Raw genomic sequence first — 52,465 nt, forward strand, 5'->3', positions numbered from 1 at the left:
ACCAGCGCATTCCGCGACGACTATCGCCAGTCGATCGCGAGCGGCCTCAAGGCTGCCTCCGACCGCTCCTATCACGGGGGCAGCACGCGCGGCGGTTATGGCCACGGCATGGCGGCCGACATCGTCAGCACCCAGGGCAACAACCGCGCGCAGCGCTGGGTCTCGACCGAGATCCTGTGGAAGTGGGTCGATGCCAACGGCAAGGCGTTCGGCATCGGCCGCCCCTATCTCGGCCGCGATCCGCCGCATGTCGGCCCGATCGACGGGAAGGAATACATCTCACGCCGCGGCGTTGCGACCGACAGCAAGGAAGCCGCGAACGTCAAGCCGAAGAAGACGCGGGCCGCCGCCAGCGCCAAGCCGCCCAAGGCGCACGTCGCACGCGAGCAGAAGAGCCCGGCCAAGCAGCAGAAGTCGGCGCAATCGGCCGTCAAGCGCGCGACCTGAACCGTCAATCAGGCGTCGGGCCCGCGCGTCGGCAACGGCACCAGCCGCATCTCGGCGGAGCCGGCGTCCTGCGTGCGCACCAGCACCGCGAAGATCGTGTCGACCGCAAGCCGTACTGCCGACTCGATCGCTTCGCCCTTGGCCAGATGCGCCGCGATCAGTCCGGTGAGGAGGTCGCCGGTGCCGTAGGGCCGGATCGGCAAGCGCGGCGTCGCAAAGCGCGACAATCGCCCGTCGGCACACAGGATCGTCTCCACCTGCCCCGCTGCCGTGTCAGCGAGCGTGCAGCCGGTGGCGACCACGTCGATGCGGCCCACCCCTGCCAGCGCGGCGCAGGCCGCGCGGAGGTCCTGGGCATCGGCAATGGTGAGACCGGAGAGCAGCTCGAGCTCGAACTGATTCGGCGTCGTGAGGTTCGCCACCGGCAACAGCCGGTGCTGGACCACATCCAAAATGCCGTCCGCGACATAGACGCGGCCGTCATCGCCGATCACGGGATCGCAGAGATAGACGAGCTTCGCATTCCGCGTGAGCGCCCGCTCGACGAAATCGGCGATCACGGCAGCATTGCCCGGCGAGCCCAAATAGCCGGTGACCAGCACCGCAGCCTCTTCGACCAGGCCGCGCTCCTCGACACCCTTCAGGAGATCGGCGACGAGCTCGCTCTCCAGCACCCGCCCGCGCAGGCTCGGATAGCGCGGATGGTTGGAGAGCAGCGTGGTCGGCACCGCCGCAACGTTCACGCCCTCCGCCTGCATGGCATAGGCAGCCGCGCTGTTGCCGACATGGCCGTGGACCACCTGACTCTGAATCGAGATGACGAGCATGAGGAAGGTCCGTAAGGTCAAACGTTGCGCGGGGCAAGCGTTACGGCATCTCGTATCCAAGCCCCTGCCGCAGCGCCTGCATCTTGCGCGCCAGTCGCCGGTGACCCGACTCCTCCGACCGCGCCAGTCGATCGGCGACCGCGACATGGTCAGCATCGCTCTTGTGCTGGTTGAGCTTGGCCTGCCCTTCGACCTCATCCACCACGAGATCGACGACGCGGATCGCAGCCAGCATGCTCTCGCGCTTGCCCGGCTCCATATGCGCGAGGTCCCAGGGTTCTTTCGGTAAGCGCGCCTCGGAGACTGCGAGCAGCGCATCGCCGTGTCCGCGGTTCTCGTCGAGCCCGCGCAGATGGGCCACGCCCGACAGGTGCACCGCTTCGTAAAGCCAGGTCGAGACGTTGTCGCGTGAGGCATACCAGTCGTTGGAGACATAGGCATCGTCGCCCGTAACGATCAGCAGAAATCGTCTGGTGCCATCGGCCAGCGCCACAAGCGGATTTTTGGCGGTGAAGTGAATCTGCACGACAGTGTGGCCGCCGCGCTCGGTCAGGACGAATGGCACGTGCGAGGCCCGCGGCCCGCGCTCGTCCGCCGCCACGATCACGCCGAAGCCGCGAGATGCGGCAAATTCCAGCGCACGCTGCGTCTCGATGCGGAACTGGGCGCGGAGAACGTGCATGGCGCGGCTACTCGATGAATGAATGACGAACGCGGCGAGGCTAACCCATAATCCCCCGAAATCCGAAGAACAATCAACCTTCGAACGCTGCTGCCGGCAATCCCTCAGCGCCGCGACAACCTCGCAAGATAGGCGCAGAACATGTCGGCCATGGCGTCGGCATAGGCTGCGATCTCCGCCTCACTCCGCATCTGTTCCGAAAAACTCTTGCCGACTTCGCTCAGCGTCCTCGTGATCAGTTCGCCGGCGAGGGTGCGCGTCGCATCCGAGGCCTTGGGCAGCGCCTCGCGCATGAAGGCGGCGACGATGCCCTCGCCGGCCGCCCGTGCGTCCCGCGCCTCGGGCGCATCGCGATAAAGCGGCGCGGCATCATTGAGCGCGATTCGGATGACAGCTTCCTCGCACTCGGAGCGGATGAAGGCGTGAACCAGCGTGCGCAGCCGCGCCCGCGGCGGCCTCGCCCGGTCAGCGAGGATGCCTGCGAGCAGCGCGCTGGTGCGCCGCCACTCATCGCTCTGGAGACGGAACAGGATCGCCGCCTTGTTCGGAAAATATTGATAGACCGATCCGACGCTCACGCCGGCCCGCTCTGCCACCCGCGCCGTCGTGAAGCGCTGCGCTCCCTCCTTCGCCAGAACCTGAACAGCGGCATCCAGAATGGCCGCCACCAGCTCCGTGGAGCGGGCCTGTTGCGGCTGTTTTCGTGAGGAAACTGAAAGGCTTCGACGATTGGACATGGCGCCTGCGAGCTATGCGAATAGGAAATGCGACGAATTAGTCGTATTTCGATCTTCGCGCAAGCATGCGCTCCCCCGAACTCTGGAGACACCGATGACCACCCCAACCATCACATCGCTTGCGCCGCTGCTGGATCGACTGTTCTACGAGGCCGAAGCCGCAAGCGTCGCAACGCTGGCCGCCGTCTCCGATCTGTCCGACGCCGACCGCGCGCGGATGATGCGGAGCAAGACCGCCTACCGCGACCTCTATGGACGCCTGAAGGACGCTCCGCTCGCGGTCTCACGCGAGACCGGCAGCCTGCTTTATATGCTGGCGCGCAGCTCTCGCGCGAAGGCGATCGTCGAGTTCGGCACCTCGTTCGGCATCTCGACCCTGCACCTGGCCGCAGCTCTGCGCGACAATGGCGGCGGCCGCCTGATCACCTGCGAGTTCGAGCCGTCCAAGGCGGCGCGGGCCCGGGACAACCTTTCGGCCGGCGGCGTGATCGATCTCGTCGACATTCGCGAAGGCGATGCGTTGACGACGCTGAAGTCCGATCTGCCCGAAACGATCGATCTCGTGCTGCTCGACGGTGCCAAGGCGCTCTACCCGGATATCCTCGATCTGCTCGAAGACCGTCTCAAGCCGGGCGCGATCATCGTCGCCGACAACGCCGACGACAGCCCAGACTATCTCTCCCGCATGCGCAAGCCCGGAAGCGGCTATATGTCCACGGCCTTCGCCGAGGACGTCGAGCTTTCGGTGCGGATCGATTGAAGCCACGCTCGACCGTCGCTGTATCACGGAGCCGCTACGCGATTCATCGCGCTGCGGCTTGGTCGTCCGGGCCGACCGCGGAGCCCTAGCGCCGCGCTCCAAGCTGTCGCAGGCTCGTCACCCCCGCATGGTATGCGCCGTCATATGTCAGCCATCGTCGGCCTGGTCTCCGCATGAGCTCCGTCTTCAACGCCTATACGGCTCTTGCCCTCGCCATCGTGTTCGAGGTCACCGCGTCGGCGTTCCTGCAGCAGTCCGCGCAGTTCACCCGTCCCTGGCCGACGCTGGCGATGGTGCTGTTCTACGTCGCCTCGTTCTACGCGCTGTCGGTGGCGATCCGGGTCATCCCGTTGAGCATCGCCTATGCGATCTGGGGCGGGGTCGGCATCATCCTGACCGCCACCGTCTCCTTCGTGCTGTTCCGCCAGATCCTGGACGCCGCAGCCTTCGTCGGCATCGCGCTGATCGTGTCCGGGGTCGTGGTCATCAACCTGTTCTCGGAGACCACCGTGCGTTGATGCCGGTCCGATGCCGGCGCGCCTACTGGCTCTGCACCGGCTTGGGCTGACGCGGCGCGGATCGAGGCGGCTTTGCGCCAGGCTTGGCCGCACCCCGGGGCGGCGATTCATCGACCGACACGAGGTAGGCGGCGAGTGCCCTGGCCGAGTCGACGCTGGTTGCGTAGTGGTCCTTCAGGAACCAGGACAGCGTCAGGCTGAAGCGGCCCTTGGCGAGACCGCGCGGACTGCGATGGCAGGTCGCGCAGCCGTCAGCAAAGAGCTTCGCGGGCGATTTGCCGGCGTCGAGATTTTGCGCGACCGCATCCGTCACCGTCAGCACGCTGGCGGCTGCGACAGTCATCAGGGGCACAGTCAGGCCGCGCCAAGGTCGAAACAACGACGTCAAACTGTCGTCCCCTCGCCCTGTCTCGCGATCACGCCGCCGACTGCTGATCGAATTCGGGCGGCGCGTAGGCCTTGCCGTCCTGGTCGGTGATGACGACCCGCCACCCCTCGCTCGCCCACACCTTTGCCTTCGCTACGATGAGCAACCGGCTCTCGCGGGCGAAGCTGTACTTCTCGTTGTCGCGTTCTGCGACCATTTTGTAGGCCAATTCGCATCCCCTTGCGTCGCCCTGCACCCACCCTTCTCGTGACAGCGGGCTTTGGCGGCAATTCGCCGGGAGCGTGGCAATTTGATGCCATCCGTAGGCGGTAAGGGCCGCTCCGTGCCATCGGCGACGGAGCCGATCCTGCTGCGTCGGATCGGCGCTAATGCACGCGGATAATATGGGGTCGGCCGAGATTGATCAGGCCCTGCACCGCCGAAAGGCGGTCATCGAGAGCTGCAATGGTGAGCAGCAGGTTGTTGCGGCGCTCGTCGAGCAAACCCATCTCGGCGCCGCTGAGCTTTGTGCTCGTCCGTTCCTTGTGGATCGCTTCGAGGGACTTGCGCAGTCCGGCAATCAAGCTGGCCAGCTGCTGGGCCTCCTTGGTCATCGACCGCTTAGCGACATTCTGCTGACGGCGCGTCTCCGCCTGGCTCTGACTCATTTCATCCTCCCGTGCCCCGCTGCCCCGAGTGGATGCCTGCATCTTTGGGTACACATGTTACGATCGATGAAATCTGCCCGCGAAGAACTTTCTTAAATTGTACGCGCAGGGAACTCGACGCCGCGCCCGAGCAGAAAGCCCGGCTCGAGGGCCGGGCTTTCCAGCGAGCGCCAGTGCTTGGTGACCGCCACCGCCACGCGGCGCGGCATTGAGGTGCGCCGCGCCGCCGCCGGAATGCGGCATCGCGGGCGCAGCGCGGCCGGGCGTCAGCTCACCTTCAGCATGAAGCGGTCGAAGTACGATGCAAGCCCGGCATAGTCGTCGAGCGGCAGCACGTTCGCGACATACTGGTCGGGCCGCACCACGACCATGCAGCCGCTCTTTCGATCGATCCCTCGCATTGCGAAAACGTCGTGGCCGCCCTTGAGGTCCGGGCAGAACATCTTTTCGTAGTCGATCAGACCATAGCGGCCCTTGCGCGGGAGCAGCAGCGACGGCATCGCCGCGACGGCTAGCTGACGATGATCCTGCTGGAAGACGGCACGCAGGTCGATCACGCTGTCGATGTCGGCGCCAACAGGCGTGTATCGCCGCAATGGTGATTCCCGGGCCTCGGTGAGGAAGCCGCACAGCGCGCGAATGGCCGAGGCGGCAGCCGCAGGATCTTCCGCAGGCGAAAATGCGTAGATGCGGAAACGGCCGTCGGCCTGCGCGGCGTGGCCGAGATGGACCGGCTTGGCGTCCGCCAGCCGGATCACCGGCGCGGAATGGAAGCGCTTGCCGATGACGAGGCCCTGCGCGAGGTGCTGATGCGAAGCCGCGCCGGTGAGCACCGATGGCCTGTAATGCGTTGCCGTGCCCGCGGTATAGCGCCCGTGCCTGACGAAATAGTCCTGCGTTTTGGCGGCATCGGCGCCGCCGGCCTTGGCGGCCGAGGCGAGAATCCCCGCCCATTCGCGGTCGAAATCGATCAGCTCTTTCGCGACCGCCTGGCGCTCCGCCGAATAGGAATGCAGCAGGCCTGGGGCGCACCGGCTCCGGAGGACACCGGCGAGCTTCCAGCCGAGATTGAAGGCATCCTGCATCGAGACGTTCATGCCCTGCCCCGCCTTCGGGCTGTGCGTATGGCAGGCATCGCCGGCGATGAAGATGCGCGGCAGGCGCGTATCGGTGTCGGCCTCCGGCACGTCGTCGAACTTGTCGGTGAGACGCTGGCCGATCTCGTAGACCGACCACCAGGCGATCTCCTTCACCTCGAGCGTATGCGGCTGCAGGATCCGCTGCGCCTTGGCGATCACGTCGTCGGCGGTGATGTTGCGGCTCGCAACGCGCTCGCCGACATCGAGTTTTGCGAGCTCGACATAGATGCGGACCATGTAGCCGCCCTCACGCGGAATGATCAGCAGGCTGCCGTCCCTGGCCGACTGGATCAGCGACTTGAAGCGGATGTCCGGGAAATCCGTCACCGCCAGCACGTCCATCACGCCCCAGGCGTGGTTGGCGGAATCGCCATGCAGCTCGCGTCCGATCGATTTGCGCACCGTGCTGCGTGCGCCGTCGCAGCCGACGACGTAGCGCGCCCTGATCGTCTCGACCTTGCCCTCGTTCCCGGCATCGATGCGTTCGAGGCGTACGCTCACGGCATGATCGGCGGCATCGGCGGCAGGATCGACATGGAGATCAAGCACGCGTCGGCTGTAATACGGCTCGAGCTTCGCCGGCGATCTGCGCATGGCGTCGAGGAAACAGTCATGGATGCGCGCCTGATTGAGGATGACGTGCGGGAATTCCGACAGCCCGTCCTCGACGTCCTGAACCCGGCCGCTGCGGGCGATCTTCTCCGGCGTCCGCTCATCCGGCTTCCAGAACGTCGTCTCGTTGACCCAATAGGCCTCCTTCAGCACCCGCTCGCTGAAGCCGTAGGCGTGGAACATCTCCATGGTGCGGCAGGCGATGCCGTCGGCCTGGCCGACCAGCAGCCGGCCCGGCTTCTGCTCGACGATGCAGGTCTTGATGTCAGGAAACTGCGCAAGCTGGGCGGCGAGCGTCAGGCCGGCAGGCCCGCAGCCGACGATGAGAACATCGACCTCGTCAGGCACGGTGCCCGTTGCGCCCGGTGCCTGAACGCGCTCGGCGGGATCGGCAATCTCGGGGTCGCCCGGCTGAAATCCATTCAGATGGAATTGCATGCGCACCTCTCCCGTCAAATTTCTGTTTTGGATATTGCTCAGTATGCTGACGATCAGTATACTTGTCAACGACCTCGAAACCTCCCTGCCTCCGCGGAGACGTCGGTGAAAGACAATAACGACATGCCCGGGCATCTGGCGCGCCGCTTCCAGCAGATCGCGGTCGCGGTGTTCCTGGCCGAGGTCGAAGACGCCGGCTTCGATCTCACGCCGGTGCAGTACGCCGCGCTCGCGACCATCAAGGCCAATCCGGGACTCGACCAGGTGACGCTCGCCGGATTGATCGCCTACGATCGCACCACCATCACCGGCGTGATCGATCGCCTCGTCCAGAAAGGCCTCGCGGAGCGCCGCCCCTCCAGCCGCGACCGCCGCGCGCGGGAGCTCCAAATCACCGATGAAGGCCGGCGCACGCTGCGCAAGATCACGCCGGCCGTCGAATCTGCGCAGCGCATCATGCTGCGCGGCCTGAGCGCCAAAGAGGGCGACGAGCTGATGCGGTTATTGCGCAAGGCCATCGCCGCCGGCAACGAGCTCAGCCGCGCCCCGCAACGCGATGCGCAAATCTAACTCCAAACCACGTCCGAATTTGTCGCAGCGCACGAAACCAGGAACTAACCTTCGCCTGCTAAGCTCGGCCGAATTGGGCGCTTAACGCGCGATTAACTTTGTGGGACGGAGTTCGGAATGTTCAGATTCCTCGTTATGGCCGCAGCCATGACGCTCTCGACCAGTCATGCGGTCGCAGGCGGGCATGGGGGCGGCGACCCTCCTCCGCCGAAGGTCGAGGCTCCGACGGCTCCAGCGAAGGTGATCCTGACCAAGCAGGGCCCCAAGCTCGTCGATCTCAACGGCATGACGCTTTATACCTACGAGCGCGACACCACCGGAAAGTCCTCGAATTGCAACGGTAAGTGCACCGAGAGCTGGGTTCCGCTGGCCGCGACGACCGACGCCAGGGCCGTCGGCGACTTCACCGTGATCAGCCGCGACGACGGCAGCAAGATGTGGGCGTACCGCTATCGTCCGCTCTACACTTCACCCGCCGACAAGGCGCCGGGCGACGCCAACGGCAATGCCACGACGCTGCAATGGCGGATCGCGCGGCCCGAGTAGTAAAACGCATCCCGTCAGCGTCACTGGCTCACCGACGCCCCTGCGCGACGGAACCGACCGATCGCACGGCCCTCAGCTTCGCCAGCGCATGCCCGTCTCGGCCTGCGCGTTCTGCCCCGGCGGCAGCACCACGACCGTCGAATTGAGCTTTACCCGGTCGTAGAGATCGATGACGTCCTCATTGCGCATCCGGATGCAGCCGGACGAGATCGCCTGGCCGATATATTCGGGCTGGTTGGTGCCATGGATGCGGTAGAGCGTGTCCTTGTTGCCGACATACAGATAGATGCCCCGCGCGCCGAGCGGATTGGCGGGACCGCCTGGAACGCGCGCCGGATACGGGCCGAGCCGCGCTTGGATGTCCGCCGTCGGAACCCAGTCCGGCCATTCCGCCAGGCGACCGACCCGCGCGACGCCGGAGAACGCCATAGCTTCCTCGCCGACCGCAACGCCGTAACGGATCGCCTTGCCCTCGGGGAGCACGTAGTAGAGATAGCGCGCATCGGTATCGACCAGGATCGTGCCCGGCTGTTCCTTGCGGTGGTAGTCCACGATATGGCGGAGATATTGCTCAGGCACCTTCGCCTGAGCGTAAGGCGTATGCGCGAGCAACTGACGGTCGCGCGGCGTCATGCTCGCGTCCGTCGATGGCGAGAGTGTCGTCTGCATGCAGCCGCCCAGCGGCAACAAGGCTGCGACGAACAAAACGAGTAGAGATCTTGGCACCGCCGGCCCCCCGATAGCGGATAGCAGCACCCCCAGCACCGCCACATATCGCCAAAATCGCGCTGAAAACAAGGCGGGAGAGGAACACGTGCGCGTGTTCGATCAACCGGGTTCCATCACCACAAACGGCGGAAGACCGTCGCATCATCTCCATCCCCTCGCCTTGCTTTGGTCAAACCCGGCTGGACTCGTGCGCCCCGGGGCTCGGGATGGGCTCACCTCAACCGATCGGCGCCGCGCCAATGCGGACGACCTAGGCTTCAAACACCAGGCTTCAAAGGAGTTGCGATGCTCGCGACGCTGAATGCCAAGCAAATCGTCGATGAGATCGTGAAGGACACGGTCAAGGACAACGACCCTCACGACGCGGTTCAGATCTCTCCCGAGATCGTGCTGGCCTCCCGGCCCACCAGCGCGTCTCCTGCGCTGGCGCCGGAGATCGCGCCGCGTCCGGAGCCCAGGTTCACCCCGGAGGCCAAGCTCACTCCGGAGGCCAAGCTCACTCCGGAGCCCAAGCTCACTTTGGAGCCGAAGTTCACGCCGGAGCCGGCACGTGCGCCCGAGCCCACCATCAACGTCGTCTACGGAAAGCCCGCCGCGGCACCATTTGTCGACACGGCTGTCCGCGTCACGTCCAGCGACGTTCCTGTCAGGCAGAAGCGATCCTCGGTCGGCAAGTGGCTGCGCGGTGCGTCCGTCGCGTTCCTGTTTGCCGGCGCCAGCGTGGCCGCCAGCATCGCCTGGGAGAAGCACGGCGACACGGCAACGCAAATGCTGGCCGAATGGACGCCGGCACTGACTTCGTTGCTACCTGTGACCTCGTGGCTACCTGCGACGTCGCAGACCGCTCCGGTCGCCGCCACGCAGGCCCCACCGGCCGCAGTGGAAGCCACGGCAGATCAATCGGCCAACCAATCTGCGCCGCCGCCCGCCGCTCAAATTGCCGCAGTCGTGCCTGCCGCGACACCGCCGGTCGACACAACGCAGTCGGTGCAATCGATGACGCACGATCTCGCCGCGATGGCGCAGCAGATCGAGCAGCTCAAGGCCAGCATCGCCGAGCTGAAGGCCGGGCAGGAGCAGATGGCGCGTGAGATGGCGAAGCCGCCTGCACCGAAGCCGGCAGCCGAAGCGAAGCCACCGGTCGATCCGCGCGCACGCGCCGCTGCGCTTCCGCCGCAGCCTGCCGCGCCTCCGGTTCGCAAGCCCAAACCGGCCGTGGCACGGAACTACATGCCGGCCTCTTCGCCCGCGCCGCTCGCACCTCCGCCGCCGCCATCGCAGGCCGCCGCGGTCGCGCCGCCAGCTGCGCCGGCCACGACGACGCAAGCCGTTGCCGATGACGATGGACCTATCGTGCGCCCGCCAATGCCGCTGCGTTAGAGCATGATCGGGAAGAGCTTTTAGCGGTTTTCCGAAAAGACCATGCTCAAGACAACAGCCTGAAGCGCGATGACGATTGGTCCTGATTTCATCGCGCTTTAGACAATGCCAGGCGACAGCTCGACGTCGCGATCTCGCGCACGCTGTCCGAGTCGATGCAATGCGTTGAGTCCGGGCGACTACGGGAGGCCATGCCTTGCACGTCTTCCGATCAAGAGAAAAGGCCGTCGGGATCTATGCCGCCGGCCTTCTCGTGCAGCTGCCGGTTCCCGGAGCCCGGTTCTGCTGCAATTCCATGCCTCATGGTCGCGCGGACATATTTAATAAAATGTTAACACGCTCACATGCTGCACATCATTTCTGCGCCATAAGCTCAGAGATTGCGCGGCCTGTTCATTCGGCAACTATCGACTCAGTGGTATCATCCGGGACGTGTTGAGACTTGCACTGAAGCTCAGATCGTCACACGGGGAACTCAAATGCCCTACTACTATTTCGATCTTGTGGTTGGTGAAGAGTTCAAGAACCAGGGGGGAATCATCCTCGAAGACATCGAGGTTGCCTCCGATCGCGCCGATCAACTGGCATGCGAGCTGTCGCAGGTGAAGCCGGAGCTGCAGCAAAAGGGTTGCGCGGTGCGCGTCACCGATCGCGATCACAACGAGCTCTATCGCACGCCGCTCGATCCGGTGCCGGCCTGGCAGCGCTAAGCACAGCGCTTTCAAGCGAAGCGGATGCCGGGTCGCGTTGAGAAACGCGTCAAACCAAGACGCCAAAGCTCGTTCCGATGGAATCGGAACGAACTTTACGCTTCAAGCGTCGGCGGCTCGAACCAGTTCGTCAGCGACAACCCACCGTCGACGACGAAGGCCGCGCCGGTGACGTAAGCGGAGAGCTTGTTCGACAGCACCGTCAGCGCCATCGGCACGAGGTCCTTGGCCTCGCCGAGACGCCCGAGCGGAATGTGCCGCGCCAGCGCGGGATCCGCAACGAAACCGCCGGCCGCGATCGCGCCGGGCACCAGCGCGTTGACGCGGATATCGTAGCGGCCAAACGTCTTGGCCAACTCCTTCACCAGCATCGCCAGCCCCGCCTTCGTCGTCGAATAATGCGGTAGGTTGCGCGGGGTGCCCGCATGCAGCGAGGTCAGAAACAAGAACGAGCCCGGTCGTTTCGCCGCGATCAGCCGTTTTGCGAGTTCACGGCCCAGATGAAAACCGGCATCGAGATTGACGGCATGCATCTCCTGCCAGGTCCTGCGATCGACCGCGAGGGCGTGATCGGCCTCCCGCCGCGGCGGCGAGGCGCTGTGGACGAAATGGGTGACTTCGCCCAGCGCAGCATGTGCGGCAGCCAGCAGTTCGTCGCAGGCCTCGAGCCTGGCGAGATCGCCGACCCAGGGCACGGCCAGAGCGGGCTGCTCGCTAGCGCTGATCGCGGCACGCACCCGCTCCGCGCTCACATCGGCGAACATGGTGCGGACGCCCTCGCCGACCAGGGCCTGCGCGATCGCGCGGCCGATGCCATGGCCCGCGCCGGTGACGAGCGCGGTGTCGCGTGCTGGATCGAACGGCGTGCTGAACAGGCTCATGTCGTGCTCCGAGGCTGGGGAGCGGCAGGTTAGCCCACCGGCTGGACCGACGACAATTGCGCCGCGCACCATTGCGGAGCGGCGCGTCGGGCGCTAGCCTCTCAAAAAACGGAGGAGGTTCCAGGGATGCGCACCGGTTTTCTGATGACGGGCCTGTTGCTGCTGGCTGCGCCGGTTCAGGCTGGCGACGCGCCGCCGCGATCGACCTATGTGACGATGGTCTTGCAGGCCTTCGCCGCCAAGGTCGAGTGCCCCAACACGGACCTCGTCTATCAGGACCTCGTGCAGAGGGCGCAGCAGATGCACCTGCCCGACGGCACCACCGAGAAGGTGCGCAAAGCGATCGCCTGGATGCACACCGGCGGCAAGATGGGCGAGAAGCAGGACGATGACTTGATGGCCGAGGTCGCGGTCGCGACCCAGGCCACCGACCTGGACCAGCGCCGGCTTGGCATGCCCGGCTGGTGCGAAGCCCAAAAGACCAACCTCGCCGGCCTGATCCGCAGCAAGGGTGGCTAGCGAGCCCTGGCTTTCGCCGCATTAAGCACTCCGCGACGGAACCGCTGCTCCGGCCCAAAATCGTCACAATCCTCGAAAGCATGCGACCTCTTCGAATTCGAACAGGAGGTCCTCATGCGGAGTATCCATTTCGTTTTCGCCGGCGCGATTGCGGCCGCCACGGTGCTGACCGCGCCCGCACAGGCGAGGAATGCCGACGCCCAGAAGGGCGAGGAAAAATCCACCCCGTCCTCATGCAGTGCCTATCAGCAGGCGCCGGATGGCTCGTGGGAGCCACTCCCCTGCAAGGCGACAGGCGAGCGCGGGCAGCCGCAGACACAGAACCGCACCTCGGCGCAAGGCAGCGATCGTGGGGAGCGTTGAAGACGCTCGCGCTTACGAATGTCAGCTCTGATGCGGGCCGCGCATGATCTTCATGGCGTCCACGATGTGACGCCATTCCCTGGCCTCGTCGGTCTCGCCGCGGCCCTCGCAGGCCTGGGCCTGCTCAGCGGCTTTCGCAATCGCAGCAAGTCCGTGCTGTTCGAGCATCTGCCGGGCAACGGTATGAACCTGGACCTCGGACATCATGGGCGCTCTCCCGCTTGAGGGAACTGCGGTGCAGCGCACAACTGCCACCGCGGGTGTCTCACAACGATCGAGGCCCCGAGCTCGTTCCGTCCCGTCGATGTGAGCCCCAAGACAAGCCCAAGACAAAGGCGGCCCGCCATGCCCGGCGGACCGCCTTCTCACCCACCCCAAAACCGGCAGTCTCCGGCCGCGGCTCCCTACGCGACCGCCGCCTTCTTGCGCTCGAAATCGTTCGGCACCTCGATATCGACCTCCAGGGTCGAAACCTCGTCGCCGCGCTCGAGGCGGACGATGACCTTGGTCGGGTCCAGCGTCACATGCCTGGACACGACGGCGAGAATTTCCTCACGCAGCACGCCGAGCAGATCGGGCTGGCCGCGCATTCCGCGCTCATGGGCAAGCAGGATCTGCAACCGTTCGCGCGCGACCGGTGCAGTGGCCTTGTTGCCGCGGAGAAGCCGGAGCAAACCCATGCTCATGCAGCCCTCCGTCGCAGCAGGCGGTCCATGAAGCCCTTGCGCTCGGCCGGCACCTGCATGGCGACTGTCTCGCCGCACAGCCGCCGCGCCGCGTCGATATAGGCCCGTGCCGGCGCGCCGTCCGCATTCGACAGCGTCACGGGCGTGCCGACGTTGGAGGCGCGCAGCACGTCCTGGCTCTCCGGGATGATGCCGAGCAACGGCGTCGCCAGGATCTCGAGGATGTCGTCGATGGTCAGCATCTCGCCGCGCGCGGCACGCGAGGGATCGTAGCGGGTGATGAGGATGTGCTTCTCGACGCGCTCGCCCTTCTCGGCCCGCACCGTCTTGGAATCGAGCATGCCGATGATGCGGTCGGAATCGCGCACCGAGGAGACTTCCGGATTGGTGACGATCACGGCCTCGTCGGCAAAGCGCATCGCCATGGAAGCGCCGCGCTCGATGCCGGCCGGGCTGTCGCAGATCACCCAGTCGAAGCGGCTGCGCAGATCGTCGATGACCTTGCCGACCCCCTCTTCCGTCAACGCGTCCTTGTCGCGGGTTTGCGAGGCCGGCAACAGCCAGAGATTCTCCAGCCGCTTGTCGCGGATCAGCGCCTGCGGCAGCTTCGCGACGCCCTGTACCACGTTGATGAGATCGAACACCACGCGGCGTTCGGCGCCCATCACGAGGTCGAGATTACGCAGGCCGACGTCGAAATCGACGACGACGACCTTGTCGCCGCGTTGCGCGAGCGCTGCTCCCAGCGCGGCGGTCGTCGTGGTCTTGCCGACCCCGCCCTTGCCTGATGTCACGACCAGTACCTTACTCATCTGAAATGTCTCCTTTGCTGGTCAGTTCAGTGCTGTAATTCGCATGGTATTCCCCTGTAGCCAGGCCTGCGCCGGCTTGCCGCGCAAGGCGGCGTCGATGTCGTCCGCTGTCTGGTAAAACCCGTCAATTGCAAGCAGTTCAGCCTCGATCCTCTGACAATAAATGCGCGCGCTGGTGTGACCGTTCACGCCCGCCATGGCGCGGCCGCGCAGCGCGCCGTAGACGTGGATGGAGCCGCCGGCAACGACCTCGGCGCCGGAGCCGACCGAGCCGAGAATGGTGACGTCGCCTTCCGGGAAGATCACGGTCTGGCCCGACCGCACGGGGTTTTCGAGGAGCAACGAGGTCGGCTTGGTCTCGACCTTCACCTCGGCCTTCTTCGGCGCGCTCGGCTCGACCACGCAGCTGCGCCCGCCCGACAGGAGCGGCGGCATCATGGGGGTCAGCCGGCCCTCCTCCACCCCTTCGATGCCGAGCACGCGAATGTTGCGGTCCTGAAGGCTGGTGAGCAGATGGCCGATGCCGGCCTGGCTGAGATCGACCGACGACAGGTCGATCACCACGGGCCGGCCGGCAAAGAAGCCCGGCGACCGCGCGATGGTGGCGTCGATCTCATGCAGCCAGTCCTGGACCGGAACCGTCGGCGTGAACACGAACGCCACATAGGAGCGCCCGCGCAGGCGCACCATTTGACGTTGGACTTTTGCTGCAGCCTCCATAGCGGCCGACTCGTTCCCTGTTATTGAATGGTTAACGATGCGGCGGATATGGTTAACGACGAGTTAATTTTTCCCCGGGGTTACGCGGGGGATGGCCCGAATTGGGTGCACGGTGATGCGCCGGCGAGCGCTGGGCAAGCGTCAGGCAGACGCTCTCGCCCAACACAGCGGTCATCGCCCGCGCAGGCAGGCGATCCAGTACTCCGAGACATTGAGGGTCAACCGATAGCCCGCGGCGTACTGGGTGCCCCGCCTTCGCGGGGCATGACACCAGTGTATGGGGCGGGCGCCGCGACCTAAGCGCCTACTTCTTCACCTTGCTCGCATCCATCTTGATGCCGGGATCCAGCATTCTGGTCGTGAATGCGGTCGTGACGTCGAACGGCTTCTCCATGCCAAGATAGGTCTGGACCAGTTCGTAGTCCTTCTTCATCCGCTCGCCGTCGATCCAGCCGAGACCCTTGGTGGTCGTGAACTCGTCCGTCATCAGGAACTTGATGCGCTCCCACTGGCGTTCCTGGTTGGCCCGATCCAGCCCCGAGACCTGCTCGAGCAGCGCGTTCAGGCACGGGGCCACGTCGGCGACGCAGGCCGCGAAGGCTTTCTGCGTGACGCGCACGAAGTCTTCGACGACCTTCGGGTTCTTCTGCAAGTAGGCGCCGTTGACGATCAGCGAATTGCCGTAAGGGTTGAGCCCGATGTCCTTCCAGTTGACGTAGCCGAGATCGGGACCGAACTCGATGACCTTCAGGTCGTGCTCGTTGTAGAAGTCGCTGATGATATCGACCGTGTGGCTCTTCAGTGCCGCGATCTTGGCGGTCGGCCCGACATTGACGAAGCCGACGGAATCGGGCGCGAGCCCCGCCGCCTTGGCGAAGGCCGGCCACATCACGCGGGACGCATCGCCGGGCGGATTGCCGATCTTGTGCCCGGCGAAATCCTTCACCCCGTTCACGCCGTAGCTCTTCAGCCAGTAGAAGGTCTGGCCGGTATTGGCATAGACGCTCATCACCGCAACCGTGTCGGCGCCCTTGCTCTTGGCCACCAGCATGGTGGCGAGATCGGCGACGCCGAAGGGCGAGCCGCCGGAGCCGACCTTGGCCGCGGAGACGCCGGAGCCCTTGCCGGTCTCGATGGTGAGGTCGATGCCCGCCTTCTCGTACCAGCCCTGCGCCTTGGCGTAGTAATACGGCGAGTGGTCGGCCGTCGGCGTCCAGTTCAGGATCAGATTGACGGCCTCTCCCGCATGGACGGGCATCGCCGTCGCACCGAGCGCCAGAGCCAACACCAGGGCCGAGCCCGCCGCCTGCAAACGCTTCATCGCATCTCTCCTCGTTGCCGCGACCCGGCTTGTCGCTCTCCCCTTGTGAGGATACCAATGCAACAAGCCCGCCCTCCACTTGTCAACTGTTTGGTTGGAAATGCCCGCAAAACGATCTGGCGACACCGTGCCGCAGCGTCGCGATCCCGTCGCCACCCGCAGGAAGCTCCTGACCGCGGCGCGTCAGGAATTCGCCCGGCACGGCTTTGCGGGCGCCCGTGTCGACGAGATCGCCGAACGCGCCGGCGTCAACAAGCAGCTCGTCTATCACTATTTCGGCGACAAGGACGCGCTCTACCTCGCCGTGCTCGAATGGGTCTATGAGGACATCCGCGAGCAGGAGCGCAGGCTCAATCTCGAAGGCCTGCCGCCGGAGAAGGCGATCCGCAAGCTGATCGAGGCATCATTCGATCACCTGGCGGCAAACCCTGATTTCATCGTGCTTCTGAACGACGAGAACCGCGGCGGCGCCCGTCATGTCCGCGGCTCGACCCGGCTGGAGGCGATGCACTCACCGCTCGTCAAGAGCGTCTCCCACATCCTCAACGAGGGGGTACGCTCGGGCGTATTCCGCAAGGGGATCGACCCCGTCCAGCTCTATATCTCGATTGCTGGCCTCAGCTATTTCTTCTTCTCCAACACGCCGACGCTGTCGGCGATCTTCGGCAAGGACCTGTCGAGCCGGGCCCAGCGGCGCGCCCGCCGCCGGCACGTCGCCGACCTCGTGCTCCAGTCGCTCCGGCCCTAATCAACCAACTGGTTGAAACTTCCCTCGAGTCCGGCTAGGCTCGCGACCCGCGGCAGGGTGGCTGTCGGCAACAGGGAGCATGCGGTGGCAGGAGACGGGGCACGCACCTCGCGCAGCTTTGCGATCATCCTGATCGTGCACCTCGCCGTGCTCGTGCTGTGGCAGGTCGCGGTCGATGCCTTCCAGGTCCCGAAATTCATCCTGCCCTCCCCGCTTGCGACAATTCAGACATTGGGGACCACGGGCTATGCCTGGGGCGCCAACACGCTGGTGACGGCGGTCGAGATCCTCGGCGGCTTTGCGCTCGGCGCATTCGTCGGCGTCGCGCTCGCCGTGATCTTCAGCTGGGCACCGCTGCTCAGCCTCGTGCTGTTGCCGCTGTTCGTCACGCTGAACATGATTCCGAAAGTTGCACTCGGCCCGCTCTTCATCGTCTGGTTCTCCTACGGCATCGTGCCGAACATCCTGATCGCTTTCAGCATCTGCTTCTTCCCGATCCTGCTCACCACCGCGCGCGGCCTGCGCGAGGTCGAGCCGGACCTGCTCGATCTCGTCAAATCGCTGCGCGGCTCGCGCTGGACGCTGTTCCGCAAGATCCAGCTGCCGGGATCGCTGCCCTACATCTTCTCCGGGATGAAGGTCGGCGCCATCCTCGCGGTCGCCGGCGCCATCGTCGGCGAGTTCATCGCCTCCGAGCGCGGGCTCGGCTACCTCATGATCCAGGTGCAGTCCTCGCTCGACACGCCCGCGATGGTGATGGCGGTCGTGCTGCTGACGCTGCTTGGCGTCGCTCTCTACGGCCTGGTCCTCGCCCTCGAACGCATGTTCGTGGTCGGCGACGCCAGGCAGACCTGAAGACCAAGGACAACGAATCCATGCTGCTCACCCGCCAGACGCTGCCGAAGACCATTCCTGACATCGCTGCGCTCGATGATCTCCTGTGCCGGCCGAGCCAGGCCCTGATCGACGACCTCAGGAAGGTCGAGGGCGACATCATGATCCTCGGCGTCGCCGGCAAGATGGGCCCGACGCTGGCAGGACTTGCGAAGGCCGCCGCGCCGGATCGCCGTGTCATCGGCGTCGCCCGCTTCAGCGACGCCGGCGTGAAGGACTGGCTGCACGCGCGCGGCGTCGAGACGATCAACTGCGACCTCATGGACGAGAAGGCTATTCAGGCCCTGCCCAAGGTGCCGAACATCGTCTTCATGGCCGGTCGCAAGTTCGGCGCCGAGGGCGATCTGTCGCTGACCTGGGCGATGAACGCGCATGTCCCGGCGCTGGTCGCGCAGGCTTTCCCCTCCTCGCGCATCGTGGCGTTCTCGACCGGCTGCATCTATCCATTCGTCCCCGTCGACGGCAAAGGCTCGAGCGAGGTGATGGCACCGAACCCGCCCGGCGAATACGCCCAGTCCTGCGTCGGCCGCGAGCGCATGTTCGAATATTTCTCGCGCAAGTTCGGCACGCCGGGGCGCCTTTTCCGCCTCAACTACGCGATCGACATGCGCTATGGCGTGCTGCACGACATCGCGACGAAAGTGCTGACGGGCACGCCGATCGACGTCAGCCTCGGCCATGTCAACTTCATCTGGCAGGGCGATGCGTCCTCCCATGCGTTGCGCTGCCTGACGCATTGCACGACGCCGACCTCGCCGATCAACGTCAGCGGCCACGAGATCCTCGCGGTGCGCGATCTCGCGGCGAAGTTCGGCGCAAGGTTCGGCCGCGCGCCGGTGCTGACAGGCAAGGAAGAGCCGACCGCGTGGCTGACCGACACGTCGAAGGCGGTCGAACTGTTCGGCCTGCCCGTCGTTGACACCGAGCAACTGATCGCCTGGACCGCGGATTGGGTCTCTCGCGCCATGCCGAGCCTCGGCAAGCCCACCAAATACGAGGTGCGCGATGGTCGCTACTGACGGTCCGCGCATCGTCCGGCTCGGCGTCGAGGACGCCGCGGCTGGCCTTGTGCTCTCGACCGAAGCGCACTGGAACCAGACGATCGAGGACTGGCGCTTCTTCTTGAGCGAAGGCTTTGTGTTCGGCATCCGCGACGACGTGCGGCTGGTCGCGACTGCAGCCCTGCTGCCCTATTCCGGCAACAATGCATGGATCAGCATGGTGCTGGTGACGGCAAGCCACCGCCGCCGCGGTCTTGCCACGCAGCTCGTCGATGCCTGCCTCGAGGCTGCGCGCAAGGACGGGCTGACGTGCTGGCTCGATGCGACGCCCGACGGCGCCAAGGTCTACGGCCCGCTGGGCTTCACTCCGACCTCGCAGTTGCGCCGGCTGAAGCTGGTGAAATCCACCTCCGCGTCCGGGCAAGCGCCGTCAACCGCAACGCTCGACGCGCTTTGCGATCGGGACCGGCGCGCGACCGGCCTCGACCGCACCACCCTGCTCTCCGCCTTCGCGCGGCGGCCTGGCTCGTGCATCGTCTCGGCGAACGGCGCCATCGCGCTGGTGCGGAACGGCCGAGCCGCGTGCCATATCGGCCCGTTGTTCGCCGATCACACCGCAGCCGCGCTGACCCTGGTCGATGCGATCGCGCAGTCGCAGGACGGATCGCTCCTGCTCGACGCCGTCGCGTCGCAAGGGATGTTCCTGGACGGATTGGCGGCGTCCGGCTGGACCATCGAACGCCCCTTCCAGCGCATGCGTCTCGGCCCCATCACCGCCATGGCCGGGGAAATGCCATTCGCCGTCGCCGGCCCCGAATTCGGATAGGACATCATGCACCACAGCCAGATCAACAGCGACGTCCGCAAGCTGATCGCCGACGGCACCGTGCTGCCGGCGCATCCGCTCGCGCTCACCGCCGAGCGACAGTTCGACAAGACGCATCAGCGTGCGCTGACGCGCTACTACATCGATGCCGGCTCGGGCGGCCTTGCCGTCGGCGTGCACACCACGCAGTTCGCGATCCGCGACGTCGGCCTCTACCGTCCCGTGCTAGAGCTCGCCGCGGAGACCGCAGCACACTGGACCAAGCGGCCGCTGGCGTTGGTCGCGGGCCTCGCCGGACCGACCAGCCAGGCGATCGCCGAGGCCCGTACCGCACGCGACATCGGCTATCATGCGGGCCTGCTCAGCCTCGCCGCGATGAAGAGCGCCTCCGAGGACGAGATCATCGCGCATTGCACGGCGGTGGCCGCCGAGATTCCGCTGGTTGGCTTCTACCTTCAGCCGGCCGTCGGCGGTGTCGTCCTGTCGAGCCGGTTCTGGCAGCGCTTCGCCTCGATCGACAACGTCATTGCGATCAAGATCGCACCGTTCAACCGCTACCGTACGCTCGATGTTCTGCGCGGCGTCGCAGCCGCCGGCGCGCTCGACCGCGTCGCGCTCTACACTGGCAATGACGACCACATCCTGCTCGACCTGATGCTGCCGTTCGATCTCCGCGACAAGGGCGTCACCACGCGGACCTATTTCAAGGGCGGCCTGCTCGGTCACTGGTCGGTCTGGACCGCGAGCGCCATCCAGCAGTTCGAGCGCTGCAAGGCGGCGCGGCACAAGGACAGCGTGCCCGCCGACCTGCTTGCGCTCGATGCCCGCGTCACCGACTGCAACAGCGCCTTCTTCGACGTCGCCAACAATTTCCACGGCTGCATCGCCGGCTGCCACGAGGTCTTGCTGCGCCAGGGCCTGATGAAAGGTCTGTGGTGCCTCGATCCAAACGAGGGTCTCAGCCCCGGCCAGAAGGAGGAGATCGATCGCGTCTGCCGCGAGCACGCCGACCTCAGCGACGATGCCTTCGTCGCTGCGAATTTGAACAAATGGCTGGCATGAGCTCAGAGCCCTTCATCAGCCTGCAGGGCGTCCGAAAGGTCTATCGCAGCGGCGGCGCCGAGTTTCTGGCGGTGTCCGACGTCACCATGGACGTGCAGGAAGGTGAGCTCGTCTCGCTGGTCGGCCCGTCCGGCTGCGGCAAGACGACGGTGATGAAGATCCTGGCGGGCCTGCATGGCGCCGACGGCGGCACCGTGCGGATAGGCAATGCCACGAGCCCGTTCGATCCGACCCGCGACATCGGCATGGTGTTCCAGCAGGCACTGCTGCTGAAATGGCGGACCATCCTGGACAACGTGCTGCTGCCGGCCGAGATCGTCGGCCTGCCGATGAAGGCCGCGCGCGAGCGGGCGCGCGACCTGCTCAACCTCGTCGGCCTCGCCGGCTACGAGCAGAAATATCCGCAACAGCTGTCCGGCGGCATGCAGCAGCGCACGGCGATCGCGCGCGCCTTCATCCACGATCCGAAACTGATCCTGATGGACGAGCCGTTCGGCGCACTGGATGCGCTGACGCGCGAGCAGATGAATCTGGAGATGCTGCGGATCTGGCGCGAGAGCGGCAAGACCATCATCTTCGTCACGCATTCGATCCAGGAAGCCGTCTTCCTGTCCTCGCACTGCGCCGTGCTGACGGCGGGCCCGGCGAAGATGGCCGACTATTTCGCGATCGACCTGCCCTTCCCGCGCGACCTTCCGCTGAAGACGACCGATGCATTCGGCGCCTATGCGCGGCGCATCTATGCGAAGCTCGGGTTGGGGACGGCGTAATTCACCAAACGAAAATTCTCGTAGTGCCGTAGGGTGGGCAAAGCGAAGCGTGCCCACCATTGCCAATGAAGCGAGAGAACGTGGGCACGGCGCAAGCGCGCCTTTGCTCACCCTACGAGAGCGCGGCGCAATCGTGGCACCGCGTCCCTCGCGTCAGCTCTTGTTGCGCATCTTGCTGAGCAGATAGTTGTCGTAGAAGTTCTCCGCGATCTGCGTGTAGAAGAGCAGCTCCTTCATATACGCGTCGTGGCTCTCCTTGGTCCGCTTGAACAGGTCGCTCTTGGCGGCGAGTTCGTTCAGATGGTCCTGGGTCGCGTTGTAGCAGGCCTCCAGCACCGGCTGCGGGAACGCCTTCAGCTCGGTACCGCTCGCGATCAGCCGCTTCAGCGCAGCCGGATTCACGCTATCGTATTTCTCGAGCATCCAGGCACCGGCCGCCGCGCCCGCCTGGTTGACGATCGCCTGATATTGCTTCGGCAGCGAATTCCACTTCTCGTCGTTGACGATCATGTGCAGCATGGCGCCGCCTTCCCACCAGCCGGGGAAGTAGTAATATTTGGCGACCTTGTAGAAGCCGAGCTTCTCGTCGTCATAGGGACCGACGAACTCGACCGCGTCGATCGTGCCCTTCTCCAGCGCCGGATAGATATCGCCGCCCGCGATCTGCTGCGGGACGACCCCGAGCTTTGCCAGCACGTGGCCGCCCATGCCGGCGATGCGGAATTTGAGACCCTTGAGGTCGTCGACGGTCTTGATCTCCTTGCGGAACCAGCCGCCCATCTGGGTGCCGGAATTGCCGCAGAGGATGGCATGCGCCTTGAAAGGCTTGAGCGCCTCGTTGGTGAGGTCGGCGCCGCCGCCGAAGTGCCACCACGACTCCTGATGGCGATGGTTCATGCCGAACGGCGCACCGGTGGCATAGGCCAGCGCCGGCTCCTTGCCGATGTAGAAATAGAGCGGCGTCTGCGCCATCTCCACCGATGCGGTGCTGACCGCATCGAGCGCCTGGAGGCCGGGCACGAGCTCGCCCGCCGAGAAGGTCTGGATCTGGAATTTGTTGTCGGTGGCCTCAGCGACGTATTTCGCGAAGGTCTGCGCCGTGCCGTAGATGGTGTCGAGCGATCTCGGAAAGCTCGAGGTCAGGCGCCATTTGATCTCGGGCGCGCTCTGCGCGATTGCAGGTGCAGCAACCAGCGTGGCAGCGCCGGCGACGGCGCCGCCCCTGAGGAATGTACGGCGTTTCATGATGGTGTCTCTCCCTTGAACTCGGCATCGATGGATGGCTTGGGCCACGATCTTGGCGAACCGTTTGCCCGTTCCCGGAGCGGAGTTCAAGCTGCGACGGAAAAGACCGTACCGGCTTGCATCAGATACCGATGGAGGCCGGCCGGAGCCTGGCTCAAACCCGCACTTCTGCGCGGGACGCGCCGCTCAGCCGGCCGCTCGCCTCACGCAGCTGCGGCTTCCTCGTACAGTCCGGCGATGAAATCGCTGAACGTCGATGCAAGCGGCAGGACATAGCCCCACTTGTCGGACATGGCCTGCGCCAGCGTCCAGGGCTTCTCGTACTCGGCAACCTCGTGGTCCATGAACCAGATCCTGCCGAAATGGGCCTTGTCGATCGTCATGCAGATGGGATTGCCGCCGTGGTCGCTCATGATCCACAACAGCTCGTCCACAGTCGGCCATTGCGGCGTCTGACGCGTCCGTACCAGCGAGCACTCGTCGGACCGCAATCCCAGGACCTCCTGCACCGCACCCGCCCAGTCCCCCTGCGGCCAGTTGAACTCGGCCGATCCCTGATGATAGCCACCGGCGCAGGCCAGCAGGAAACGGCGATAATCGTCCGGCAACCGGCAGCCGATCGAGGTCTCGAAGGCTGCGAGTGCCGCCTCGGTCGGTTGCTCCGCGCCGGCATGGTCGATGCCTGCGATGAATCTTGCTAATTCCATACAGCCTCTCTCCGGCGCGGAAACGCGCATGCCCTTCGTCGCATCCGCCTTGCAGCGGGTTCGAGAAGGGTCAGGGCGAAAGGAGCGTTTCTCTCAGAGCAGCTTGGCGCTGACGAACAATGCGCGCACGGCGTTGGTCGCCTGCACCGCCAGCATAGCGTTGCCGGCGGCGCCTTCCAGGGCTGCGACTGCGTCCTCGTGCAGGGAGCGAAATTCCATCCACTCGACCGACTTGAAGTTGGTGAGGAATTGATAGGCCTGACCGACGGTCGCGATCGCCAACGTGTCACCGTTCAGCTTGATCTTGAACGTCGTGCGCAGCGGGGTTTCGGAACTTGATGGATCACTCATGGGCTGCTTCTGGGCGAGGACGGCTTAACGAAGGGGAAACGGCAGCCCCGCCGTCGCAGGCAAGGTCAGGAATTGGTGCTCGCGCGCTGCGAAGCGGTGGCCGTCCCGCGCAGGCTCGGCACCACGACCAGGCGGTTGAACTCGCCATTGTCGTAGGCTTTCAGGAAACGGTCATAGTCCTTGATCGAGACGCAGCCGTTGGAATCGCCGCGCGGCCCGAGCAAGTAGTTGTGCGTGAGCAGACCGACGCGGCCAAGCGCACTGGTGCCCTCAGTCGGCGTCATGCGCAGTGCCCGGACGCCGTGGAACAGCTTTTCGCGTGGCTTGAGCTCGTAGGTCGCCGGCGGCGTCGCGCCGACCATCCGCCGGTCGACGTGGTCGGGGTCGTCCATCAGCGCGCCCAGGCCGGAATGGGCCTCCAGCGCCACGCCGCTCGGCAGATAGACCGCCTTGGCCGAGATGTCGTAGACCGCGGTTCGCGAGTCGTAGCCGAGGGCGGCGAGATCCGGCGCCCTTGTCAGCAGCCCGCTATCCGGCGTCAACGAAGCCAGCTTGATCTTGTCGGTGAATCTTTCGAAGAAGTTGCGGTTGTCGGCCCTGGAACCGGTGTCGGCATAGGCCTGGCTGGAGGCGATCTGGGCGGCCAGATCTGCCTGGACCGGACGCGAGCGCGGGATCGGAATGGCGTCGGCACGCTGCGAGGGCCTCGCCTCTTCGGCTGCAGACTGTTCGTCATCGGACAGCATCGAGCGCCAGTCGTCGCCCTGGAGCCTCTGGGCGAGCATCGCCTTGGCATCTCGCAGCTTGAGCTGGACCGCATTCACGGCGGAGCGCTCGAGCGCCCGCAGGCCGAACTCGCGGGCCGGCGGGCTGCCGGAAGCCGACGCGAAACGGTCCTCGAACGAAGGAGCATTGGCCGGCGGCAACGCGGCGGAAACCAGCGGCGTCGAATCGCCGATATCAGAAACCCACGCAGCGGCGCCAAGCGCCAGCGCGACCGCTGCCACAGACAGTAGAATCGCCTCGGCCCGCCCGACACGGCGGCGCGACAACAGCCTCTCGGCGTTTGCTGCGTCGGAAACCATCAGATCCCCAAAATCGACCCCGGGGGTGCCCACCCCCACCCGGAGACTCTATACCAGCTACCACATTGGGAGCCAAAAGTTAGGCATAATCGCGGCCGGAAAACCTCCCAAAGGTATCCAATGACCGATCTCTTCGATCTCAACCGCTTTGTCCGGGCCCAGGACCCGATCTATCGCGAGGTCCAGGCCGAGCTGGCCCGGGGTCGAAAGCAGACTCACTGGATGTGGTTCATCTTCCCGCAGGTCGCAGGCCTCGGCCTCAGTGCCATGTCGCAGCGCTACGCCATCGGGTCCCGCGCGGAGGCTGAGGCCTATCTCGCCCATCCCGTCCTCGGGGCGCGCCTGATCGAATGCACGAGGCTCGTGCTCGCCGTCGAGGGCCGGACCATCAACGCGATTCTCGGCGCACCGGACGACGCCAAATTCCACTCGTCGATGACGCTGTTCGGCGCGGTGTCCGACGAGCCCGTCTTCGCTCAGGCGATTGCCCGATATTTTGCGGGTGAACGCGACGGCGCCACGCTCGAGATCCTGTCGAAGCTCGATAGGCCGGCGTAGCGATCAGCGCCCCTCGAAGACGGCTGCGCGCCGCTCGATGAAAGACTGGATGCCTTCCTTCGCATCCGCGCTGCCGAGCACGCGGTCGCGAATCCTGGGAATATAGGCGATCGCCGCTGCCTCGCCGCTTTCGACATATTTGGCTGCTGCTTCCTTGGTGACCTGGATACCGAGGGGTGCGTTGCACGCGATGATGGCGGCGAGCGCCATCGCCCGCTCGACCTGCTCTCCCGGTTGCACAACCTCCTGGACGAGGCCAATCGCGTGGGCTCGCTCGGCCGAGAACTCGTCGCACAGGAACAGGTGATACATCGCATCACCCCAGCCGGCGCGCGCAAGAAAGCGGAAATGTGCGCCGCCGAGTGGCGCGATGCCTCGCTTGGCCTCCAGCTGACAGAAGCGTGCATCGGAGGCAGCCACCACGATGTCTCCGGCGAGCATCAGCTCGATACCGATGGTGAACACGATGCCCTGCACGGCTGTGACGACCGGCTTACGGCAACGCTTGGCAAGGCCGAAAGGATCGACATTGCCCTCCTTGGTGCTGCGCTTCTCGGCGGAAGGCCCGAAGAACTTGGGCATGTCGAGACCAGCAGTGAAATCCCTGCCCTCGGCACAGATCACACCGACGCGGTAGGTGTCGTTGTCGTGCAGTTCGGTCAGCGCCTCAGACAATTGCTCCATCATCGCCGGGGTGAACGCATTCTTCTTGGCGGAATTGTCGATAACGATCTTGAGCACGTGGCCGTGCACTTCGGTGCGGATGTGTCCCTCGCTCATGCGTTTCTCTCCGAATGGGTTGTTCTCGCGAGCAAATCAAGCCGGCTGCGGAATCGCGGCGCGAATTGCGCTGATCCGCTCCGGCGTAAACACGCCGGAGTCCAGGAGCTGAAGAATGGAGAGCACGTCGCCCCGCGATCCCCAGCTTCCCTCCTGAATGATCTCGAAATTGACCCACCAGGTCGGCGACGGCGCTTGCATGCCGCAGGCGTCCGCGAGCCTGGCGAGGACGTTGCGTATCACCACGGCCCGCACCTCCGCCGGCCACGACGCATTCATCACCGCGATGTTGATCGTCATGATGTCGCGTGGGGCGTCCTGGTCCGACAGGAGGCGTCCGCCGATCGCCATGCAATCCGCCGGCAGGTCGTGAAAACAAACCTGGAATCCCATTCGCGCCGCCGGCGCGTGCTGGCCAACTTCCGGCTCGAGCACGGCGTCGGTCAGGCTTTCCGCCAGAATGCGGCGGTGCGCCAAGCTGAGCCGGCCAGCGGGCGCCGTCACGGTGATGATTGTCAAAGGCTTCCCAATCCTTCTCGACTATGACGATTGTCATATTCCAGTTTAGCTTGCCTATGTCAATCGTCATAGTCTAGAGGATGCTACGAAGCGAGAGACCATCGATGACCATCACCACGCGCGACAAGATGATCGCCGGCGCCGCCGATCTGTTGAGCCGGCGCGGCGTCAACGCTACCAGCATGCGCGACGTCGTGCGCCATACTGCGACGCCGCGGGGCTCGATCAGTCACCACTTTCCGGACGGCAAGCGGCAGTTGATCGCCGAAGCCGTGAGTTTCGCGGGCAAGCAGGTGTCCATCCCCCTGGAGAAAGCCATGAACGAGCGTGGCGTGATCGGCGGCCTCAAGGCTTTCATCGCATCATGGCGCCGCCAGCTGGAAGCCTCCGACTTCGAAGCCGGTTGCCCGGTGCTCGCTGTCGCCGTCGACCGTTATGTCGGCGAAACCCCGGAGAGGGACGACCAGGCTGCGCAGCAGCATCTGCTCGACCTCGCCGACGGCGTATTCGTCGATTGGCTGCAGATCATGCGCGCCGCCCTGTTACGCGAAGGATTGACTGCGGAACGCTCCGAACGACTCGCAACCCTCGTCGTCGCCTCGATCGAAGGGACGGTTGCGATGTGCCGCGCCAGCCGCAGCGCAGAGCCGCTTGATCACGTCCAACAGGAGCTGCAAGTCGTGCTGACGGCCGCTCTCAGCCAGGCAACCAGATAGATTGGATACGTCCCGATGGATTTGTCACGACAACGCGAACTCGCCCACCATCTCGCCACTTTGCGCCGCGAAGGGACGGCAACAAAGCGGCCTCGACGAGCAGCTCGTGCCACCGGACGCCGACACGGCGTACCGCGTCGCGCAGATGGTGGAGGAGGAGCTCGGCTGGGACGTCGTCGGCTGGAAGATCGCCGGCATGAAGTCGGGGCTCCAGCGCCAGCTTCGTATCTCCTCGCCGATCTATGGGCGGGTGCTCGCGCCGCTGATCATAACCTCGCCCGCAGAGGTCGAGCACGACCGGCAATGCAGCCCGATTCCGGAAGTCGAGTACCAGGCGCGTCTCGGTGCCGACCTCCCCCCGCGCGCCAAACCCTATACGGTGGACGAGGTCGGCGACGCCGTTGCTTCGCTGCATCCCGGCATCGAGCTCGCTGAATGCCGCTTCGTTCACGACGCAGCGTTTCCGCCAATGCCCGCGATCATGGCCGACGGCTCCGGATCGGGAACCATCGTTCTTGGAGAGCCAATCGCCGATTGGCGCAGCCGCGACATTGCCAATCAGGAGGTTATTCTCACTTGCAACGGCGTCGAGAGACGCCGCGGCACAGCCGCGGAGGCCATCGACAATCCCCTTGCGCCGCTCGCCTGGCTCGCCAACGAGCTGTCGCGAACCGGCATTGGTCTCAAGGCGGGCCAAACCGTCAGCACGGGCACGCTGACCGGCATGCTGCGGCCGAAACCTGGCGAAACATACATCGCCGATTTTGGTCCACTGGGATCGGTAAGCGCGACCTACAGCTGAGGCGGGGACCGCTGGCACAGAGCATAAACCCAAGCTTAACATCAGCAACCTATCGTCCGGGCAATATAGTTTTCCGTTTTGCCGGACAGATCATGAAAATCGGTACGCTCCTGACCAGCGCCATCGTCTCGCTCTCGACCGTCGGCGGCGGCCTCGCCGTCTACGTCGCCGTGACCAAGTACCAGACGATGGAGCGGATCAGCGAAGCCGAAGGCCGGCTGGCGATTGTCCGCGCCGTCAGCGACATTCCGCGTTACCTCAATCCCGAGCGGGGCTTTTCCACCAACATCCTCTATGGCCCCGCCACTGTCGACCCCGCCCAGCTTGCCGAGCAGGACAGGCTGCGCAAGGCAACCAACGGCGCCCGCGACAAGATGAACGCGCTGCGCAAAGAGTTGCCCGGCCCATTCGACGACGGCAACGCCATCGGCGGCAGCATCGACGCCATCAACTCGAAGTTCACCGGTCTGCGCGAGGCGATCGACAAGGCCATCGCGGGGCCTGCGGACGCGCGCAAGGACGCGGCCCGCAAGGTCGTCGCCGACAATGCCCTGCTCAACGCCGACGTCACCGCGCTGCTGAACGAGCAGGTTCGCCGCATGGCGCTTCTCAATGGCGATGCCTACCGCCAGGCCAATTACGCCAACATCGCCATGACGCTGCGCGACATCGGCGGCCTCAATGCCAGCGTGCACAAGAACCTCGTCGGCGGCAAGAAGGTCGCAACCGACGCCGAGAAGGCTGACGTCGCCCGTATGCAGGGCCGCAGCGACCAGATCGTGATGGCGCTGATGGAGCTGCGCGGCAATCCGGCGACCCCGGCCAATGTCGGCGCGGCGCTGGAGACGATGAATTCGCGCTACGTCGAGGAGTTCGGCCGCGAGCTCAAGATGGTCAAGGACGGTGCCGTCAGCGGCAAGTATGAGCACGACGTCGACACCTATTACGCGGCGTCGCAAAAGGGTCTCGGCTCCATCATCGGTGTTCGCGATGCGTTTTACGACAACGCGGAGGAGATCCTCGCCGGCGCTTCCTCGGCGGCGCGCACCAGCTTCATCATCGCCCTTGGCGGCCTTCTCGCCGTGCTGATCGCCAGCGCCGGCCTGATCGTGATGGTCCGCCGCCGCGTCTGCGCCCCGATCGTCGGCTTGACGACGCGCATGACGCAGCTTGCCGATGGCGACGTCGCCGGCGAGATCCCCGGCGCCCAGCGCTCCGATGAGATCGGCGCGATGGCCGCGGCGGTTCAGGTCTTCAAGGACAACATGATCCGGGCCGACCGGCTCGCCGCCGAGAAGCAGGCTGAGAACGACGGCAAGATGCGGCGCGCGCAGGCGCTCGACAGCCTCACGCGAGCCTTCGAGGCCAAGGTCACCGAGCTCGTCGGCGGCCTGTCCCAGGCCTCGGCGACCATGGAAAGCACCGCGCAGTCGATGACCTCGACGGCGGCGCAGACAAACAGCCAGGCCGCGGTGGTCGCCGCCGCCTCCGAACAGACCTCGAGCAACGTGCAGACCGTCGCCAGCGCCACCGAAGAGCTGACCTCCTCGATCGCGGAGATTGGCCGTCAGGTCGCCCAAAGCACCGAGATCGCCGCTCGCGCCGTCGACAACGCGCGCCGCACCGGCGACACCGCCCGCGCACTCGCCGAGGGCGCCCAGAAGATCGGCGACGTCGTCACGCTGATCCAGAGCATCGCCGAACAGACCAACCTGCTCGCGCTGAACGCGACCATCGAGGCCGCCCGCGCCGGCGATGCCGGCCGCGGCTTCGCCGTGGTCGCCTCCGAAGTGAAGTCGCTGGCCGGCCAGACCGCCAAGGCCACCACCGAGATCTCCGAGCAGATCACGGCGATCCAGACTGCAAGTGACGAGACCGTGGCCGCGATCCGCAACGTCGCCGACGTCATCGGCGAGATCGACCAGATCGGCACCGCGATCGCCGCCGCGATCGAGGAGCAGGGCTCGGCCACCAAGGAGATCGCCCGCAGCGTCCAGGAGGCCGCCCGCGGCACCCAGGAAGTCAACAGCAACATCTCCGGCGTGCAGCGCGCCGCCGACGACACGGGAGCCGCCGCGAGAGAGGTGCTGGGCGCCGCCGAGCAGCTCTCGACACAGTCGCGCGATCTCGCCGGACAGTTCGACCGCTTCCTCGGCGAGGTCAGGGCCGCTTAAAGCGTGATCCGGAAAAGCGCGCAGCGGTTTTCCGAAAAGATCATGCTGAAACAACAACCTCAAGCGCGATGACGGTTCATCCCGGTCGCATCGCGCTTTAGTAAGGCGGCGCCTTTCGCGCCCGCTGCGCTTTCGCTGCCTCGATCCACCACAAGAGATCGTCTGCAAAGCGGGGGAACGAGCGTTCCAGCGCCTTGCCGCCCTCGCCGATCGGCTCGGCGTCCGCCGACAATGTCTGCGCGATCGGACCGACGCCGATGGTGCTCGACACCACCACCATGCCCATCTCCGAAAGCGTGCCGTGCCAGGCCGTCGCCGCGCGTGCGCCGGACAGTCGGCCGGCGGAATAGCTCACGATCGCGGCCGGACGCCAGAACCACTCTTCGAGGAAGTGGTCGGTGAGATTCTTCAGGCCGGGCTGGATGCCCCAATTGTACTCGCCGGTGACGAAGACGAAGCCGTCGGCGCCGCGGATCTGCCCGGCCAGCTTCTCCAGCGCCTCGGGCGCTGCGCCCTTGGGATATTCCTTGTACATGCGGTCCAGCATCGGCAGGCCGATCGCCTTGGCGTCGATGAATTCGACCTCCTCCCCGCGGCCGCGCAGCCGATCAACGACAAAATTCGCAAGGCGGATGCCCATGCGGTCGGAACGGTAGGAACCGTAGAGAACGAGAATGCGATTGCTCATGGCCGGACGGTAGCACGAAACCGGCGCCCGTCCCTACTCGATTTGTCGGACTATCGTCCGCGACCGCGGCCCAGCGTTTGCGATGGCGACTCGCCGAACTGGACGCGGTAGCTTCTGGAGAAATCGCTGAGATGCCAGAAGCCAAACGCCAGCGCGACCGCCTTGACGCTATCGGCGCCGGCGAGAAGCTGCCGCCGCACCAGCCACAGCCGGCGCAGGCGCAAATAGCGGTGCAGGCTCATGCCCCGATAGCGGCGGACGACGTCGTGCATGGTGCGAACGGACAGCCCGAGCTTGCGCGCGATCTCATCGCTGTAGATCGGCTGCGACAAATCCTCGGTCAGCAGTGCGCGGATCTCCTGGAACATCCTGAAATTCCGCTCGTCGTTGGGGCCGAGGGTCCAGCGGGCCGAGACGACGCTTTCGAAGGCCTCGTCGACGGCTCCGAGCAGGGACTCCTTCATCGCCGCGCCCTTCAACGAAAGCTCCGGTGCCTCGGCCGGGTCGGACGCCTCGGCCAGCACCTCACGAACCACGGTGCGCAGCCGGTGCAAGCCGGCCGCTGAGACTTCAAAAATCTTGAAGCTCAAGAGCGTGGCCGGCCAGCCGCGGTCTCGCACCTCCGGCCTGAAAACCACCGAGGCGATTTGTCGCTGCACCTCCTCAACGGTGGTGTAGGCGGCGCCGCCGCTGCCAATGACCACGACCGGTCGGGTGCGCTGCGAGCCATTGAAGCGAACGGGCACGTCGAGGTCGTCCATCGTGAAGCCGATCGCCGTGCAATTCTCGACCAGCTGCGCATCGACCATTCGCGGAAACGTCCGCGTCAAATTCACGTCGCAGCCGGGCAACGACAGGATTGTCTGCTCAGCCGAAATCCTCCGTACGAAAGGCGTGAATTCGAAATTCAGCCCCCGTATGGCACTTCGAAATTCGTCGACGTCTGCGAAGCGGAATGTTTGGATTGCCAATCTCGGTACATCGTCAATGCTGTTCATGAAAACAGGAAACGCAACGTCGCATGGACGTGCGTCGGGCCGCGGCGCCGGTTCGTTTCCCCTTCGGTTTTCCGTTACCCCGAAAAGGATCAATCTTAACGTGTCCTGAGCAATTGGCGAGGAGCTCGTTGAAAGAACCAAGCGGACACGTCCTGTCCCGCCGAATTTCGATAGCGTTTCCGACCCAGCCGATGGTGCTCAAATACCCGGCCGTCGATATCAAGAATTCAAAATTAACGACTTTGAGGCGCAATAGCCGTCGTTTGATCGTCAAAGTTATTTCAATTTTCAGGCCCCTGCCATGACGGCAAATTCGCCTGCTGATGTTCTGGTCGAGTTGGAGGACGCGGTCGCAACGTGTCCGCTGGACCGCTGCGCACGCATTCTTTCCGGCATCATGCAGCTGCTCACCAGCAGCCGCGACCGGCCTCAGGAATTGCTCGCCAATGTGGTCGACGGCGTTCTGCTGCGGCTGACGGAGCGGGTTGAGGCCGGTGCGTTGATCGAGCTCAGCACCGCACTCGCGGAACTCGCGGTGGCTCCGCCGAAGACCGTGCGGCGTCTCGCCTCACACCGCGATCCGGAGGTGGCGTGCCCCGTCTTGCTGCGATCGCCGTCACTGTCCACCGCCGATCTCAAATCGATCGCGGCCTCGAGCGGTGAACGGCAGCAATGCGCGATCGCCGCCCGCGCGCCGATCGATCCGCCGGTGATCGAGACGCTGATCGAAGGCGGCTCTCGCAGCGTTTGTGTTGCGCTGATCGCCAATACGGAGGTACGATTCTCCGACGCCGCCTACGCCGCGCTGGTCGGGAAGTGCCTGACGGATGATGAGCTCACGAAGGCGCTGGCACTCAGGCCGGACACGCCCGACACGGTCATGCGAAAGTTGCTGTCGGCCTCACCGGCCCCGACATCCGGCACAGGGCCGAAGGCGACCGTCTCGCTTCAAGCGGTAGCGGCCGCGCAAATCGTCGCCAAGCTGCCCTGCGCGGCCGCCTATGCCGACGCGCGGCCGGAGATCGTCGCGCTCAACCGCATCGGCAAGCTCAACGATTCCACGGTGAACCGCTTCGCCATCCGCGGCGAGACCGCCAACCTCGTCACGGCGCTATCGGTGCTTTCGGGGGCTCCCATCGAAATCGTCGAGCATGTCATGACCGACGACGATTGCGAGGGTCTCGTGATGGCCTGCCGCGCCTCGCGACTGAACTGGCAGACCACGTTGGCCATCTTGGGCAATCGCTGCGGCAGAAGGCTTTCCTTCGCCGAGCGCGAACGCGCGCAGCACATTTTCGAGACACTGCTCCTGTCCACCAGCCAGTGGACGGTGCGTTGGGGGGAAATTGCCGCAAGTGCCAAGGAGAGCAGTCGGGAACATCGCGGCGCAAAGATGGGGATGAGCCGATGAAATTCGACGGTCGCAAAGCCGCTCGCGTGAAAATGGACCACAGGCAGCCGGTCAATCTCATGGGTTCGGACGGGACCTGGCGACGCAGCTGCGTCCTGCTGGACGTGTCGCAAAGCGGCGCCAAGATCGAGGTCGAGGGCACGCTCGACGTGCTCCAGGCCAAGGAGTTCTTCATGCTGCTGTCGTCGACCGGCCTCGCCTACCGGCGCTGCGAACTGGTCTGGATCGACGGCACCACGGCTGGAGTCCACTTCATTACGACCGACGGCAAGAAGAAACCTGCAGCCGTACCAGCGCCTGCGCAGACCGCGGTTCAGGACAAATAGATTCGAACATTCCACCTGGTGTTTGACATTCACGCAGTCGCAAAGTGTAGGTCAGATCGTGCAGCACGCGCCAACAAGATCCGGCCCGGTCGATGGTGACGGCGGCGTCCGTCAGACACGAACCGATCGCCCCTTTCTGCATGTGCTGGCCGACACGTCCGACAAGCTCTCGGGCGTCTGCTCGATCCTCCAAGAGAAATTCACCATTGCCGGCGAGCGACTCGATGCCGATTCCAGGCTGTCGCAGACGCCGGCCGCCATCGTCATCCGCGCGGAGCTGCGCGACGTCGACAACATCGCCGCGATCAAGAAGCGGGCCGGCAAGCTGGCGAAGGCCAGGAAGCGCATCTTCCTGCTCGAGCACGCCTCCCACGTCTGCATCTCGCAAGCCTACGCGCTCGGGGCGACGCTGGTCCTTCCCGGCACGGTCAGCCGGACCAGGCTGCTGGCGGCGCTGGCCGATCCGGCCGACGGGCCGTCCGCTTCGTCAGGCGACACGTCGCAACCGGACAACGCCGTCGAGACCGCCGCGACCGCGATCGCATCGATGTTCACGGCTGTGACCCTCGGCCAACCGCTCGACGTCGACGGCACCAAGGAAGCCGGTCGCCAGATTGCCGACCGTATCACCCGGCATGGCCTGACGGAGTGGCTCATGACGGTGCGGCGCCATCACGAAGGAACCTATCAGCATTGCCTGCTCGTGACCGGCGTGGCCATCGACTTCGGACTGAGCCTCGGCGTCGGCAGGGCCGACCTGGAACGTCTCTATTCGGCTGCCATGTTCCACGACATCGGCAAGGCGCAAATTCCGCTCGCCATCCTCGACAAGCCGGGCCGCCTTGATGCCGCCGAACGCGCGCTGATCGAAACGCATCCGGCCGCCGGTTACGAGTTTCTCAAGGGACACGACGGAATCTCGCCGGAGATACTCGATGCCGTTCGCCATCATCACGAATACCTCGACGGGAGCGGCTATCCCGATGCGCTCTGCGCCGAGAGCATTGGCGACATCGTGCGAATTCTAACGATCTCGGACATTTTCGCGGCGCTGATCGAGCACCGGCACTACAAGCCGACCATGCCGCGCGCGGAGGCCTACAACATTCTGTGCGGGATGAACGGGAAGCTGGAGAAGGCGCTGGTCCACTCATTCAAGCAGGTCGCGCTCACACGGTGAGCGCGGCAGACCGGTCTCGAACGCGGCCTAGTGAGTAGCGCGATGGCTGGCGCGGCGCGGGATGGACCGGCAGGCCAGCCCCTCGGCCAGCAGCTTCATGTCCTCGTGCCGGCCGCTGCGTATCAGCCGGCCGAACTCTTCGGGTGTGAAAGGAAGACTTGGATCGTCATCGATCTTGTGCCGGGGTCGCGGACCGAAGAACCGTCGAACCAGGCTAGCCAGCCGCCGCATGTCAATTCCCTCGCGCCAGCAACAAACCTCTCAGTCCGCGTATTGTTCCTCCTGCACCTTCGAGATTGCAAGAGGCCGCTTGGGACTCCGCACCAAAAAAAATTCCGCCAGAGAATAATCTCCTCCCGTCGTGCTAATCGGCAAAACCCACGTACCGCACGAACTCGTCGTTGTGCTCGCGGTCCGAGCGAACGACGTTCGCGGCAAAACTGTCGTCGGGATAGCCCATCGCGACGCAGGTCATGATGACCTCGTCCTCCGGAATCCCGGCGACCGCGCGCACGATGTCGGAACGCATGATGCCCTGTCCGTTGATCACGGAGCCGAGGCCGCGGTCCCATGCCGCGAGCACGATGCCGTAGCAGAGCGCACCGAGATCGAAATGGCAGACCGCGCCCGGATCGAGCACACGGTCGTAGGTCAGGACCAGCGAGACCGGCGCGTCGAACTGGCGGAAGCCGCGCAGCACCCAGTCCTGCCGCATCGGCTTGTCGTCGCGCGCGATTCCCATCGCGCCGAACAGCTTCTTGGCGATGTCGACCTGCCGCGTGCGGTGCACACCCTGGTACTCGCCGTGGCTGACGATGTCGCGCTTGACCTTGGCGCCACTGACCATCTCCTCCATGTTGCGGCGGCGAACCTCTTCCAGCGGGCTGCCGGTGAGCACGTGGACATGCCAGGGCTGGGTGTTCATCGACGACGGCGCGCGCTTGGCGCTCTCGATGATCGCCTCGATCACCGCGCGCGGCACCGGCTCGTTCCTGAAGCCGCGCACGCTGCGGCGCGACTGGACCAGCGTTTCGAATTCCACCTCGTGAACCTCCCTGCCAGTTCGTCCGGCGGTGCGGCGCCGATTGCCGACGCCGCGCGCAAAATCTATGCTGGCCCGCAAGCAAGACCAAGAATCCCGGAGGACCCGTCATGGCCGCGCCGCTCGATCCCGTCATCGCCCAGATCATTCCGCTCATGCCGATGCGCGATCCCGCCACGATGACGCCACAGAGCGCCCGCGATTCCTTGCGCGCACTGGCTGCCTCGCGCGCGGCCATACCGCCTCCGCCTGTCGATACCGTGCAGGACATCAAGGTGAGAGGCGGCGCCGGGCCGCTCGATGCCCGCGTCTATCGGGTCGGCACCACGCCGGCACCGACCGTGGTGTTCTTCCACGGCGGCGGCTGGGTCGCGGGCGACCTCGAGACCCACGACCGGCAGGCGCGCAACCTTGCGATCGAGACCGGCGCGGTGGTCGTCTCCGTCGACTATCGCCGCCCGCCCGAGACGCGCTTTCCCGGCGCCTTCGAGGACGCCTTCGCCGCAGTCGGCGATGTCTTCAACCGCGTCGCGGAATTTGGCGGCGATGCAAGGCGCCTCGGCGTCGCCGGCGACAGCGCCGGCGGCAATCTCGCAGCCACCACCGCCATCGCCTGCCGCGATGCCGGCATCAATCTCGCCGCGCAAATGCTGGTCTATCCCGTGACCGACGTTCTCGGCAGCTACGCGGACGCGCGCGAGAACGCGCGCTATCCCTCCCGCGCGGAGAATGCCGAGGGCTACTTCCTCACGCGCGCCACGATGGAATGGTTTTGCGGCCACTATCTCGCCGATCCCGGCCATGCCCCGGACTGGCGCGTCTCGCCGTTGCGTGCCGCCTCACTGGCGGGCGTCGCGCCGGCCATCGTGACCACCGCCTGGTTCGATCCCTTGCGCGACGAGGGCGCCGCCTATGCGCGGGCGCTCGAGGCCGCCGGCGTCCGCGTCAAGCATCACGAGGGGCCCGGCCTGATCCACGGCTATTTCGGCATGGGCGATACCTCGGACGTCGCACGCGCCGAAGCGCAGCGCGCACGGGCCGACTTCAAGGCGTTGCTCGCGCGGGGCGCCTGAGGAGGTGCTAGCCGCCAGTTGCCCGTTGCGCGTCGGTGTGCCCCCAGGTCTCGTCCCAGTCCTGACCGGCGGCGTCGACGACGCGGCCGTCGGCTTCGAAGAACTTGTTCGGCACCTGGAAGATCGCCAGGATCAAGGCTCCGTCCGGACACCAGGCGGCGTGGCGGCTGCCTGCCTCGCGCCAGATGAATTCGCCGGCCTTGCATGCGATGCCCTCGGCCGGGCCTTCCTTGTCGACGAGCGCGCCTTCGATCACCCAGCTCTGCTCGACGCCGACATGCTCGTGATCGGGCAGTACCGATCCCGGCGCAAAGCGCATCAAGGCGGTCATCAGGCCCGTGCTGCGATCGAACAGCAGCGTCTTGGCCTCGCACCCCGGAAAGCGGGTCTTCTGCCAGTCCATGTCCTGGGGCCGAACCAGGTGGGAATGCCGATCGGCGGATCGTTCGACCTTCGGGATCGTGGCGTCCATGACGATGCTCCATCCAGCTAAGCTGATCGAAGCTAGCAGGATCGCCCGGCGGGGTCAGCGAGCAGTGCAACAAGGATGGACGGCCACCGACCGCGCTCGAAAAATCGGTACGTCGACCGGACGCCGTCCACTCATCCTGCTTGATTGCGCCATGATTCCCGGCTCCTATCTCCCGGCCATTTCTGGTTTCAGGAGACACCCATGATGAAGCGGATTTTCCTCGCAGCGATTGTTGCCGCCTTTGCAGCGGGCTCGGCATTCGCACAAGAAACCTGCGAGAGCAAAGCGATCGGCAAGGACGGCAAGCCGCTGGCCGGCGCCGCCAAGACCTCGTTCCTGAAGAAGTGCAAGGCGGATGCCTGCGCACCCAAGGCGGTCAGTTCCGACGGCAAGCCGCTCGCCGGCGCCGCCAAGAACAGCTTCATGAAGAAGTGCGAAACCGGCGCGTAAGCGCAGGGAGTTGGCTGCTTCTTTGGCGAACAATCGCTCCACGAACTCGTCATGCCCGGGCTTGTCCCGGGCATCCACGTTCTTCGTGCCGCGCGAAAAATCGTGGATGGCCGGGACAAGCCCGGCCATGACGGAGGGATTTAATCCCGCCTGAACCGATAATCGAACGCATCGCCCAGCGGCCTGATCCATCCGACCGTCGGCGCCGGAAAATGCACCGGCAGGATCAGCGTGTCGGTGTCGGCAACGGAAGCAAAAAACTTTCGCCGCGACACCGCTGACTGCGTCGGGTCCCAATCCGGCATCGCCGACCAATCCGGCTCGCGGCACTGGATCTGGTGATGCATGAGATCGCCGGCGACCACCGCGCGCTGGCCTTTGGAGAATATGTTCACGCAGCAATGGCAGGGCGAATGCCCCGGCGTCGGCGTCAGCGTGACGGTGTCGTCGAGCGCGTAGTCGTCATCGACCAGCAGCGCCTGCCCGGCCTCGACGATCGGCAGGCAATTGTCGCGAAACACGGTCCCCGGCGGATTGTTGCCCTTGGCATGCTCGGCTTCCCAGGCCGCATACTCGCCCTTGTGGAAGACGTATTTCGCGTTCGGAAACGTCGGCACCCAGCGGCCGTCGCGCAAACTCGTATTCCAACCGGTGTGGTCGATGTGCAGATGCGTGCAGAAGACATAGTCGATCTGCTCGAAGCCGATGCCGAGCGCGAACAATTCGTTGCGCCAGCGTTCCTTGCCGGGAAAGTCGAACGGCGGCGGATGACCCTTGTCCTCGCCGGTGCAGGTATCGACCAGGATCGTGTAGCGCGGCGTCCGCACCACGAAAGTCTGATACGTGATGACCATCATGCCGCGCGCGGCATCGAACACCTCCGGCTCCATCGTCGGCAGATGGCGGGCGAACACGCGCTCGTCATAGGCCGGGAAGAAATCCTGCGGCCGCCGCCACGGCCCTTCCCGCTCGATCACCGCGTCGATGGTGATGTCACCGATCCGAAGCTGCTTCACGGTGTTCGCTCCCTTTTTGCCAAAGCGTAGCGACCGGACCGGGAGCATTCAAGACGCCGCATGCAGGGGCCTGCCATGCGCGGAGTGCCGCAAATCAACCTCAAATACTGGAGATATTGATCGTGGAATGAGGAATGTCCGGTGGGCAAATTGAGAGTGACCGCGGCAATCATGGTTGCCGTCGCAGCTGGCATCTACATCAACAACACCAGCCTTCTGGCGCCGCATCAGGACGGCAAGCCGGTGCTGCTCGCCCATCGCGGCATAGCGCAGCGCTTTGACGAGCGGGACCTGGATAACGACACCTGCACCGCCGCGCGGATGTTGCCGCCGGCGCACGACTACCTCGAGAACACGCTGCTCTCGATGCGCGCGAGCTTCGAGGCCGGTGCCGATGTCGTCGAGCTCGACGTGCACCCGACCACCGATGGCGAGTTCGCCGTCTTCCACGACTGGACGCTCGACTGCCGGACCGACGGCAACGGCGTCACCCGGGCGCAGACCATGGCAAAGCTCAAGACGCTCGACATCGGTTACGGCTACACCGCCGACGGCGGCAACACCTTCCCGTTCCGCGGCAAGGGTGTCGGCATGATGCCGGCATTATCGGAGGTGTTCGCGGCCTTCCCGGACAAGAAGCTCCTCATCAACGTGAAGAGCCGCGACCCCGACGAAGGCGAGAGACTTGCCGGCGTGCTGAACGCACTGCCGGCCGAGCGGCGCCGGACCATCATGGTCTATGGCGGTAACGAGCCGATCGAAGTGATCCGTCGCCTCACCCCAGACGTCCGCACAGTCTCGCGTGGGGCTATCCGGAGCTGCCTGACCCGCTATATCGGTTATGGCTGGACTGGCCTTGTCCCGGCAGCCTGTCGCAATGCGATCGTGCTGGTGCCGATCAACGCCGCTCCCTGGCTATGGGGCTGGCCTGATCGTCTCCTCGCACGCATGAACGCAGTCAACAGCGCCGTCTTTGCGCTCGGTCCCTACAGCGGCGGCGAGTTCTCCACCGGCATCGATACGGCGGAAATTTTCGCGCGGTTGCCGCAAGGCTATTCCGGCGGCATCTGGACCAACGAGATCGAGGCAATCGCCAAGATCGCAGGCAGCAGCCGAGATTAGCTCCGCAATCCCGGCGCCTCCTGCCCGGTGCGCGCGACATATTCGGTGTAGCCGCCGCCATACTGGTGGATGCCTTCCGGCGTCAGCTCCAGCACGCGGTTCGACAGAACGCTGAGGAAATGCCGGTCGTGCGAGACGAACAGCATGGTGCCCTCGAAATCCGACAGCGCCGTGATCAGCATCTCCTTGGTGGCGAGGTCGAGATGGTTGGTCGGCTCGTCCAGCACCAGGAAGTTCGGCGGATCGAACAGCATCTTGGCCATCACGAGGCGCGCCTTCTCGCCGCCCGACAGCACCCGGCAGCGCTTCTCGACGTCGTCGCCGGAGAAGCCGAAGCAGCCGGCGAGCGCGCGCAACGAGCCCTGCCCGGCGGTCGGAAATGCATATTCGAGCGACTCAAACACCGTCTGCTCGCCGTCGAGCAGGTCCATCGCGTGCTGGGCGAAATAGCCCATCTTGACGCTGCCCCCGAGCGCCACGGTGCCCTGGTCCGGCTCGCTCGCGCCGGCGACCAGCTTGAGCAGCGTCGACTTGCCGGCGCCGTTGACACCCATCACGGCCCATCGCTCTCGCCGGCGGATCATGAAGTCGAGGCCGTCATAGATGCGCTTGCTGCCATAGCCCTTGTGCACGTTCTTGAGCGCGACGACGTCCTCCCCCGAGCGCGGCGCCGGCAAAAAGTCGAAGGCCACGCTCTGGCGGCGGCGCGGCGGCTCGACCCGTTCGATCTTGTCGAGCTTCTTCACGCGGCTCTGCACCTGCGCGGCATGCGAGGCACGCGCCTTGAAGCGCTCGATGAACTTGATCTCCTTGGCCAGCATGGCCTGCTGCCGCTCGAACTGGGCCTGCTGCTGCTTCTCGTTCTGCGCCCGCTGCTGCTCGTAGAATTCGTAATTGCCGGTATAGGTGGTGAGCGAGCCGGAATCGATCTCGATCACCTTGGAGATCACGCGGTTGATGAACTCGCGGTCGTGCGAGGTCATCAGCAGCGTGCCTTCGTAATCGTGCAGGAATTTTTCCAGCCAGATCAGGCTTTCGAGATCGAGATGGTTGCTCGGCTCGTCGAGCAGCATCACGTCGGGACGCATCAAGAGGATGCGCGCCAGCGCCACGCGCATCTTCCAGCCGCCGGAGAGTTTTCCGACGTCGCCGTCCATCATCTCCTGGCTGAAGCCGAGGCCGGACAGCGCTTCGCGCGCACGGCCATCGAGCGCATAGCCGTCCAATTCCTCGAAACGATGCTGCACCTCGCCGTAGCGCGCGATGATCTCGTCCATCTGATCGGCCTTGTCGGGATCGGCCATCGCGGCCTCGAGCTCGCGCAGCTCGGCCGCAACCTCGCTGACGGGGCCTGCGCCATCCATCACCTCGGCCACCGCGCTGCGGCCGCTCATCTCGCCGACGTCCTGGTTGAAATAGCCGATGGTGATGCCGCGATCGGTCGAGACCTGCCCCTCGTCGGGCAACTCCTCGCCCGCGATCATCCGGAACAATGTGGTCTTGCCGGCGCCGTTCGGCCCGACGAGGCCAATCTTCTCGCCCTTATTCAGGGCGGCGGAAGCTTCGATGAACAGGATCTGGTGGCCGGCTTGCTTGCTGACGTTGTCGAGGCGGATCATGAGGTCTTTTTGGGGGGATTTTTGCGTTGCAGCGTCATAGGCCATACCGGCTTCCAGGGGAAGCCCGGGACCAGTGCACCACCCCGGCCGCAATACCGTCGTTCAAACCGCAGCTTTGGGGATCATAGACCCCCGATGACCTACCTCTTGGTGGTCGAGCCGCCGCCCGGTCTTGACGATCGTCACTTCTTGAGGATGCCGGTATTGGTATTTCCGAGCTGCTGGATAGCAGCGTTTGCGGCGGGCGTGCTGTAAGTCGGTCGAGATCCACCGCCTTCCTGATCAGAAGGGGTAGCGCCGGGTCTTGCGCCCGTCGTTCCCCGGTTTTTTGCATTGAGCGTGTTGGGGCCTGGCGAGCCGCCAGTTCCGCTGAGCGTCGTCCCATTCGAGAGCGTCGAGCCGCCCGCGCCGCTCGAACCAGCCGCACTCGCGCCGCCGCCGGATGAAGAACCGCCTGAAGAGGAGCCTCCCGAGCTTTGCGCCATGGAGACCGAAATGGTGCCCAGAAGAATGGTCACGACCGCCGCCAGAAGCCTCATTTATGTCCTCTCCCTCGATCCGTTGCCAGCTCCGGAAGCGCTGGGTTCCTGGTGATGAAGTCGCGCAGCGCACAGCTCCTACCGACGGCGAGCGATCCATGCTCCGGCCAGAAAAGCAACAAGCAAAGACACCAGAGGCGCCTTCACTGTCACCTCGCGCAACTGGTCGGCCCATCGCTTCACCGAACCCGACGAGGGCGAGTGGAGCTGCCGGCTGGAACCGCCTCTTTGCTCTCCGGAACCCGACAGCGGGCTCGAAGCCTGCTGTATGCCGCCCTGATCGTCCGTCAGCCCGGAGGCTTCTGTCATCGCCGCGGCTTCCTTCATGTCCATGGGCGCGCTCCAATCTGGTGCGGTTGCGGAACAACGACTTGATCTCGGGTGCCCGTCCGGCTCTGCTGACAAGCGCGTTGGGAACCAATGGGAGCAGCTATGGCGGCGGCGTTCATGCGAACTATATGGTTTCGTCGAAGCCCCTGCCGTACCGCTCCCTTGAAGAAGCCCTTGCTCATCCTTCTGTTCCTCGTCATCGCACCGCTTACCGCATCGGCGGCGAGATATTTCTGGCTGGGCGATGGCCGCCAGAATTGGCAAACGGCCGATCGGTCGAGCGCGGGGCTTCTGACCGCCGCGGCCGATCATCGCGAAGCCGTCGTACGGGTATTCGGGGCGAGAACGGTGAGATGGCGCAGCATCTTCGCAATTCACACCTGGATCGTCGTAAAGGAGAAGGATGCGGCGACCTACACCCGGTATGACTACACGGCGTGGGGCGAGCCGATCCGCACCAACGGCTTCGCTCCGGACGGGCGGTGGTTCGGCGCTGCGCCGGAAACCATTGTGGCCGTAGATGGAGAGCGCGCGGAGGCGCTCATCCCGAAAATCAGAGATGTGATCGAAAGCTATAAGTTTCGATCCTATGGAGATTACAGCGTCTGGCCTGGTCCCAATTCGAACACCTTCGTGCAGGCCGCACTCGACTCCGTCCCTGAGCTCCGAGCCGTCCTGCCGCCGACCGCGATCGGCAAGGACTTCCCGTACACCGGTAGATGGTTCGGCGTAACAGCGTCCGGCACAGGCATCTATGCTTCACTTGGCGGATATATCGGCTTTTCGATCGGCTGGGTCGAAGGCCTGGAGATCAATTTCTTCGGCGCCGTGCTCGGCTTCGACATCCGGCGCCCGGCGCTCAAACTACCTGGCCTCGGTCGCTTCGGGGTAACTCCGGGCCTGTAGGAGCGGGGATTCTGCGTAGCTTCCGGCGGACGGCGCCGCTGTCGCCTTCAGAGCGCACGCAGGCTCATATTCATCCAGTCCCGCTTCGATGTCCGCTTTTTGCCGATAAGCGGCTCAGTCTCGATGAGGGCACGTCCTACGCCCGCCGCATCAGCTTGAGCGAGGCCGCGAGGCGCAGGCTCCGCTTCCCGGCGAGTGCGATGCCTTCGAGCTCGCCGCTGTCGGCCGTGCACGTGCCGGAGAAGCCGATCCCGACCTCGAAGCCGCCAAACACGGGGTTCTCGCCTTTCGCCGGCGTGTGCTCCTGGTTCAGCATCTCGCCCTTCCAGCGGCCGTCCGCCGAGGAGTAAGAACCGAGATAGTAGAAGAACGCATCGCCGCCGAGGATGCGGCCATCGATCAGGAGCATCACGCCGGACAGTCCGGCATCGACCCCGTCGAGCGCGCGCAGGCTCATCCCATAGAGCCCGTTGGCGATGCCGCCCGGCCCAATCGTGCCGCGCGACGGCAGCGCCCCGTCATCGAGCCGCGTGAGATTGGCCCAGAACCTGGCGCCCGGCATGGTATTCGCGCCGCCCTCGAGACGGATCTGGTTGCCGTAGAGGCGGCCGCGCGCCCCGATCGAGGCGACGTCCGCGCCGAGCAGCGGCATGTAGTTTGGATCGTGGTTATGCCGCTCGGTGATGACCTCGGCGATGATCTCGCCGTCGCGCTCGAGATAGGTGCCAAGATGCGCAAAGCCCGAATTGCCGCCCAGCATCTTGCCGTCGTGCAGGCACATGATGCTGCAGCCGAACGCATCGTTCACGCCGTATTCAACCTTGTAGAGCCCGTCCAGCAACGCCTGAACCCGCAAAATGGAAAAAGGGAATGCGGGCTACCTAGCATCGTTGCCGCATTGAAGCCACCGGCTTTTCCGCGCAGGGCCGGTGCCGGAACGCTCAGCGCCATGGTGCCAGTATGCCCCTGTTTTGCGCGACGGGTCAAATCGATTTCGTAAAATCAGCAACCCTGTGATTTCAGTGGCTTGGCTACTGTGCATGGGGTTGTTTTTCGACTTTTTGCGTCCGGCTCGCGGAAAAGGCCCCTCACGCGTCAATGACGCTTGAAGTACTGCACCTCGCGCTCGTGCTTCTCGGCGGCTGCACGGCTCTTGAACGTACCGAGGTTGCGACGCTTGCCGGTCTTCGGATTCACCTTGCGTGAATAGAGGCGGTATTCGCCCGATGCCAGTTTGCGGATCATGATCGCGCTCCGTTTTGTCCGGACGTCAACGACGTACGCGCGAGCCAGGTTCCGTCAGGTCCCGGCCCTGATCAGAAGCACAGCGTGGTGACGAGCTTGCCCTGCTTGTCCTTGATCGCGTAGGGACAGCGAATGCGCTCCAGCGCCTTCTTCGCGTCCTCATCGCCGAGCGCCGCAGCGCGCTCGTAATAGGCCTTCGCGGCGTCCTTGTCCTTGGGTCCGCCGCGGCCTTCCTGCGCGAAGGCGCCCATCCGCTCCAATGCGCCGGGATGGTTTTGTGCCGCCGCCTTTTCGAACAGCGCACGCGCCGCGACGTCGTCCTTCGCACCCCCCGTGCCTTCGGAGAGCATCAGGCCGAGCTGGTACTGCGCTTCCGCGTTGGTCTCGGCAGCCTTGCCGAGCAGCGCGCGCGCCTGCGCGGGATCGGCCGGCGCGGCGCCACCTGCGCCGCCGAGCGCGGCGAGATTGCTGACGCCACGGGGGTTGCCGGCCTGCGCCGCCTTCTCGAACAGCTTTCGCGCTTGCGCCTCGTCCTTGGCAACGCCCGCGCCGGTGGCATAGGCCACGCCGAGTTCGACCATGGCCGCGCTCGATCCCTTGTCGGCGGCCTTGCGCCAGGCTGCGATCGCATCTCCGGTCTGCCTGTTGGCCGCATAGGCGCGGCCGAGCGCGAACATCGCGCGCCGCGAGGATGGCGCGGCCTGCTTGCAGAACCTGATAGCGGTTGGAATGTCGGAGGCCGCAATCTCCGCCATGCCCTTCACGTCGGCCGGCTTGTCGGGATCGCTGGGATCGGCAGCGACCCGGTCGCACAGAACGAGATCGGCCGATTGCGCCTGCGCCGTCAGGGGCACGGCGAGCGCGAACAGCATGGCAAGGAGGTAAGTCCGCATGATCGCCACGTTGCGTCTCCGTCCCGGCAAATTCAAGGCTCGAGTCCCGATTGGCGCAGCACGGGCACGACATCAGGCGACGCCAGATAGCGCAGCAGCCGGTTGGCGGCGTCGGCATGTTTCGCATTCGCCATGCGGCCGGCGGAGAACACGGCCGGCGTCTGCAAATCGTGCGGGATCGGGCCGACGACCTCGATGCCGCCAACCTGCTTCAGCTCGCTGATCTGCTGCACGGCGAGGTCCGCCTCGCCGGTCACGAGCCGCTCCGCCGTAAATCCCTGCTCGACGACGGTGGCCCTGGCGTTGATCTCCGCCGCGATCCCCATCCGCACGATCAGCTCGGCGAAGTATACGCCGCTCGCACCGAGCCGCGAATAGGCGACGGACCGCGCTGCGAGCAGGGTCGCGCGCAGCGCCGCTTCGCTGCCGATGTCGGGGTGCGCCTGCCCGGCCCTCACGGCGATGCCGACGAAGGACCGCGCCAGATCGGCCGCACTGCCGCCAATCACGCGCCCCTCGCCGATCATCTCGTCGAGCCCCTCGCGGGTGAGGATGACGAGGTCGGCGGCCTCGCCCTCGCGCAAGCGCTTGAGCAGCGCCAGGGTCGGCGCGAAATCGGCCTCGACATGGATGCCCGTCGCAGTCTCGAAGGCGGAGGACAGGCTGCGCATCGCGCCCATCAGGCCGAGCGTCGACAGCATGCGGACATTTTCCATGAGCGGTTCCTGGCGCGATCAGGCGCGATGCATCAGCTTGAGCGCGGCGGTCAGGCGCAGGCTGCGCTTGCCGGCAAGCGCTGTCGCCTCCAGCACCGCCTGCTCCGCATCGTAGCTGCCGGAGAAGCCGATGCCGACCTCGTGGCCGCCGAAGATCGGGTCGTCCTTGGCCGGCGTGTGCTCCTGGTTGAGAATCTGGCCCTTCCAGCGGCCGTTCGCGGCAGTGTAGCTGCCGAGATAGTGGAACGACGCGTCGCCGCCGAGGATGCGGCCCTGGTTGAGCAGCATCACGCCGGTGAGGCCTCCGTCGAGACCGTCGAGCATCCGCAGATGGATCGAGTAGAGACCGTTGGCGATGCCGGCCTCGCCGATGCCGCCGGCGATCGGTACTTCGTCCTCCGTGATCGGCGTCATCACCGATTGGAAGGGCACGCCAGGCAACTCCTTCAGCTCGCCCTTGAAGCGATAGAGATCGCCGTCCGCCCAGCCCTTCGCGATCAAGGTCGCATCGTCCGTGCCCGCCATGGCGCGGTAGCTCGGATCCGGGTTATGGCGGACGGTGTTGATCACGACGTCCACGCCCTCGCCGGTCTTCACGTAGGTGCCGATATGGGCGAAGGCCGAATTGCCACCGAGCATCTTGCCGTTGCCGGCATGCATCACGCTCCGGCCGACGGCATCGCCGAGCTGAAATCGCACCTTGTAAAAGCCTTCAAACACCAGCCGTGCCCCGGCCCTGCGCGCATCCTGGAGCACTCTATCCCGCTTTCGGCGGCAATGGACAAGTTTCGCGGAGCCGCGGTCGGCAGACACGGGAACGGCCGTCATTCCAATGCAAAAATCCGCCGGAGCCTTGCAGCTCCGGCGGATTGAGACCAACCCGGGCCAGCCCCCAGCCCGGGCCGGGAGGATCTTAGGCCGCGGCCTTCTTGTCGGTCGGCACGGACGCGATCGTCTTCAGGATCTGCGAAGCGATCTGGTAGGGGTCGCCTTGCGAGTTCGGACGGCGGTCTTCCAGATAGCCCTTGTAGCCGTTGTTGACGAAGGAGTGCGGAACGCGGATCGACGCGCCGCGGTCGGCAACGCCGTAGCTGAACTTGTTCCACGGCGCGGTCTCGTGCTTGCCGGTCAGACGCTTGTCGTTGTCCGGGCCGTAGACGGCGATGTGGTCCATCAGGTTCTTGTCGAAGGCGGCCATCAGCGCCTCGAAATACTCCTTGCCGCCGACCGTCCGCATGTACTCGGTCGAGAAGTTCGCATGCATGCCCGAGCCGTTCCAGTCGGTATCGCCGAGCGGCTTGCAGTGGAATTCGATGTCGATGCCATACTTCTCGGTCAGGCGCAGCATCAGGTAGCGAGCCATCCACATTTCGTCAGCGGCCTTCTTGGAGCCCTTGCCGAAGATCTGGAATTCCCACTGGCCCTTCGCGACTTCCGCGTTGATGCCTTCATGGTTGATGCCGGCAGCCAGGCAGAGGTCGAGATGCTCTTCGACGATCTTGCGGGCGATGTCGCCGACGAACTTGTAGCCGACGCCGGTGTAGTACGGGCCCTGCGGCGCCGGATAGCCGTATTCCGGGAAGCCGAGCGGGCGGCCGTCCTTGTAGAAGAAGTATTCCTGCTCGAAGCCGAACCAGGCGCCGGCGTCGTCCAGGATGGTGGCGCGCTTGTTGGACGGATGCGGGGTCTTGCCGTCGGGCATCATGACTTCGCACATCACCAGCACGCCGTTGGTGCGCGCGCCGTCCGGAAACACCGCGACCGGCTTCAGCACGCAATCGGAGCTGTGGCCTTCGGCCTGCATGGTGGAGGAGCCATCGAAGCCCCAGAGCGGAAGCTGCTCGAGCGTCGGGAACGACGCGAATTCCTTGATCTGAGTTTTGCCGCGCAAATTCGGAGTCGGCGTATATCCGTCGAGCCAGATGTACTCGAGCTTGTACTTGGTCATTGAGCCTCTCTGTAGATGATGCGAAAGGTTGGGGGCCTGGAGGCCCCCGCACGTTTTGTACCCGGCCATCATCGGCCGGCGCTTCCCAAGCATTTAACGTGCCAAAAAGCCGCAGTACGGGCGGTTTTCCACCGCGGCCCGGCCTCTCCGCGCTGCCGACGACTGACCCACTGCCCTGTGCGTCATAGCCGCGCACCCGTCACGCAAAGCTGCACCGCAAAATCCCGCGGAAAAGCCCGATTCTGGAGCAGCCGGAGTCGCGTCGCCGGTTGCCGACTAAACGCGCATCAGCGTCCGGCAATTTTCGCAAACGATCCGACCCCTGCCCCGCAACCTTCGGAATGGCCCATGCGTTGGTCAGAGGGATCGTGCCTTGGAGGATGCAGAAGGCTACGTGCCTATAAAGTAGGCGGAAACTGATTTCCTTTTCAGCACTTTCCAATCCGGTAAGAGCGGCCGATATGGGGATTTCAGTAACCACAATCGAACGAGTCGGGCGCACCATGGAGGGCCAAAGGCGCTTCGACCAAGGAGAAATCGCAATGATGAACAATGGTCTGAGTCACGGATCTGCGCAGATCTACCAGTTCCCCGTCGGCGGCCGTGCGGCCCTCGGGGGACGCCGTTATGGCGAGACCCGCTTTCCCGCCGATCACGCTGCGCTGCCCTCGAACGTCTCGATCTGCAGCGACAGCTGGTATCACCAGGATGCAGTCGACGAAGCCAAGCCGAAATGGGATCGCTGATGACTGTGGTTGGTTTGAAACCGCCTGCTCTCGCAGGTGCCTGGCGGCAAGTTCGAAAGGGTCGAAACAACGGTGTTTCGGCCCTTTTTGATTCTTGCCTGAACCATGCCGTTCAGATCACCGCGCAGGCCGTGGCCGGCCGCTTCAGATGCTTGACCGTGGTGGTCCCGGCCTTCCCGATGGTCAGCGTGATACCGGCTCCCGAATAGCGCGCGCCAGAGACCGCCAGCCGCTTGGCAAGCGTGACGGGCTCGCCGTCGATCTGCAGAAAGGCGCGCTTGTCGCCATCATAAAAACCAACGATGAACTGTGTACCATCGGCACAGCGATAGGTCCGGAACGTCTGCGCATCGGCCTGCCGGACGTGGCAAATTCCGCCCGCCAGCATGGTAGCCGCCAAAAGAATGGCCTTGTGGCAGCCCATGATCGCCCCCTCTAGTAGCCCTTCAGAACGCCCGTCGTGCGTCCAATGGAACATAACCCAAGCTGATCTCATGTCAGACTCCCCTGCCCGCCATCTCGCCCTGCAAGGCGCCAGCAATTTTCGCGATCTCGGCGGCTATCCGACCACCGATGGCCGCATCACGCGCTGGCGGCACATCTTCCGCTCCAATCATCTCGGCCAGCTCACCGCTGCCGACGTCGAGATCGTCCGCGCGCTGGGCGTCAGAAGCGCATTCGATTTCCGTGGCCTGGAGGAGCGCGCAGCCGGCATCTGCGTCGTGAACGAGATCACGGTGCATTCGCTGCCGATCGAGCCGACCGTCGTCGCCGCGCTGCGCGCCGAGATCGCCCGGGGCATGCTCACCGCGCCCGTGGCGCTCGAACTCATGCGCGAGTCCTATCGGAATTATGTTCGCCACAACACGCACTGTTTTCGCGCGCTGTTCGGCCATTTGCTGGAGGACCGCGCGCCGCTCGTGATCCACTGTACCGCCGGCAAGGACCGCACCGGCTTCGCCAGCGCGCTGATCCTGCACGCGCTGGGCGTGCCCGACGACGTCATTGCCGAGGACTACCTCTTGACCAACCGGCACTATAGGCGCGACGCCTCAAACGTCTCCGATCTTCCGGCCGATGTTCTCGACGCGATCGGCAGCGTCGAGACCTCGTATCTGGCAGCCGCTTTCGAAGCGGTCGGCAGCGAGTATGGCGATCTCGAAACCTATCTGCGCGACGGGCTCAAGCTCGGCGAAGCCGAGCGGGCCGCGCTCAAGGAGCGCTATCTGCAATCTTAGGCCCCCGCGCCGGGAGAACGATGATGCAAGACAAGATCCTGATCGTGACGGGCGCACTCGGCGCGCTCGGCAAGGTGGTCGCCGAGACGGCGCTGGCGCGCGGCGCGCGCGTGGCCGGTATCGATCACGCGCCTTCGCAAGCCCCCGCAAGCGCCGACCGCATCGAGATCGGCGGCGTCGACCTGTCCGACCCGGCGCAGGCAACGACGGCTGTTGAGACGGCGGCAAAGCATTTCGGCCGGCTCGATGCGCTGATCAACATTGCCGGCGGCTTCGCCTTCGAGACCATCGGCGACGGCGACGTCAAGACGTGGCAGCGCATGCATGCGCTCAACGTGCTCACCGCGCTCAACGCCTCGCGCGCGGCGCTGCCGCAACTCGCCGCGTCCAAGGCCGGCCGCATCGTCAATATCGGCGCGATGGGCGCGCTCCAGGCGGGCAGCGGCATGGGGCCCTATGCGGCCTCGAAGGCCGGCGTGCATCGCCTCACCGAGGCGCTCGCCAACGAATGGAAAGGCAAGGTCACCGTGAATGCCGTGCTGCCCTCGATCATCGACACCGCGGCCAATCGCGCCGAGATGCCGAAGGCCGATTTCTCCAAATGGGTGACGCCGCAGGAGCTCGCCGAGGTCATCCTGTTCCTCGCCAGCGACGCCGCGAGCGGCGTCACCGGTGCGCTGATTCCGGTAGGTGGACGGGTGTGATTTCGCTTTGATCGGATCGTCCGAACATCGGCTTGATTCAATCGGAGACGAGAAGGCACTAGACTAGCCGCAACTGATTCTCCGATCGGAACTCCCTTGGAAACCGCGCTTTACCTGCCTGTCAAACGCTTCCTCGAAGAGCTCGGCTTCACGGTCAAGGGCGAGATCGGCGGCTGCGATCTCGTCGGTCTCAGCGCCGGTGATCCGCCAATCGTGGTCATCGGCGAGCTCAAGCTTGCCTTCAATCTCGAGCTGATCCTGCAGGCGGTCGACCGTGCGCCGGCCGGCGACGAGGTCTGGATCGCGGCCAAGATGTCAGTGCGCGGCAAGGGACGCGAGAGCGATGCGCGCTACCGCAATCTCTGCCGCCGTCTCGGCTTCGGCATGCTCGGGGTGACCGATCGCGGCCAGGTCGAAGTGCTGGTGAAGCCGCCGACCGCTGCGCCACGCCGGGAGCCGAAGGTGCGCTCGCGGCTCGTCGCCGAGCATCAGCGGCGCCAGGGCGATCCCGTGCTCGGCGGCAGCACCCGTGCACCGATCATGACGGCGTATCGGCAGCAGGCATTGGCCTGCGCGTCGGCGCTTGCCGAGGGCCCGAAGCGCGTGCGCGAGCTGCGCGAACGCTGTCCTGATGCCGGCAAGATCTTGCTTAACAATGTGTATGGCTGGTTCGAACGCACTGAGCGGGGAATTTACCGGCTCACCGAAGCCGGAGACGCAGCTCTGAAACGCTGGCCTCAGCAACGTGTAGAGGTCGTCGCAGGTGCTGTGTCACCGCCATGACACCCGAACGGTGCATAGCTGAGCTGCCACGCCGATTTCATATTGCAATGCAACATTCAGGGCACTAGGTATCCCGGCATCAAAACGAGGCCGTTATGAGCGCAGACTGGAACACCAAATATGGCACGCGGCGCGTGCGCCACGATCCGCCCACCCTGGACGAGGCTATCTTCGCCGCCGTCGGCATCACCGATGATCAGGCGCAGCAGGCCGAGATCGCCGCAGCCTTGATGGGAATGCCGCTCGACGTTGTCCAGGCCGAGGTGAAGAAGCAGGCCCGCACCAACAGCCGCATCACTGCCACGCGCGTCATCGCCGGCGAACAGGGCGCGCAGCGCTCCGTGGTGGTC

The 52,465-nt window shown here is 65.0% G+C and carries 66 protein-coding genes (2 of these 66 running past the window's edge); 31 read left to right on the forward strand and 35 right to left on the reverse strand.

Annotated elements, in window-relative coordinates:
• Positions 1–447, forward strand: the end of a protein-coding gene (locus AC1RQP_RS04260) for a hypothetical protein (protein ID WP_492936036.1). Its footprint begins 855 nt before the window's first position; 447 of the gene's 1,302 nt are visible here — the last part of the coding sequence; the start codon falls outside the window, past its left edge; it ends in the stop codon at positions 445–447.
• Positions 448–455: 8 nt separating this feature from the next.
• Here the strand turns inward: AC1RQP_RS04260 and pdxY are convergent, their stop codons facing one another.
• The 3 genes from pdxY to AC1RQP_RS04275 form a co-directional block, all read right to left on the reverse strand.
• Entirely contained in the window at positions 456–1,274 is an 819-nt protein-coding gene (gene pdxY / locus AC1RQP_RS04265) for a pyridoxal kinase (RefSeq protein ID WP_492936037.1), read from the reverse strand.
• 40 nt (positions 1,275–1,314) lie between these two features.
• Complete coding sequence (locus tag AC1RQP_RS04270) at positions 1,315–1,956, reverse strand: FMN-binding negative transcriptional regulator (protein WP_492936038.1); 642 nt, start codon at positions 1,954–1,956, stop codon at positions 1,315–1,317.
• 104 nt (positions 1,957–2,060) lie between these two features.
• On the reverse strand, positions 2,061–2,693 hold the full coding sequence (locus AC1RQP_RS04275; protein ID WP_492936039.1) for a TetR/AcrR family transcriptional regulator: 633 nt from the start codon (positions 2,691–2,693) through the stop codon (positions 2,061–2,063).
• Between the two features lie 94 nt (positions 2,694–2,787).
• Here AC1RQP_RS04275 and AC1RQP_RS04280 point away from each other — a divergent pair, with 94 nt between their 5' ends.
• Both AC1RQP_RS04280 and AC1RQP_RS04285 read left to right on the forward strand, forming a co-directional pair.
• A complete protein-coding gene (locus AC1RQP_RS04280; RefSeq protein ID WP_239623348.1) occupies positions 2,788–3,453 on the forward strand; it encodes an O-methyltransferase in 666 nt (221 codons plus the stop codon).
• 173 nt (positions 3,454–3,626) lie between these two features.
• Positions 3,627–3,971 carry a DMT family transporter gene (locus AC1RQP_RS04285; protein WP_028179789.1) on the forward strand — a complete coding sequence of 115 codons (345 nt, stop codon included), beginning with the start codon at positions 3,627–3,629 and terminating at the stop codon, positions 3,969–3,971.
• 22 nt (positions 3,972–3,993) lie between these two features.
• Here the strand turns inward: AC1RQP_RS04285 and AC1RQP_RS04290 are convergent, their stop codons facing one another.
• The 4 genes from AC1RQP_RS04290 to AC1RQP_RS04305 form a co-directional block, all read right to left on the reverse strand.
• Positions 3,994–4,314 (reverse strand): hypothetical protein, encoded by a 321-nt coding sequence (locus AC1RQP_RS04290; protein ID WP_492936040.1) that lies wholly within the window; start codon positions 4,312–4,314, stop codon positions 3,994–3,996.
• Positions 4,315–4,387: 73 nt separating this feature from the next.
• Complete coding sequence (locus tag AC1RQP_RS04295) at positions 4,388–4,594, reverse strand: hypothetical protein (RefSeq protein WP_345946110.1); 207 nt, start codon at positions 4,592–4,594, stop codon at positions 4,388–4,390.
• A gap of 130 nt (positions 4,595–4,724) precedes the next feature.
• Positions 4,725–5,006 (reverse strand): hypothetical protein, encoded by a 282-nt coding sequence (locus AC1RQP_RS04300; RefSeq protein ID WP_131868396.1) that lies wholly within the window; start codon positions 5,004–5,006, stop codon positions 4,725–4,727.
• 266 nt (positions 5,007–5,272) lie between these two features.
• Positions 5,273–7,195 (reverse strand): FAD-binding monooxygenase, encoded by a 1,923-nt coding sequence (locus tag AC1RQP_RS04305; protein ID WP_492936041.1) that lies wholly within the window; start codon positions 7,193–7,195, stop codon positions 5,273–5,275.
• Positions 7,196–7,300: 105 nt separating this feature from the next.
• Here AC1RQP_RS04305 and AC1RQP_RS04310 point away from each other — a divergent pair, with 105 nt between their 5' ends.
• Together AC1RQP_RS04310 and AC1RQP_RS04315 are read left to right on the forward strand one after the other, a co-directional pair.
• Positions 7,301–7,765, forward strand: coding sequence for a MarR family winged helix-turn-helix transcriptional regulator (locus AC1RQP_RS04310; RefSeq protein WP_492936375.1), 465 nt, complete (start codon positions 7,301–7,303; stop codon positions 7,763–7,765).
• 117 nt (positions 7,766–7,882) lie between these two features.
• Entirely contained in the window at positions 7,883–8,311 is a 429-nt protein-coding gene (locus AC1RQP_RS04315) for a COG4315 family predicted lipoprotein (protein ID WP_239623344.1), read from the forward strand.
• 72 nt (positions 8,312–8,383) lie between these two features.
• Here the strand turns inward: AC1RQP_RS04315 and AC1RQP_RS04320 are convergent, their stop codons facing one another.
• Complete coding sequence (locus AC1RQP_RS04320; protein WP_165935844.1) at positions 8,384–8,980, reverse strand: L,D-transpeptidase; 597 nt, start codon at positions 8,978–8,980, stop codon at positions 8,384–8,386.
• Between the two features lie 345 nt (positions 8,981–9,325).
• Between AC1RQP_RS04320 and AC1RQP_RS04325 the strand changes: the two genes are divergently transcribed.
• Together AC1RQP_RS04325 and AC1RQP_RS04330 are read left to right on the forward strand one after the other, a co-directional pair.
• On the forward strand, positions 9,326–10,420 hold the full coding sequence (locus AC1RQP_RS04325; protein ID WP_492936042.1) for a hypothetical protein: 1,095 nt from the start codon (positions 9,326–9,328) through the stop codon (positions 10,418–10,420).
• A gap of 479 nt (positions 10,421–10,899) precedes the next feature.
• A complete protein-coding gene (locus AC1RQP_RS04330) occupies positions 10,900–11,130 on the forward strand; it encodes a DUF6894 family protein (protein WP_025035960.1) in 231 nt (76 codons plus the stop codon).
• Between the two features lie 95 nt (positions 11,131–11,225).
• Here AC1RQP_RS04330 and AC1RQP_RS04335 read toward each other — a convergent pair whose 3' ends face one another.
• Positions 11,226–12,011 carry an SDR family NAD(P)-dependent oxidoreductase gene (locus tag AC1RQP_RS04335; RefSeq protein WP_492936043.1) on the reverse strand — a complete coding sequence of 262 codons (786 nt, stop codon included), beginning with the start codon at positions 12,009–12,011 and terminating at the stop codon, positions 11,226–11,228.
• Between the two features lie 126 nt (positions 12,012–12,137).
• On the opposite strand from AC1RQP_RS04335, the gene AC1RQP_RS04340 reads away from it, so the two are divergent.
• Both AC1RQP_RS04340 and AC1RQP_RS04345 read left to right on the forward strand, forming a co-directional pair.
• A complete protein-coding gene (locus AC1RQP_RS04340) occupies positions 12,138–12,530 on the forward strand; it encodes a hypothetical protein (protein ID WP_239623341.1) in 393 nt (130 codons plus the stop codon).
• Positions 12,531–12,644: 114 nt separating this feature from the next.
• On the forward strand, positions 12,645–12,893 hold the full coding sequence (locus tag AC1RQP_RS04345) for a hypothetical protein (RefSeq protein ID WP_239623340.1): 249 nt from the start codon (positions 12,645–12,647) through the stop codon (positions 12,891–12,893).
• Between the two features lie 21 nt (positions 12,894–12,914).
• Here the strand turns inward: AC1RQP_RS04345 and AC1RQP_RS04350 are convergent, their stop codons facing one another.
• From AC1RQP_RS04350 to AC1RQP_RS04370, 5 genes are all read right to left on the reverse strand, one after another.
• Entirely contained in the window at positions 12,915–13,100 is a 186-nt protein-coding gene (locus AC1RQP_RS04350; protein ID WP_035676245.1) for a hypothetical protein, read from the reverse strand.
• Positions 13,101–13,297: 197 nt separating this feature from the next.
• Entirely contained in the window at positions 13,298–13,579 is a 282-nt protein-coding gene (minE, locus tag AC1RQP_RS04355) for a cell division topological specificity factor MinE (protein ID WP_028180817.1), read from the reverse strand.
• Positions 13,576–14,391 (reverse strand): septum site-determining protein MinD, encoded by an 816-nt coding sequence (minD, locus tag AC1RQP_RS04360; protein WP_239623338.1) that lies wholly within the window; start codon positions 14,389–14,391, stop codon positions 13,576–13,578. Before minD ends, minE begins: the two co-directional genes overlap by 4 nt.
• 21 nt (positions 14,392–14,412) lie before the next feature.
• Positions 14,413–15,111, reverse strand: coding sequence for a septum site-determining protein MinC (gene minC, locus AC1RQP_RS04365; RefSeq protein WP_131868387.1), 699 nt, complete (start codon positions 15,109–15,111; stop codon positions 14,413–14,415).
• 304 nt (positions 15,112–15,415) lie between these two features.
• Positions 15,416–16,432, reverse strand: coding sequence for an ABC transporter substrate-binding protein (locus tag AC1RQP_RS04370; RefSeq protein WP_492936044.1), 1,017 nt, complete (start codon positions 16,430–16,432; stop codon positions 15,416–15,418).
• Positions 16,433–16,532: 100 nt separating this feature from the next.
• Between AC1RQP_RS04370 and AC1RQP_RS04375 the strand changes: the two genes are divergently transcribed.
• The 6 genes from AC1RQP_RS04375 to AC1RQP_RS04400 all read left to right on the forward strand — a co-directional run bounded on the left by AC1RQP_RS04375 (position 16,533) and on the right by AC1RQP_RS04400 (position 21,733).
• Complete coding sequence (locus AC1RQP_RS04375) at positions 16,533–17,180, forward strand: TetR/AcrR family transcriptional regulator (RefSeq protein ID WP_028180814.1); 648 nt, start codon at positions 16,533–16,535, stop codon at positions 17,178–17,180.
• 84 nt (positions 17,181–17,264) lie between these two features.
• Entirely contained in the window at positions 17,265–18,035 is a 771-nt protein-coding gene (locus tag AC1RQP_RS04380; protein WP_061876625.1) for an ABC transporter permease, read from the forward strand.
• A gap of 20 nt (positions 18,036–18,055) precedes the next feature.
• The gene (locus AC1RQP_RS04385) at positions 18,056–19,093 is read left to right on the forward strand and encodes an NAD-dependent epimerase/dehydratase family protein (RefSeq protein WP_492936045.1); all 1,038 of its coding nucleotides are present in this window, start codon (positions 18,056–18,058) and stop codon (positions 19,091–19,093) included.
• A complete protein-coding gene (locus AC1RQP_RS04390; protein WP_492936046.1) occupies positions 19,080–19,901 on the forward strand; it encodes a GNAT family N-acetyltransferase in 822 nt (273 codons plus the stop codon). The genes AC1RQP_RS04385 and AC1RQP_RS04390 overlap by 14 nt, the downstream gene beginning before the upstream one ends.
• Before the next feature lie 6 nt (positions 19,902–19,907).
• Positions 19,908–20,963, forward strand: a complete 1,056-nt coding sequence (locus AC1RQP_RS04395; protein WP_492936047.1) for a dihydrodipicolinate synthase family protein — start codon at positions 19,908–19,910, stop codon at positions 20,961–20,963.
• Complete coding sequence (locus AC1RQP_RS04400) at positions 20,951–21,733, forward strand: ABC transporter ATP-binding protein (protein ID WP_239623332.1); 783 nt, start codon at positions 20,951–20,953, stop codon at positions 21,731–21,733. Before AC1RQP_RS04395 ends, AC1RQP_RS04400 begins: the two co-directional genes overlap by 13 nt.
• A 153-nt stretch (positions 21,734–21,886) precedes the next feature.
• On the opposite strand, the gene AC1RQP_RS04405 is transcribed toward AC1RQP_RS04400, so the two are convergent.
• The 4 genes from AC1RQP_RS04405 to AC1RQP_RS04420 all read right to left on the reverse strand — a co-directional run bounded on the left by AC1RQP_RS04405 (position 21,887) and on the right by AC1RQP_RS04420 (position 25,121).
• A complete protein-coding gene (locus AC1RQP_RS04405) occupies positions 21,887–22,978 on the reverse strand; it encodes a TRAP transporter substrate-binding protein (protein WP_239623331.1) in 1,092 nt (363 codons plus the stop codon).
• A gap of 203 nt (positions 22,979–23,181) precedes the next feature.
• Positions 23,182–23,685, reverse strand: a complete 504-nt coding sequence (locus AC1RQP_RS04410) for an SMI1/KNR4 family protein (protein WP_239623330.1) — start codon at positions 23,683–23,685, stop codon at positions 23,182–23,184.
• A 93-nt stretch (positions 23,686–23,778) separates the two neighbouring features.
• The gene (locus AC1RQP_RS04415) at positions 23,779–24,036 is read right to left on the reverse strand and encodes a hypothetical protein (protein ID WP_024338019.1); all 258 of its coding nucleotides are present in this window, start codon (positions 24,034–24,036) and stop codon (positions 23,779–23,781) included.
• A 65-nt stretch (positions 24,037–24,101) separates the two neighbouring features.
• Positions 24,102–25,121, reverse strand: a complete 1,020-nt coding sequence (locus tag AC1RQP_RS04420) for a DUF2778 domain-containing protein (RefSeq protein WP_239623329.1) — start codon at positions 25,119–25,121, stop codon at positions 24,102–24,104.
• Positions 25,122–25,241: 120 nt separating this feature from the next.
• Here AC1RQP_RS04420 and AC1RQP_RS04425 point away from each other — a divergent pair, with 120 nt between their 5' ends.
• Positions 25,242–25,679 (forward strand): DUF1810 domain-containing protein, encoded by a 438-nt coding sequence (locus tag AC1RQP_RS04425; RefSeq protein ID WP_492936048.1) that lies wholly within the window; start codon positions 25,242–25,244, stop codon positions 25,677–25,679.
• Between the two features lie 3 nt (positions 25,680–25,682).
• Here the strand turns inward: AC1RQP_RS04425 and AC1RQP_RS04430 are convergent, their stop codons facing one another.
• Both AC1RQP_RS04430 and AC1RQP_RS04435 read right to left on the reverse strand, forming a co-directional pair.
• Complete coding sequence (locus AC1RQP_RS04430; protein ID WP_239623327.1) at positions 25,683–26,459, reverse strand: crotonase/enoyl-CoA hydratase family protein; 777 nt, start codon at positions 26,457–26,459, stop codon at positions 25,683–25,685.
• Between the two features lie 36 nt (positions 26,460–26,495).
• A complete protein-coding gene (locus AC1RQP_RS04435) occupies positions 26,496–26,978 on the reverse strand; it encodes a tautomerase family protein (protein ID WP_492936049.1) in 483 nt (160 codons plus the stop codon).
• 128 nt (positions 26,979–27,106) lie between these two features.
• Between AC1RQP_RS04435 and AC1RQP_RS04440 the strand changes: the two genes are divergently transcribed.
• The 3 genes from AC1RQP_RS04440 (at position 27,107) to AC1RQP_RS04450 (ending at position 30,670) form a co-directional block, all read left to right on the forward strand.
• Positions 27,107–27,694 carry a TetR/AcrR family transcriptional regulator gene (locus tag AC1RQP_RS04440; protein ID WP_492936050.1) on the forward strand — a complete coding sequence of 196 codons (588 nt, stop codon included), beginning with the start codon at positions 27,107–27,109 and terminating at the stop codon, positions 27,692–27,694.
• A gap of 106 nt (positions 27,695–27,800) precedes the next feature.
• Complete coding sequence (locus AC1RQP_RS04445) at positions 27,801–28,496, forward strand: 2-keto-4-pentenoate hydratase (RefSeq protein ID WP_492936051.1); 696 nt, start codon at positions 27,801–27,803, stop codon at positions 28,494–28,496.
• 92 nt (positions 28,497–28,588) lie between these two features.
• Positions 28,589–30,670, forward strand: coding sequence for a methyl-accepting chemotaxis protein (locus AC1RQP_RS04450; RefSeq protein ID WP_239623323.1), 2,082 nt, complete (start codon positions 28,589–28,591; stop codon positions 30,668–30,670).
• Positions 30,671–30,767: 97 nt separating this feature from the next.
• Here AC1RQP_RS04450 and AC1RQP_RS04455 read toward each other — a convergent pair whose 3' ends face one another.
• Positions 30,768–31,358, reverse strand: coding sequence for an NADPH-dependent FMN reductase (locus AC1RQP_RS04455; RefSeq protein WP_194387623.1), 591 nt, complete (start codon positions 31,356–31,358; stop codon positions 30,768–30,770).
• A gap of 50 nt (positions 31,359–31,408) precedes the next feature.
• Complete coding sequence (locus AC1RQP_RS04460; protein WP_492936376.1) at positions 31,409–32,356, reverse strand: helix-turn-helix domain-containing protein; 948 nt, start codon at positions 32,354–32,356, stop codon at positions 31,409–31,411.
• Between the two features lie 301 nt (positions 32,357–32,657).
• Between AC1RQP_RS04460 and AC1RQP_RS04465 the strand changes: the two genes are divergently transcribed.
• Genes AC1RQP_RS04465 through AC1RQP_RS04475 form a run of 3 tightly spaced genes read left to right on the forward strand, consistent with a single transcriptional unit; the run spans position 32,658 to position 35,273 of the window.
• On the forward strand, positions 32,658–33,767 hold the full coding sequence (locus AC1RQP_RS04465) for a DUF2336 domain-containing protein (protein ID WP_492936052.1): 1,110 nt from the start codon (positions 32,658–32,660) through the stop codon (positions 33,765–33,767).
• Positions 33,764–34,093, forward strand: a complete 330-nt coding sequence (locus tag AC1RQP_RS04470) for a PilZ domain-containing protein (RefSeq protein ID WP_492936053.1) — start codon at positions 33,764–33,766, stop codon at positions 34,091–34,093. Before AC1RQP_RS04465 ends, AC1RQP_RS04470 begins: the two co-directional genes overlap by 4 nt.
• A gap of 58 nt (positions 34,094–34,151) precedes the next feature.
• On the forward strand, positions 34,152–35,273 hold the full coding sequence (locus tag AC1RQP_RS04475; RefSeq protein ID WP_492936054.1) for an HD-GYP domain-containing protein: 1,122 nt from the start codon (positions 34,152–34,154) through the stop codon (positions 35,271–35,273).
• A gap of 364 nt (positions 35,274–35,637) precedes the next feature.
• Here AC1RQP_RS04475 and AC1RQP_RS04480 read toward each other — a convergent pair whose 3' ends face one another.
• Positions 35,638–36,315, reverse strand: a complete 678-nt coding sequence (locus AC1RQP_RS04480; RefSeq protein ID WP_492936055.1) for a nitroreductase — start codon at positions 36,313–36,315, stop codon at positions 35,638–35,640.
• A gap of 110 nt (positions 36,316–36,425) precedes the next feature.
• Between AC1RQP_RS04480 and AC1RQP_RS04485 the strand changes: the two genes are divergently transcribed.
• On the forward strand, positions 36,426–37,388 hold the full coding sequence (locus AC1RQP_RS04485) for an alpha/beta hydrolase (RefSeq protein ID WP_492936056.1): 963 nt from the start codon (positions 36,426–36,428) through the stop codon (positions 37,386–37,388).
• Positions 37,389–37,395: 7 nt separating this feature from the next.
• On the opposite strand, the gene AC1RQP_RS04490 is transcribed toward AC1RQP_RS04485, so the two are convergent.
• Complete coding sequence (locus AC1RQP_RS04490; RefSeq protein WP_492936057.1) at positions 37,396–37,860, reverse strand: cupin domain-containing protein; 465 nt, start codon at positions 37,858–37,860, stop codon at positions 37,396–37,398.
• 201 nt (positions 37,861–38,061) lie between these two features.
• On the opposite strand from AC1RQP_RS04490, the gene AC1RQP_RS04495 reads away from it, so the two are divergent.
• A complete protein-coding gene (locus tag AC1RQP_RS04495) occupies positions 38,062–38,310 on the forward strand; it encodes a hypothetical protein (protein ID WP_492936058.1) in 249 nt (82 codons plus the stop codon).
• 140 nt (positions 38,311–38,450) lie between these two features.
• On the opposite strand, the gene AC1RQP_RS04500 is transcribed toward AC1RQP_RS04495, so the two are convergent.
• Complete coding sequence (locus AC1RQP_RS04500; RefSeq protein WP_492936059.1) at positions 38,451–39,326, reverse strand: MBL fold metallo-hydrolase; 876 nt, start codon at positions 39,324–39,326, stop codon at positions 38,451–38,453.
• Between the two features lie 171 nt (positions 39,327–39,497).
• Between AC1RQP_RS04500 and AC1RQP_RS04505 the strand changes: the two genes are divergently transcribed.
• The gene (locus AC1RQP_RS04505) at positions 39,498–40,448 is read left to right on the forward strand and encodes a glycerophosphodiester phosphodiesterase family protein (RefSeq protein WP_492936377.1); all 951 of its coding nucleotides are present in this window, start codon (positions 39,498–39,500) and stop codon (positions 40,446–40,448) included.
• On the opposite strand, the gene AC1RQP_RS04510 is transcribed toward AC1RQP_RS04505, so the two are convergent.
• The 3 genes from AC1RQP_RS04510 to AC1RQP_RS04520 all read right to left on the reverse strand — a co-directional run bounded on the left by AC1RQP_RS04510 (position 40,445) and on the right by AC1RQP_RS04520 (position 42,939).
• Positions 40,445–42,067 carry an ABC-F family ATP-binding cassette domain-containing protein gene (locus AC1RQP_RS04510; RefSeq protein ID WP_492936060.1) on the reverse strand — a complete coding sequence of 541 codons (1,623 nt, stop codon included), beginning with the start codon at positions 42,065–42,067 and terminating at the stop codon, positions 40,445–40,447. The two genes, AC1RQP_RS04505 and AC1RQP_RS04510, sit on opposite strands and share 4 nt — an antisense overlap.
• A gap of 182 nt (positions 42,068–42,249) precedes the next feature.
• A complete protein-coding gene (locus AC1RQP_RS04515) occupies positions 42,250–42,606 on the reverse strand; it encodes a hypothetical protein (protein ID WP_492936061.1) in 357 nt (118 codons plus the stop codon).
• A gap of 78 nt (positions 42,607–42,684) precedes the next feature.
• Entirely contained in the window at positions 42,685–42,939 is a 255-nt protein-coding gene (locus tag AC1RQP_RS04520; RefSeq protein ID WP_492936062.1) for a hypothetical protein, read from the reverse strand.
• 171 nt (positions 42,940–43,110) lie between these two features.
• Here AC1RQP_RS04520 and AC1RQP_RS04525 point away from each other — a divergent pair, with 171 nt between their 5' ends.
• Positions 43,111–43,842 carry a DUF3750 domain-containing protein gene (locus AC1RQP_RS04525; protein ID WP_239623311.1) on the forward strand — a complete coding sequence of 244 codons (732 nt, stop codon included), beginning with the start codon at positions 43,111–43,113 and terminating at the stop codon, positions 43,840–43,842.
• Positions 43,843–43,978: 136 nt separating this feature from the next.
• Here AC1RQP_RS04525 and AC1RQP_RS04530 read toward each other — a convergent pair whose 3' ends face one another.
• The 6 genes from AC1RQP_RS04530 to AC1RQP_RS04555 form a co-directional block, all read right to left on the reverse strand.
• Positions 43,979–44,683 carry a hypothetical protein gene (locus AC1RQP_RS04530; RefSeq protein WP_239623310.1) on the reverse strand — a complete coding sequence of 235 codons (705 nt, stop codon included), beginning with the start codon at positions 44,681–44,683 and terminating at the stop codon, positions 43,979–43,981.
• 254 nt (positions 44,684–44,937) lie between these two features.
• Positions 44,938–45,087, reverse strand: coding sequence for a hypothetical protein (locus AC1RQP_RS04535; protein WP_007609497.1), 150 nt, complete (start codon positions 45,085–45,087; stop codon positions 44,938–44,940).
• Positions 45,088–45,158: 71 nt separating this feature from the next.
• Positions 45,159–45,980: a tetratricopeptide repeat protein gene (locus tag AC1RQP_RS04540; protein ID WP_492936378.1), complete on the reverse strand. Its 822-nt coding sequence runs from the start codon at positions 45,978–45,980 to the stop codon at positions 45,159–45,161.
• Positions 45,981–46,012: 32 nt separating this feature from the next.
• Positions 46,013–46,696, reverse strand: coding sequence for a substrate-binding domain-containing protein (locus AC1RQP_RS04545; RefSeq protein ID WP_492936063.1), 684 nt, complete (start codon positions 46,694–46,696; stop codon positions 46,013–46,015).
• 18 nt (positions 46,697–46,714) lie between these two features.
• Positions 46,715–47,416 (reverse strand): GrlR family regulatory protein, encoded by a 702-nt coding sequence (locus tag AC1RQP_RS04550; RefSeq protein WP_239623307.1) that lies wholly within the window; start codon positions 47,414–47,416, stop codon positions 46,715–46,717.
• Between the two features lie 193 nt (positions 47,417–47,609).
• On the reverse strand, positions 47,610–48,644 hold the full coding sequence (locus AC1RQP_RS04555) for a glutamine synthetase beta-grasp domain-containing protein (protein WP_239623306.1): 1,035 nt from the start codon (positions 48,642–48,644) through the stop codon (positions 47,610–47,612).
• Positions 48,645–49,186: 542 nt separating this feature from the next.
• On the opposite strand from AC1RQP_RS04555, the gene AC1RQP_RS04560 reads away from it, so the two are divergent.
• Complete coding sequence (locus AC1RQP_RS04560) at positions 49,187–49,390, forward strand: DUF2735 domain-containing protein (RefSeq protein ID WP_028181961.1); 204 nt, start codon at positions 49,187–49,189, stop codon at positions 49,388–49,390.
• A gap of 112 nt (positions 49,391–49,502) precedes the next feature.
• Here AC1RQP_RS04560 and AC1RQP_RS04565 read toward each other — a convergent pair whose 3' ends face one another.
• Entirely contained in the window at positions 49,503–49,814 is a 312-nt protein-coding gene (locus AC1RQP_RS04565; RefSeq protein WP_239623305.1) for an MliC family protein, read from the reverse strand.
• Between the two features lie 70 nt (positions 49,815–49,884).
• On the opposite strand from AC1RQP_RS04565, the gene AC1RQP_RS04570 reads away from it, so the two are divergent.
• The 4 genes from AC1RQP_RS04570 to AC1RQP_RS04585 form a co-directional block, all read left to right on the forward strand.
• Positions 49,885–50,628, forward strand: coding sequence for a tyrosine-protein phosphatase (locus tag AC1RQP_RS04570; protein ID WP_492936064.1), 744 nt, complete (start codon positions 49,885–49,887; stop codon positions 50,626–50,628).
• A gap of 23 nt (positions 50,629–50,651) precedes the next feature.
• Entirely contained in the window at positions 50,652–51,332 is a 681-nt protein-coding gene (locus tag AC1RQP_RS04575) for an SDR family oxidoreductase (protein WP_492936065.1), read from the forward strand.
• 96 nt (positions 51,333–51,428) lie between these two features.
• Positions 51,429–52,115: a DUF2161 domain-containing phosphodiesterase gene (locus AC1RQP_RS04580; RefSeq protein ID WP_492936066.1), complete on the forward strand. Its 687-nt coding sequence runs from the start codon at positions 51,429–51,431 to the stop codon at positions 52,113–52,115.
• A 95-nt stretch (positions 52,116–52,210) separates the two neighbouring features.
• Positions 52,211–52,465: the 5' portion of a hypothetical protein gene (locus AC1RQP_RS04585; RefSeq protein ID WP_028182079.1), read on the forward strand. It continues 51 nt past the right edge of the window; 255 of the gene's 306 nt are visible here — the first part of the coding sequence; its start codon is at positions 52,211–52,213; its stop codon lies beyond the right edge, outside the window.

The sequence above is a fragment of the Bradyrhizobium sp. GW821-FHT13H06 genome (assembly GCF_058803975.1).

Bases quoted from the DNA above. Each gene is read 5' to 3' on its own strand.
- pdxY (WP_492936037.1), bottom strand. From the start codon at position 1,274: ATGCTCGTCATCTCGATTCAGAGTCAGGTGGTCCACGGCCATGTCGGC.
- AC1RQP_RS04270 (WP_492936038.1), bottom strand. From the start codon at position 1,956: ATGCACGTTCTCCGCGCCCAGTTCCGCATCGAGACGCAGCGTGCGCTG.
- AC1RQP_RS04275 (WP_492936039.1), bottom strand. From the start codon at position 2,693: ATGTCCAATCGTCGAAGCCTTTCAGTTTCCTCACGAAAACAGCCGCAA.
- AC1RQP_RS04280 (WP_239623348.1), top strand. From the start codon at position 2,788: ATGACCACCCCAACCATCACATCGCTTGCGCCGCTGCTGGATCGACTG.
- AC1RQP_RS04285 (WP_028179789.1), top strand. From the start codon at position 3,627: ATGAGCTCCGTCTTCAACGCCTATACGGCTCTTGCCCTCGCCATCGTG.
- AC1RQP_RS04290 (WP_492936040.1), bottom strand. From the start codon at position 4,314: ATGACTGTCGCAGCCGCCAGCGTGCTGACGGTGACGGATGCGGTCGCG.
- AC1RQP_RS04300 (WP_131868396.1), bottom strand. From the start codon at position 5,006: ATGAGTCAGAGCCAGGCGGAGACGCGCCGTCAGCAGAATGTCGCTAAG.
- AC1RQP_RS04305 (WP_492936041.1), bottom strand. From the start codon at position 7,195: ATGCAATTCCATCTGAATGGATTTCAGCCGGGCGACCCCGAGATTGCC.
- AC1RQP_RS04315 (WP_239623344.1), top strand. From the start codon at position 7,883: ATGTTCAGATTCCTCGTTATGGCCGCAGCCATGACGCTCTCGACCAGT.
- AC1RQP_RS04320 (WP_165935844.1), bottom strand. From the start codon at position 8,980: ATGCAGACGACACTCTCGCCATCGACGGACGCGAGCATGACGCCGCGC.
- AC1RQP_RS04325 (WP_492936042.1), top strand. From the start codon at position 9,326: ATGCTCGCGACGCTGAATGCCAAGCAAATCGTCGATGAGATCGTGAAG.
- AC1RQP_RS04330 (WP_025035960.1), top strand. From the start codon at position 10,900: ATGCCCTACTACTATTTCGATCTTGTGGTTGGTGAAGAGTTCAAGAAC.
- AC1RQP_RS04335 (WP_492936043.1), bottom strand. From the start codon at position 12,011: ATGAGCCTGTTCAGCACGCCGTTCGATCCAGCACGCGACACCGCGCTC.
- AC1RQP_RS04340 (WP_239623341.1), top strand. From the start codon at position 12,138: ATGCGCACCGGTTTTCTGATGACGGGCCTGTTGCTGCTGGCTGCGCCG.
- AC1RQP_RS04345 (WP_239623340.1), top strand. From the start codon at position 12,645: ATGCGGAGTATCCATTTCGTTTTCGCCGGCGCGATTGCGGCCGCCACG.
- AC1RQP_RS04350 (WP_035676245.1), bottom strand. From the start codon at position 13,100: ATGATGTCCGAGGTCCAGGTTCATACCGTTGCCCGGCAGATGCTCGAA.
- minE (WP_028180817.1), bottom strand. From the start codon at position 13,579: ATGAGCATGGGTTTGCTCCGGCTTCTCCGCGGCAACAAGGCCACTGCA.
- minD (WP_239623338.1), bottom strand. From the start codon at position 14,391: ATGAGTAAGGTACTGGTCGTGACATCAGGCAAGGGCGGGGTCGGCAAG.
- minC (WP_131868387.1), bottom strand. From the start codon at position 15,111: ATGGAGGCTGCAGCAAAAGTCCAACGTCAAATGGTGCGCCTGCGCGGG.
- AC1RQP_RS04370 (WP_492936044.1), bottom strand. From the start codon at position 16,432: ATGAAGCGTTTGCAGGCGGCGGGCTCGGCCCTGGTGTTGGCTCTGGCG.
- AC1RQP_RS04375 (WP_028180814.1), top strand. From the start codon at position 16,533: ATGCCCGCAAAACGATCTGGCGACACCGTGCCGCAGCGTCGCGATCCC.
- AC1RQP_RS04385 (WP_492936045.1), top strand. From the start codon at position 18,056: ATGCTGCTCACCCGCCAGACGCTGCCGAAGACCATTCCTGACATCGCT.
- AC1RQP_RS04390 (WP_492936046.1), top strand. From the start codon at position 19,080: ATGGTCGCTACTGACGGTCCGCGCATCGTCCGGCTCGGCGTCGAGGAC.
- AC1RQP_RS04395 (WP_492936047.1), top strand. From the start codon at position 19,908: ATGCACCACAGCCAGATCAACAGCGACGTCCGCAAGCTGATCGCCGAC.
- AC1RQP_RS04400 (WP_239623332.1), top strand. From the start codon at position 20,951: ATGGCTGGCATGAGCTCAGAGCCCTTCATCAGCCTGCAGGGCGTCCGA.
- AC1RQP_RS04405 (WP_239623331.1), bottom strand. From the start codon at position 22,978: ATGAAACGCCGTACATTCCTCAGGGGCGGCGCCGTCGCCGGCGCTGCC.
- AC1RQP_RS04410 (WP_239623330.1), bottom strand. From the start codon at position 23,685: ATGGAATTAGCAAGATTCATCGCAGGCATCGACCATGCCGGCGCGGAG.
- AC1RQP_RS04415 (WP_024338019.1), bottom strand. From the start codon at position 24,036: ATGAGTGATCCATCAAGTTCCGAAACCCCGCTGCGCACGACGTTCAAG.
- AC1RQP_RS04420 (WP_239623329.1), bottom strand. From the start codon at position 25,121: ATGGTTTCCGACGCAGCAAACGCCGAGAGGCTGTTGTCGCGCCGCCGT.
- AC1RQP_RS04425 (WP_492936048.1), top strand. From the start codon at position 25,242: ATGACCGATCTCTTCGATCTCAACCGCTTTGTCCGGGCCCAGGACCCG.
- AC1RQP_RS04430 (WP_239623327.1), bottom strand. From the start codon at position 26,459: ATGAGCGAGGGACACATCCGCACCGAAGTGCACGGCCACGTGCTCAAG.
- AC1RQP_RS04440 (WP_492936050.1), top strand. From the start codon at position 27,107: ATGATCGCCGGCGCCGCCGATCTGTTGAGCCGGCGCGGCGTCAACGCT.
- AC1RQP_RS04450 (WP_239623323.1), top strand. From the start codon at position 28,589: ATGAAAATCGGTACGCTCCTGACCAGCGCCATCGTCTCGCTCTCGACC.
- AC1RQP_RS04455 (WP_194387623.1), bottom strand. From the start codon at position 31,358: ATGAGCAATCGCATTCTCGTTCTCTACGGTTCCTACCGTTCCGACCGC.
- AC1RQP_RS04460 (WP_492936376.1), bottom strand. From the start codon at position 32,356: ATGAACAGCATTGACGATGTACCGAGATTGGCAATCCAAACATTCCGC.
- AC1RQP_RS04465 (WP_492936052.1), top strand. From the start codon at position 32,658: ATGACGGCAAATTCGCCTGCTGATGTTCTGGTCGAGTTGGAGGACGCG.
- AC1RQP_RS04470 (WP_492936053.1), top strand. From the start codon at position 33,764: ATGAAATTCGACGGTCGCAAAGCCGCTCGCGTGAAAATGGACCACAGG.
- AC1RQP_RS04485 (WP_492936056.1), top strand. From the start codon at position 36,426: ATGGCCGCGCCGCTCGATCCCGTCATCGCCCAGATCATTCCGCTCATG.
- AC1RQP_RS04490 (WP_492936057.1), bottom strand. From the start codon at position 37,860: ATGGACGCCACGATCCCGAAGGTCGAACGATCCGCCGATCGGCATTCC.
- AC1RQP_RS04495 (WP_492936058.1), top strand. From the start codon at position 38,062: ATGATGAAGCGGATTTTCCTCGCAGCGATTGTTGCCGCCTTTGCAGCG.
- AC1RQP_RS04505 (WP_492936377.1), top strand. From the start codon at position 39,498: ATGGTTGCCGTCGCAGCTGGCATCTACATCAACAACACCAGCCTTCTG.
- AC1RQP_RS04510 (WP_492936060.1), bottom strand. From the start codon at position 42,067: ATGATCCGCCTCGACAACGTCAGCAAGCAAGCCGGCCACCAGATCCTG.
- AC1RQP_RS04515 (WP_492936061.1), bottom strand. From the start codon at position 42,606: ATGAGGCTTCTGGCGGCGGTCGTGACCATTCTTCTGGGCACCATTTCG.
- AC1RQP_RS04520 (WP_492936062.1), bottom strand. From the start codon at position 42,939: ATGGACATGAAGGAAGCCGCGGCGATGACAGAAGCCTCCGGGCTGACG.
- AC1RQP_RS04535 (WP_007609497.1), bottom strand. From the start codon at position 45,087: ATGATCCGCAAACTGGCATCGGGCGAATACCGCCTCTATTCACGCAAG.
- AC1RQP_RS04540 (WP_492936378.1), bottom strand. From the start codon at position 45,980: ATGCGGACTTACCTCCTTGCCATGCTGTTCGCGCTCGCCGTGCCCCTG.
- AC1RQP_RS04545 (WP_492936063.1), bottom strand. From the start codon at position 46,696: ATGGAAAATGTCCGCATGCTGTCGACGCTCGGCCTGATGGGCGCGATG.
- AC1RQP_RS04555 (WP_239623306.1), bottom strand. From the start codon at position 48,644: ATGACCAAGTACAAGCTCGAGTACATCTGGCTCGACGGATATACGCCG.
- AC1RQP_RS04560 (WP_028181961.1), top strand. From the start codon at position 49,187: ATGATGAACAATGGTCTGAGTCACGGATCTGCGCAGATCTACCAGTTC.
- AC1RQP_RS04565 (WP_239623305.1), bottom strand. From the start codon at position 49,814: ATGGGCTGCCACAAGGCCATTCTTTTGGCGGCTACCATGCTGGCGGGC.
- AC1RQP_RS04570 (WP_492936064.1), top strand. From the start codon at position 49,885: ATGTCAGACTCCCCTGCCCGCCATCTCGCCCTGCAAGGCGCCAGCAAT.
- AC1RQP_RS04575 (WP_492936065.1), top strand. From the start codon at position 50,652: ATGCAAGACAAGATCCTGATCGTGACGGGCGCACTCGGCGCGCTCGGC.